The following is a 57,671-nucleotide window of genomic DNA, read 5'->3' as shown; positions in this document are numbered from 1 at the left end:
ACCATCGAAAAAAAGCTTTTTGCCTAGCGCAATCCCTTGTTCTGTCAATGGATTGTTATTCAAATCATATTCCATGGAAGGAAAGTTACTTGGAATACTGAAGTCTACAGGAGTAGGTTCATATCCCAAGTCCTCTTCACTTTGACAACTTAGTATCAATAAATAGATACATGTAATTGTAAAAAGTCTATACATAACTTAAAAATTGAACAAATCACTGATACAGAATATTCTTTTTATAGGGAAGAGTTTCAATATCAGTGATTATAAGAACTATTAATTGTTATGAACGTGGTGTACACTGAAGCTTTCAGAAAAATTTTGAGCTATAATAGGTGTCTCTACTTCGTTTGTGTGCACTTGATTGTAACCATCGGCGAAAGAAACTGTGGTAGACCCTTCAAAAATTTTCATAATATCAGCAATCACGTGAATTTCGGCAATACTATTTTCACGTACTCGTGATGTATTTGGTAAGTCTAATGTAATTTCTCTATAATTATCTAATGAGGTTCCCACACTACCCATGTGAATATTTAGAGCTTGGTCTGCTGCATTAGAATCGGTATAAGTTCCGTCTAATCTAATAAACTTATATCCAGTTGCCCAGCTCCACATCATTCCAGCGTCATCTGCTTGTTGTAAAAAATTACCTTGACCTGCCGCACCTAGCGTATAACGATCTTGGTCAACACCTATTCCAAATTTAATTTGAGTGTAATTTCCTGCATCAATATCATTAAGTGTAATGTTGAATTCACCTGCATTGTTAGCTTGAGATTCATCTACAATAAAAATATTATCTATTGCTGGAATAGTAGTCTCGTTTCCTTTTTCATCTAACAACACTATGTTGCTAATGATGTATTTAAGAGTTTGAACTTGAAAAGTATCTCCATTTGACAATGAGTAGGTGTTATTAAATAGGAAGTCATTGCTTCCCACAGCATTGTCAAATTTAATCGTGATATCACCTTGCTGGCCTTCTAGTTGATCACCGGTAGAATCATCATCAGTAGAGCATGAGGTTAGAATTAACGTAAGAGCGATTGTTGAAAATATATGATTTAGTTTCATTTTATTTAATAGTATAATGGTGCATTGGATTATTTTGAATAATTCAAAATATCCAACCTAGTTGTGATCCATCATCTCGATTAATAATGGGATCACGGATAATTATGATTTTATATGAATTGATATAAGCCAATGCTAATAGAATAATAATAGCATAAGCTTTTTTACGGAGAGCCGTTAAACGATTGGTGGTTTAAACAGGTCGTGTTTATAACTAGATAGTAAGAGCTGTTCTTTACTTACAATCAATTCTTGCTTGTAATGAAATGCTTTAGAAAAATTAAAATCAATATTGTTCTGTTGATAATACACGGGATAAAAAGCCACTAATGCACCTACTTGTAATTGTTCCTTTTCATAGTTAGCCTCTGCCAGCATCATTTGCTGTGCTAAATAACATTTTCCATCACACTGTAGTTGGGGACGATCTTTATTAACACAATATTCGTCTATGATCTTATCTAAATTAGTTGCGTAATACGTCCATTGACCTAAGTAGAAAACAGGCCTTACCGCAAGAGCAAATAACAAAGAAAAAACGATAAGATTTTTCAAGATCGATGTTTGCTGCAAATTTAAATGGGAAGTATAAAATAGGCGATAAATTTCAAGATAATTTTGAATTAAAGTTGATTAACTAATAAAACATCCTGAAGGTATAAAATCTCATAAAAATGCCTTTTCAAGTGTTATTACTATTCATTGCATTGTATTATTCATAGAATAATCTACAATTATCTTAAATATTCTCAATAGTTAAGAAAGACTTAAAAATTTAAGAGTGATAGATTAGGAAAACACAAGTTTAATGACTTTTTTTACGATGAATTGAAGATATTAATGCCTTTATGAGAGCAAAAATAACAGGAGTAGGAAGTTACATTCCGGAAGTAGTAACTAAAAATGAGGACTTTTTAAATCATGAATTCTTAAATAATGACGGTAGCTCATTTGGTAGTGACAATGAAGTAATTATTGAAAAATTTGTAGCCATTACTGGTATTGAAGAACGACGCTACCTTACACCTGAACAACTTACAAGTGATATAGGCGCTATTGCTGCTAGAAATGCTATTGTAGACGCTAATTGTAACCAAGAAGAGATTGATTTTATTATCGTAGCTCATAATTACGGAGATGTTAAACCAGATGGCGGTTCCAGCGATATGGTTCCTAGTCTGGCTAGCCGAATAAAAAACAAGTTAGGAATAAAAAATCCTCAATGTGTCGCTTATGATGTACTCTTTGGGTGTCCTGGTTGGGTTTTAGGTTTAAGCCAAGCAGATAGTTTTATAAAATCTGGACTAGCTAAACGTGTACTTGTTATCGGTGCCGAAGCACTTTCAAGGGTAGTTGATCCACACGATAGAGATTCTATGATTTACTCTGATGGTGCTGGTGCCGCTATTGTAGAACCTAGCATGGATGAACACGGTATATTAGGTCAGGCTACCGCTACTTATACGGAAGAAGAAACCTATTTCATTTTTAATGAAACTTCTTACAATAAAGAAATAGAAGACAAAACACAATACATAAAAATGTATGGAAGACGCATCTATAATTTTGCTCTTTCAAAAGTGCCAGATGGAATGAAAGCCGCAATGGATCAAGCTGGAGTTGATATTAAAGATTTAAAGAAAATTTTCATTCACCAAGCTAATGAAAAAATGGATGAAGCTATTGTGCAGCGTTTTTATAAACTTTATGATATGGAAGTTCCTAAAGATATCATGCCTATGATTATTCACAAGCTTGGAAATAGCTCAGTCGCTACAGTACCTACTGTCATGGATCTTGTTGTCCATGATAAAATGCCAGAACACAAAGTTGAAAAAGGTGACGTGGTCATGTTTGCCAGTGTAGGTGCAGGAATGAATATAAACGCTATTGTATATCGCTATTAAATCTTGACTAAGTTTACTCTTAATAAGTCAAGATTGTAAAATTCTAGTAAAAGATTAAACGCTATGATAAAAAAAGCCTGCCTGTTATTGCAGGCTTTTTTTATTTTTCTGATAACCTATCAATTTTGAATTATGCTTACTCTAAGTTGACTGTTTACCTCTTTAAATACAACTTGTTTAATTCCAGCATCTGATTGTGATGTGTATTGATTACCGTCAATTTCAAATTTTAATTTACGTAAAATACCATCTCTTACTCTATGTGTTTTAATATTTAAAACATGACCTTTTTCAGATAGTATCTCTCCTAATTTGATAAGGGAATCTTTATTCTCAGGATCATTGACTTGATAAATATTTTCAACATTCTCATCAATCACTTCTTCAATTTCATAATAACGTGATCCAGCCTTTAGTGAATCTCTCTTGGCTAATAAGATTTGTCTTCTTGCCTCTAGTTCTGATCTTTTCGCTTCTCTCAACAATTCCACTTGTTTTCTTTTCTCCACAGCTTTTTCACGCATAATTTCTCTGCGTTTTTCTAGTTCTTCTCGTTTAGCTTCGGATTTTTCACGTAATAATTCTCGTCGCTCCTCGTATTGAGCTCGCTTTTCCTCCATTAATTGCTCTCTTTCACGCATATACTCCTCACGCTTTTCTATAGCCTTACGTCTTACTTTATATCTAGTAGAATCATTATCAATTATAATTTCCTCTTCTACAAGAGTTCTAAGATCTTCTGGTTTACTAACCACAACAATTACTCCATTTGCACCTTTATCTCCATATCTACTTGTTGCATTACCATCTTTAAGAACTGTAACGGTTTGTATGGCATTAGGATGTAATCGTAATACTTTAGCTTCTTCCACCTCTTTACCATTTAAAATAAAAAGAGGTTTAGCATCACTATTCCATCTGTATGAACTACCATACGTCATAGGTTGGGATGCATCAACTCTTAATGTATCCATATCAATATCGAGCTCTTCAATAATTATGGGTTGTGCATATTGAAAGCTGTTTCCCATATTTACTAGACTGTCTAAATCTTTAAATTGGATATTCATTGTTGCCATTAAAGAATCTAATTTTATCGAATTTTCTCCCATTTCAATCTGAGAAAAAATTGAATCAAGATTCACCGTTTTTACATTAGACAAAGCGTTCAATAACAGAGAATCTTTAAAAGTTCCATTGAAGATATAAGGCTTCATTACACTATCAGTACTGAATGCGTAAAACTTATTTCCAGGACCAGATTGTATTATTCTTTGTGAAACTTGTGCATCACATTTACCTATTGACCAATCACTTGTTGTGTCATCAAAAACGCCGTCTATACAGATATCGGCTAGACCATTGGTGCTTTCATATTGCTGTTCAATGACAGAACCCTTGTTGTTATCAATTGAAAGTGCCAGTTTTATAATTTTCCCATTCTTCTTTTTGAACTTTTTAATTTTAAGATCTACATTGTACTTCTTTTTAAGATTTTCTGCTTGTTTTTCAAGAGATTCTCGAGTACTGGAACTTACAATCCTTAAATTAACTCGTTCCTTTAAGCTGAATATGGGATCTATTGCTTCTATAACAGGCTGTGCTGTTTGTAAATTAGAGTTACCTGGTGCAGTTGAAGGTTCATAATCTTTTGATGCCTTTTCAGTAGGAATCATTTTTTCAACTGGACTATTTAAATACTCAACTTTAGTAACCGTATTGAAACTGTAAAGGAAAAGAATGATTACCGGTAATATAAGAGCATACTTATAGGCACTCCATTTCCTTGAAGCTTCTTTTTGTAACATTATGATTCGTTGTTTAATAAAAGGGGTTACAAAATTATTTGCAAGCGCTGGTTGTTGTTGTAATACTACTGCATTAACTAATGTTCTAGCATAGCTCATATTACCTTCTTGTACAGCAGCCGCTTTGGCATCTGCGATGAATTCTAAATTTTGAGCCACTTGTTTTTTCAAAAACCACGATAATGGATTGACCCAAAATAAAGCGCAATATATATGTGTTATAATCACATCTATACTATGCCATTCCTTGGCGTGTACTTTTTCGTGTCTTAGAATATGTGCAAACTGTTCAGACTTCTCGTCACCAATATGAAATCCTATTTTATTAAAAAAGCTAAATGCAGTAAGCTTTCGCGAAAGCGATACTAACACTACTCCATCTTCCTTTCTACTCGTACCGCCGTTTAAGAGTCGTTGAACGCTCATAATCTCTATACTTAATTTACCCAAAAAGAATAATACGACAGCTAGATAAGCATAAATAAAAAGTTCCATCCAGTTATAAGTAGTAACTTCGGGAGTAACCTTATTCATCATTGCTGCATCAGAAAAATAGATCACATTATTTGTAGTGGTGACAGGTAATTGTTCCATGTATACAACCTCTGTAAACTCAACAAAAGGTAGAACGATGCTAGCAACTATTCCAACAAGTAAAAAAACTCTGTTGGCTTGAAAAAAAGTTAACTTTCTCAATATGAAGTGATATCCCAAAACGAATACAGCTAGAACTGCTGTACTTTTCCAAAGGTATTCTACAAGTGTTTCCATGCTATTTGTCTTTAGATTCAATCATATTTAATATTTCTCTTAACTCCTTGGCCGATATTTTCTTCTCATCGGCAAAGAAAGAAACCACATTCTTATATGAATTATTGAAATAATCGGTAATCGCTGTAGTCACGTATTTATTGCGATAGTCTTCCTTTTGAACTATTGGGAAATACCTGTGTGTTTTACCAAAGGCCTCGTGAGATACAAATCCCTTATCCTCTAGTTTACGCACAATGGTAGATACGGTATTATAATGATTGGTTCCAGACAGGTGTGGTACAACTTCTTTTACAAAAGCCTTCTCTAGCTTCCATAAAACCTGCATAATTTCTTCTTCTTTAGCTGTTAGTTTTTCCATTTATGATGTTTTAAGGGCGTTACCTCGAGTGATCACTCGAGGTCAGGCTATCGTTGTTACATGGTAACACCACTCTATCCTTAACGCATTACAAACGTATAACTATTTTTTTAGTTTTCAAACTATTTTTATAGTTATAAAACTAAATTGCTAGTTTAAATAATTTAAACAATGAACTAAACACTTGAATTTCAATAAATTTACATATCAATAAAAGTGGCTATTTCTTCTATAGTTTTTCTTGTTGCATTATAATCAAACCCCTTTTTATCATAATTTCCAATGTAGAAAAAACCTAAAAATCGTTCGTTCTCATGTGTTGTTATACCTTCAAAATTCTTCATGTCAACAAAGGATTTAGGACTACTCCAGTAGGCACCATAACCCAATTCATGAGTCATTAACCACATATTTTGTACACTCATGGAAGTTGCTGCTACTTCTTCCCATTCTGGAACTGATTCTTTTTCATCCCTGTGCATAAAAATTAAAATAACCGCTGCAGCTTTACTAGGATTTTCTCTTAACTTTTTAAGCTTGATTTTCTTGTGGCCTGGGGTTTCTTCATAGGCATCTCCAAGGTACGTACCTAGCCTATCTAGCGCTTTACCGGTAAGAACCTTATATCTCCATGGTTCAGTTTTACGATGGTTAGGAGCCCATCTTGCTGCATCTATAATAGAAAGGAGATCCTGTTTCTCTATAGTACCTTCAATATATTGCGCAGGGAAAATACTGCGTCTCGTTTTTATAATTTCGTTCATAATATTACATATAAAATGCCAACAGTAAATGTAAAGTACTGTTGGCATTAAGTTGTATAATCTATATTAAATTACTGTCCTTGTCCTAGAGAAAAAGCTCGTTCTCCATCAAATGAGTACAGATTTTCTGTTTTAATTACATCTACCTTTTTGTCAATCGCTTCATTAAGCAATGCAACAATTTCTTGATTTGTCATGGCTCTACCACCATCGGGCATAAATCTACATCGCCAGTGTTGTGTACAAAATGTTTCATCAAATCCATTAGGCCATACTTTCACTCCACGATTTGTAATCATTTGTAATTTGACATCTTCCTTTTCAATACTACGCAAGAGCTCTCCTACGAAATTAGGGTTTTTATTTTCACAATCTACAAACAGATCAACACCTAGTAACTCTTTCTTTTGAGCTGCACGCTCCTTTACATGAGGCAGCTTAAACGGCTCTTTTGCATTATACCTCACTTTAGTTAATTGTTGTGGTTCCTTTCCCATATTAGCAATTACTGCGTGAGCAAACTCTTCTGTATTGACTTTTCTACTACTTATATCCTCTTTAAATATATCTGCAGTATGAATACCTTGTTCTAAGGTAAGTAACCAAGCGTTATGAATAGATTGTGCTGCTTCATTTTCTCCTATATGATTAAGCATCATGATTGCTCCACGCAACAAACCAGAAGGATTTGCAATTTTTTGCCCTGCAATATCTGGAGCACTACCGTGAATGGCCTCAAACATAGCTACGCTTTCACCTATGTTGGCACTACCTGCCATTCCTACAGAACCAGTAATTTGTGCCGCAATATCACTTATGATATCACCGTATAAATTAGGCATCACTATTACGTCAAAATGCTCTGGTGAATCAGCAACCTTAGCTGCACCTATATCAACGATCCAATGTTCTTTTTCTATATCTGGGTACTCCTGTGCTACTTCATTATATATTTTATGGAACAAACCATCAGTTTGTTTCATAATATTGTCTTTTGAAAAACAAGTTACCTTTTTACGGTTGTTGTATCTCGCATACTCAAATGCGTACCTTATGATTTTTTCACAACCTGGGCGACTTATTAATTTAAGACATTGAACAACATCTGGAGTTTGTTGGTGTTCAATCCCTGCGTATAAATCTTCTTCATTTTCTCTTACAATAACTACATCCATATCAGGATGTTTTGTTGTAACATATGGATGTAGGCTGGCACACGGTCTTACATTTGCATAAAGTCCCAAAGTTTTTCTCATAGTTACGTTCAAACTTTTGTAACCACCACCTTGAGGTGTAGTGATAGGTGCTTTGAGTAAAACCCTGTTACGTCGTATACTTTCCCAAGCTTCAGGAGTAATTCCAGATGTGTTACCTGATAAGTATACTTCTTTACCTAATTGTACTTCTTCAAATTTAACTGCGGCACCGGATGCCTTTATGATAGCCAATGTAGCATTCATAATTTCTGGACCTATTCCATCACCTTTTGCTATTGAAATTGTTTTCATGAATTTTTGTTTGTACAAAGGTTGCAAATAGTTCTCATATATTTTTATTTATGTTTTTAATGACTAATATAATTTTTATTTATGTGTTTATCTACTTACAATATCCATCTTTGCAAAAAATAGAATATGTCATTGAGTGAGAATAAATCGTATTACCCATTGTCCCAATTTGCTTTGGGAATGTGGAGATTAGGCGACTGGAATTTACCTAATCAGGAACTGCTTACCTATATTAAGCAAGCAGTGGACCTAGGTGTTACTACCATGGACCATGCTGATATTTATGGTAATTATGAATGTGAAGAAATATTTTCCCGAGCCATATCTCTAGACCCATCAATACGGCACAAAATGCAGCTTGTGACTAAGTGTGGTATAAAACTTAGGTCCGATAAATTTCCTAATCGTCAAGTGAAGTATTACGACTATTCAAAAAAGTATATTATTAATCAAGTAGAGACTTCCTTAAAAAATTTGAAGACCGATTATATCGATGCTCTATTATTACACAGGCCATCTCCCTTTTTTGATCATGCTGAAGTTGCAGAAACATTTAGCCAATTAAAAAAAGATGGTAAAGTAAAGTACTTTGGGGTTTCTAATTTTACACTTAATCAGTTTAAAAGCTTACAAGAATATTGTGAAGAACCCTTAATTACAAATCAAATTGAAATATCTCCTTATGCCCTCGAGCATTTTGAAAATGAGAATATTGATTATTTGACCAGTGCTGGAATACGTCCTATGGCTTGGTCTCCATTAGCTGGTGGATCTTTACTACATCCTGAAACTGATAAAGGAAAACGAGTTCTTAATGCAATCCAAGAAGTAAGTACAGAGCTAGGAAACATACCCTTTGATCAAGTTATTTTTGCATGGATTCTAGCACATCCTTCTCAAATTATCCCAGTTATAGGAACTGGTAAATACGAACGTTTACAAAGTGCGGTAGAAAGTAAAAAAGTTAAATTATCCCTAGAGCAGTGGTTTAAAATTTACGTTGCTTCTTTGGGAGACGATGTACCGTAAAAAAAAATAAACCTACCTGATGAGCACCATCAGGTAGGTTCTTACTATTGCTGTTCTATTATTCTTACTTTGGATCGAGCGTTCTCTCAATTCTGGCAATTAAATCTTCATAGTGAAAACTTACCACCTTATTTGAAGTACGCGCATTATTCCTTCTTGCTATCTTTTTAATTTCATTAAGTTGACCTCTTACAATTGAAGGTACATCGCTTTGGGTAACATTAAAGCTGGCACGAGGTTTTTCATTTGTCATAAGCTCAATTAAACGATCTACATAGGCTTTTTGCAAGTTACGTTCATATACATCTGGTTGTATATTTTTAAATATCCCATTGTTCAAATCTTGCATCAACTCCACTACAGAGTAGGCACTATCATCCATTGCTTTTGCATCAATCATTCTACCCAAGCGATCGTAAGACAGTAGGCTTGACAGATATCTAGATTGTAATGATCTCACTCTATCTGTATATCCTGATTCATTTATATTTTTAAGAATCTCAGGTCGAACTAACCACTCTGGTGTTTCAAACACATTTTCAATCAACCACTGTACTGACTGTTCTTGTGTTTTTGAATCTACAGGTTCATAAACAGTACCATCTTGAGAAGGAGTTTTTAGATTTTCATAAACGCCACCAACATTTGTAACAACGTGACCTACATATCTAGAAAACACACCTAAAAGTTCTCTATACAATTCATCTAAATCGTCGTAATTATTAGTGTCATTGGAAGTCCACTGTGGTAAGTTTTTGGCAACAATTTTTAAGTTTTCAACTCCATAACTACTTGCCTTTACAGGATTATTACCAATAGCTTCAGTTTGAGATTGAGGATCAAAACGACTGCTTTGTCTTCCGAATTTATATTTAGGATCATTTGCTTTTTCTAAAATCCATTGATTCAGTACCTCTTTTTCATCTTCTGGAGTATTGGAGTTAGGGATTACTCTATAACCCCAATTGACAGCATAATGATCGTAAGGACCCATTTGGCGTACAAATCTTATGTTTTTGTCTCCAGGTTGAGCAATGTAATTATAACGGGCATAATCCATAAGACTTGCCGCAATTCCATTTGCTTGTGTAAAGTCTCCGTCTCTATAACTTTCGACATCATAAGCATAACTCGCCGCCATATTGTGTGGAAATCCTAACGCATGACCTACCTCATGGGCAATTACTTGTCTCATCATCTCACCTATTTCTTCAGCTGGTGTATCTAATGTTCTTGCGCTAGGATTTGCCGCACCTGTTTCCAGTAAATAACGGTTTCTATAAGATCTTAAATGGTTATGATACCAGATAATATCACTTTCAATAATTTCACCACTACGAGGATCGCTCACACTAGGACCTACAGCATTACGAGTAGTACTTGCCACGTATCTAACCACAGAATATCTTATATCTTCTGGACTAAACTCAGGATCTTCTTCTATGCTAGGAGCCTCCTTTGCTATGATAGCATTTTTAAACCCTGCAGTTTCAAATGGTTTCTGCCAGTCTTCAATACCTTGTTTTATGTATTTCTTCAAAGATTCTGGGGTACCAGGATCAAGGTAGTAAACAATTGGTTTTACAGGCTCTACCAATTCACCTCTTGCATATGCTTCAGGATCTTTAGGCTCTAGCCTCCATCTTCTTATATATGTTTTTTCATCGGCTTTTAATTTAGGAGAGCTATAATCAATTTGATTAACCGTGAAGAAACCAACTCTAGGATCATACAATCTAGGTGTCATAGGTTTTTCAGGTAACAATATCATAGATTGATTCATCTGTAAACTTATGGATCCTACAGATGAATTTGAAGGTGCGTCGCTAGCCGTATAAGTCATATCCTGCACAACCTCAACATTCAAAGGATAAGCAGACACACGATTAATGAAACTGCGTGATTTATCCAGACTTCTTACCTTATACTGTTTGCGTAGTCTGGAATTCAAACCACTTATTGCAGGTATATCGTTGCTTAAAAATTTGGTAACATCAATTACTACACCCGTAGAATCGGCATTAATAGCTTCTATATCAAAAGCGTACATAATAGGTTCATAATTATTAACCTTAACACTATTGGATATAGCCGCTGTAGAGTCTAATGTAACGGCATCATAAGATTTGACTTTAAGTAATATTTTATCCTTAAATCGCTCCCATGAAACTAATTGTTGGTTAGTTTTACTACCAGCATTTAAATATCCACCACCCAAATTTGCAGGTATTTGTGCAATACGGGTAACCCATAACATATCTTTACCTAATAGGGAATCTGGTAACTCATAAAGATATTCATCTTCATTTTGATGAACTTTAAAAAGACCGTCGTCTGTTTTAGTTTTACCCGTTATAAGTTTGCTATAAGGTTTAAACTTTGAGCTGGTTTTATTTGATGCTTCGGATTTTGTTGCTTTGGAACTCACCTTTTTTGGTGCAGAACAAGCAACAATTCCTAAAACCAAAAAAATAGAAAGAATTTTAGTACTGATTTTCATGTAAGTAATTATTAATGCCAAGCAAAATAAAACCTGGCATTAATAATCCTTCTTAAAACCTACTTAAAGTATTCATATAGCTGTAGGTGCTCTTTTATTTCGGTTAGTATATAAAAAGTGGGCGATTTCGAAGAACTAAACTTTTGGTTAAACACAAAGTTGGATAAGCTGAAAGTCTTGATTTCATTACTATCTCGCCTATTTTTTAAATATATTGTTACCAGCTTTTTTTATTATTTCTTCAAATTCGGGAATTAGAGCAGAACCATTTCTTCCTTTAATTTCAGACAAACCAAAGTTTGATAATTCGATTGCATTAGTCCAATTTTCTTTATGAACATTCATCTTTGCTAACATTAATGCTGTCCTCAGTGAAGTTATATTAAAATATTCTTTTGTATTTCCACTTGTAATATCATCTGAAGTAAATTTCAAAATAGTATTTTCCCAATTAGTATATTTATCAAAGAAAGTATTCCCTTTATTGTTTATAAGTTCTTTAATTTCTGTAAATAGTCTTATTTGATCCGTTTCGTTTTTTGGAAAACTCCACCAATAATCACTTTCATTATTTGGAGTTAATCTTGTTCTGATTTCCATATCCCACGCTCTTAACTTATTCATTACCTTGTTTGCGATAGGAATGAAATCAAAATGTACACCTAAATCAATACAAAACTCTCCACCATATCTATTTGGTTGAAACTTTATTGCTTTAACAATATTTTCAGTTTGTTTATTATAGTCAAAACCGCTTCCTTTCCATTTGTTTTCTCTTAAAAATGGAGCAATTTCTTTTGTTACAATTTTTTTAAATTCTGTTGATTTCATTTTTTGTAATTGCAGGTAACATTGGAACATTTTTGAGGATTTCCAAGTAAAAATCCCAAAATTTTTGAACGCTAGAAATCTCAACGTGTTCATCTGGACTGTGAGCGCCTCTAATATTTGGACCAAAAGATATCATGTCCAAACCTGGATAACGTTCACCTAAAATTCCACATTCTAATCCTGCATGACAAGCGACTACTCTAGGAGGTTCATTGAATAGTTCCTTATACTTATTTTCCGCAATTTTTAAAATTGCGCTATCGCGATTTGGTTCCCAACCAGGATAGTCACCAGATAATTCAACACTGATTCCAGCTAACTGCATTACAGCACTTATTGAAGATGCTAGATCTGTTTTGGAACTTTCAACAGATGATCTAGTTAAACAAGCTATCTCCAATTGTCCATCATGTAATTTTACTCGAGCCAAGTTGTTTGAAGTTTCTACAAGACCTTCAATATCTGGACTCATTCTGTAAACACCATTATGAATTCCTAGTAAAACGTGTATTACCTCACGACTGTTAGAAGCATCAAGATGACCTAAACTAGAATTCGTCAATTCCCACGAAATATTTAAATTTTCTTCTAAGGATTTATACTCATTTATTATGGCTTGCTTGCATTTCTCAAAGGTAGATTGCATGTGCTGCAGTTCGCTTTCGCGAAAGCGTAATTCTACAACAGCCTCACGTGGAATAGCATTTCTCAAACTACCACCTTGAATAGAAACAATATGAATATCTGATTTCTTTTGTAGCGCATCCAATAGTCTGGTAGCCATTTTATTTGCGTTACCTAAACCTTTAATGATATCCATACCGCTGTGGCCACCGTTAAGACCTTTCACAGTAATCGTGACCGTAGAATAAGTATCTTCTGGATTAATAGTATCGTACTGTTTTTTACCAGTGATATCTACTCCACCAGCACATCCTATATCAATTTCATCATCTTCTTCAGTATCTAGGTTTAGAAGTATAGTTGATTTAAGAATATTTTTATCCAATTCTTTGGCACCGGTCATACCTGTTTCCTCATCAATTGTAAACAAAGCTTCAATCGCTGGATGCTCAATATCAGTTGAGGATAAAACAGCCATGATTGCAGCCACGCCTATTCCATTGTCGGCACCTAGAGTTGTTCCATTTGCCTTAATAATATCACCATCGACAATCATTTCAATACCTTGGGTATCAAAATCAAATTGAGTGTCGTTGTTTTTTTGGTGTACCATATCTAGATGAGATTGTAAAATCACACTTTTACGGTTCTCCATTCCTGCAGTTGCAGGCTTTTTTATAATTACATTACCTACAGCGTCCTCTATAACTTGTAGATTTAATTCATTACCGAATTTCACCATAAAGGCTCTTACACGTTCCTCTTTTTTAGAAGGTCTAGGAACTGCGTTCAAATCGGCAAAGTGATTCCAAAGTGACTTAGGTTCTTGATTTCTTACTTCGTTACTCATATCTTTTTAATAGTGACTAGACAGGCTAGTCTTTTAAATTACCTATAATTTTGTCGCTCGCAACATTTCTCTTTTACCTGGTGGACCAGGAAGACGTTCTACGTTAAAACCAACTTCTTGCATATTGCGTCTAGCCTGACCTTGAGCACAATAAGTAGTGAGTACACCACCATTTTTTAGACTATCAAACGCTTTTTGAAAAATGGGTATGGTCCAAAGTTCTGGTTGTGTTCTAGGTCCAAAAGCATCAAAATATATAAGATCAAACTGGTTATCGAATTTGACCTCTTCAAATTTCATTTGCTTTTTAATTATACTAAATGTAGAGGTTAACTGCTTATCAATCTCCCAATCCATCTCATGCAATGCTTCATAAAAAATTTGATCTTTAAGTAAGCTTCCATAATCCATAGCTAGGACCTCATCGGCATTTACTGGGTATGCTTCCATTGCGGTATAACGAATTCTAGTAGTACTCGCATGTTGCTTGGTTAAAATAGCATTAAGACCGGTACCAAAACCATATTCTAGAATATTAACGCTGCCTTTATCAGATTGTAATGACTCTTGTAAAGGCTGTAAACCCATCTTTATAAAAACATGAAGCGCCTCTTGCAAGGCGCCATGTTTAGAATGATATTGCTCGTTAAGATCTGGCATGTGAATGGTTTTGGAACCATCGCCAGTGATCATGATTTCTCTTTTCATTATTCGCTTGCGCTTTCTTCTGCAGGCATTTCAACATCTGGGTTTTCAAACTCTTCCACAAGAGCACCATCAGCTATAAAAGTATAGCTTGTTTCAGGTTCATTGATCTTTTCTATTTCCTCTTGAGATTTTCCAGCATCTTCTGCATAGTGACGAAGAGTTTCTACGTCAGTGATTGATTTATATACTTTACCTTGAAATACCACTTCTTTTCCTTTACCGTTTTTAGGTAGAAAAAATCCATAGTCCTTAAACATCACACGTGTTGTATCGCTACCAACTGCCATTTTGACCCAACATCCTTTTTTTGGACATACATCAAGAATCTCACTTTTCACCTTTACTTGGATTGTGTCTGAGTCAGTTAAGGTTTGATATTTCTCGAATAATTCTGCTGTTGAAATAGCATTTTCTGCAGTTATTTTTGATCCATAGCTCATATAAGCCATTTCTTCAACTTGTTCATCATTTACTGCAGGCATGTCAGTTTCTTTTTGAGTTTCTTTACACCCGATTATTGAGAAAATGATAAAAAATAAAGGTAAATAGGTTTTCATTTGTTTATATTTTCCACAAAATTAGTAATTCGTTGGGATTTATTCAATGATACTATCCGTTATCTTTGCAAAAAATTAATAAAAATAACCCATGACCGATACCAACGAAATCGTTATAGATAGAGTTTCGGAATCTAGATTAGCATCAACGAATTTTGATGATCTAGTTTTCGGAAAAACTTTTACAGACCACATGCTTGAATGCAACTGGCGCGATGGAAAATGGGAAACAACACATATCAAACCATACGGACCAATTCAAGTAGAACCTAGTTGTAAAGTATTTCATTATGGACAGGCCATTTTTGAAGGTATGAAAGCCTACAAAGATGAAGCTGGTGATGTTTTCCTTTTTAGACCAGAAGACAACTGGAAACGTTTTAATGAAAGTGCCAAAAGACTTGCAATGCCTGAAGTACCTTATGAGGTATTTGTAGAAGGATTAAAAACATTAGTAAATTTAGATAAAGGATGGGTAAAATATGGAGAAGGACTTTCTTTGTATTTAAGACCATTTATGATAGCTAGTGAAAACGGAGTAGCGGCAGCTCCTTCTACCGAGTATAAATTTATGATCGTTATGTCTCCTGCTTTTGCGTATTACCGTGGTGAAGTAAGAGTTATTATAGCCAATCAATTTTCACGTGCAGCAGATGGTGGTGTAGGATATGCAAAAGCTGCAGGTAATTATGCTGCCAGTTTTTACCCAAATAACCTGGCGATGGAAGAAGGTTATCAACAAATAATTTGGACTGATGCTGCCTCACATGAATACATTGAAGAAGCAGGAACAATGAACATCTTTGTGCGCATTGGCGATAAACTTTTGACTGCTCCTAATAACGATAGAATATTGAATGGAGTAACAAGAAGAAGTGTTATTCAAATGGCCAAAGATCACGGTATAGAAGTAGAAGAAAGAAGAATACGAGTTTCAGAAATTAAAGAAGCTGCGCAAAACGGTGAATTAAAGGAAATTTTTGGAAGTGGTACGGCTGCAGTAATTGTACCTATTAAAGGTTTCAAACACGAAGATTTTAAATATGAATTACCTGTAATTGAAAACGATTATGCGACTAATATTAAAGCCGCATTGATGGATATTCAGTATAATCGTACGGAAGATAAACACGGGTGGAGAGTTAAAATTTAAAAGTACTTTTTACCTTATACACATGTAATGCCTTCAATAATTTGAAGGCATTTTTTATTAGCGTATTTTTAAAGTATGAAAAAGCTACTTTTTTTGATACTTTTTTTTGCTTGCTTCATTAATGCACAAAATCAGGCTAATTGGTGGTTTTTTGGTTCCAATGCTGGTTTAGATTTCAATAGTGGTTCTCCTGTTGCAAATGACCTAGGGCAATTGGATACTACGGAAGGTTGCGCAACCATAAGTGACGCTTGTGGAAATTTATTATTCTATACAGACGGAATAACAATCTGGAATCGCAATCATCAAGTCATGCTCAATGGTTCTGGACTACTAGGTGACCCCAGCAGTACACAATCTGGAATAATTATTCCAATGCCCGAGAATGAAAACCTCTATTACATCTTTACTGTTGGTGATTTTAATCCTGTTACAGGTTTAAATTATAGTGTTGTAGACATGCTATTAGATAATGGATTAGGAGCTGTTATTCCATCTCAAAAAAACATCAATTTGTTACCTGATTCTTCTGAAAAAGTTACCGCAAGTGTCCACAGTAATGGTCGAGATGCGTGGATAATTTCCTATGCCGAATCAAATTTTAATACCGGTATTTTTGATTCATTTTATGCTTTTAAGTTAACTCCGCAAGGATTAGATAACAATGTGATTGTAAGTAACAGTCCTTCCACAAGAGTTGAAGATAGACGTGGATATTTAAAAATTGCTCCTGATGGCAGTAAAATAGCCTTAATGAATCAATTTTTACCTAATGGAACACCTGCCAACAATCTGGGAACAGGTGCCTTTATTTTTGATTTTGACACTACTAACGGTAATGTTACTAATCCCACCGAACTTAGTTTTCCTTCTAATCTATTGGCTTATGGTGGTGAGTTTAGCTTAGACTCTAGGTTATTCTATTTGGATTTGAATACAGCTCAAAATGGTGTATTTGGTGAACGCACGCTACTTCAATACGATACAACTTCACCTAATTACCAATCAAATCCTATTACTATATATCAAACAGATCCTTTGGACTCAACCGATGATGTTTCTAGAGGTGCTTTGCAAATTGGTCCAGATGGTAAAATTTACTATTCAAATGATTTAAAAAACTATTTAAGCGTAATTGATCAACCTAACAACATAGGAGCAAGTGCTGCATTTATTCTTAATGGAGTCAGCCTTGCTCCTGGTACCAATGTAAATGAAGGATTACCACCCTTTTATAATGCTTTTTTTACACCGCGTTTTTCTTTTGTAGAAGGCTGTAGTGGCAATCCTACCCAATTCACAGCAGATGCTTTGGCAACTTGTCCAAACACTACATTGTTGTGGGATTTTGGTGATACAACTAGCAGTACTAACACTAGTACTGTAATAAATCCGACCCATACATTTGTAAGCCCAGGAGATTACCAAGTAAGTTTAACAATAACAACGCCACTTGAAACTTTTACAATAATTGATACCATTACTGTAGTGAACCAACCCAATGCAGGTGCAATTAATGATATAATTGTGTGCGATGACCTCTCAAATGATGGTTTAGCTACAATAGACTTCTCCTTGGTGTCGCAACAAGTGCTTCAAAATAATACCTCCAATAATCTTGAAATCTCATTACACTACAATCTAACTGAAGCTCAGCAAGATTTTAACTCTATTGCGCCTAACACTCAATTAACCTCAGGCATCTATTATGTAAGATTAGACAACTTAAACTCTAACGGCTGTTATGATATAACAAGTTTTGAATTTATCGTAGTTAATTCGCCAATTGCAAATCCTATTCAAATACAATACACGTGTGATATAGGAAATGATGGAATCGAGACAATAGATTTCACTCAAGCCGCTAGTGAGATACTAGGATCCCAAAATCCCATAGATTTTAACGTCAGTTTTTACTCATCAAATAATGATGCTCAAAACAGAATTAATGAGCTTCCTTATTTTCATATACTTAATGCAACAAATACACCTTTCTATGCCCGCATAGAAAATAGCGATTTCACTTCTTGCTTTGAAATTATATCCTTTGACTTCGAGCTTATTGAAGAACCACAAATACCATTTATAAATGATTACGAGGTTTGTGATGATAACTCTAGAGATGGAATTGAAATTTTTGATTTAACCACTATTCGTGATCAAATTCTAAGTAGTACTGCTTCTAACTGGGATGTAAGTTTTCATCCTGATCAAGCTAGCGCTTTGAGTAATAGTAACGCGTTACCAGATAACTATCAAAACACACAGGCAAATGAACAAATTTATATACGATTAGCAAACAACGGTCCAATTATCTGTATAGACACACAACCATTTACTATTGTCGTAAACGAAAAACCCGTTATTACAGTAACAGATCCAGTTGTAACCTGTCCAGACGATGAAGTAACCTTAACAGCCAGCAACAATTTTGATTCCTATTTATGGAGTAATGGTGAAACCACTCGCAGTATAACCACTACTCTACCAGGAATCTATTCGGTAACAGGAATTGATAATAATGGATGTACCGATAGTATTTCAACCAGTATAGCTCATTACGATCTCACTCAACTAGAATCCGTAGAAATTGAGCAATTCACAATACGTTCTAATAGCATCCAGATCGATGTAACAGGAGATGGACCGTGGCAATACAGTATAGATAATTTTATATTTCAGGACAGTCCAGTTTTTACGAATTTGTTACCTGGATTTTATACGATTACAGTACGCTCTCAAACTAACTGTAATACATTAACAGTTCCTGCAACCATTGTAGCTGCTCCACCTTACTTCACTCCAAATGAAGATGGTTTTCACGACTACTGGCAAGTAACCGCGATTGAAACGGAGCCAGATGCAAGTATTTACATCTTTGATCGGTTCGGTAAACTGCTCAAACAATTGGATCCACTAGGTGTAGGATGGGACGGCACTTATAATAACAATCCTATGCCTAGTACAGATTATTGGTACTTAGTTGAACTGGCAGACGGACGCTCCTTTAAAGGTCATTTTTCACTCATCAGATAATTACATTTTTGTTAGGATTATTTTAATTACGCTTTCGCGAAAGCGTACTCATAAAAATCTTAGTTTTACATTATGGACTTCAAAATAGTATCAGACTTTTCGCCAACTGGAGATCAACCACAAGCCATTAAAAAATTGGCCGACGGAATTAATTCAGGAGAACGATATCAAACCTTACTAGGTGTTACAGGAAGTGGAAAAACATTTACTGCTGCAAACGTGGTTGAAAAAACTCAACGCCCTACCCTAGTTTTGTGTCATAATAAAACACTCGCTGCTCAATTATACTCAGAATTCAAAGCTTTTTTTCCTGAAAATGCTGTAGAATACTTTGTTTCCTATTATGATTATTACCAGCCTGAGGCTTTTATACCTACGAGTGGTACTTATATTGAGAAGGACTTATCTATCAACGAGGAAATTGAAAAAATGCGATTGAGCACTACCTCATCTTTACTATCTGGAAGGCGAGATATAATTGTTGTAGCATCGGTATCTTGTTTGTACGGTATAGGTAATCCCGTAGAATTCCAAAAAAATGTAATCAGATTAAAACAAGATCAAGAAATTCCTAGAACCAAGCTATTACAAATGCTGGTACAAAGTTTATACTCTCGTACTACTGCCGATTTTAATCGTGGGAATTTCAGGGTAAAAGGTGATACGCTAGATGTCTTCCCTAGTTATGCAGACACTGCGTTTAGAATTCATTTTTTTGGAGATGAAATTGAAGAAATCGAGAGATTTGATCCGGTAAATGGAAATGTTTTAGAGAAATTCAATCAGATAACTATTTATCCAGCTAATATGTTTGTGACATCACCTGATGTACTACAAAATGCTATTCATCAAATTCAAGAAGATCTAGTTAAACAAGTTGACTATTTTAAAGAAATAGGTAAGCCTCTTGAAGCTAAACGTTTACAGGAACGCACAGAATTTGACCTTGAAATGATCAGAGAATTAGGTTATTGCTCGGGTATCGAAAATTACAGTCGTTATTTAGATGGTCGATTACCAGGAACTAGACCCTTTTGTTTACTAGATTATTTCCCAGACGATTATTTGATGATTATTGACGAAAGCCATGTAAGTGTACCGCAAGTAGGCGCTATGTATGGTGGTGATAGGTCTAGAAAAGAAAACCTAGTTGATTATGGTTTTAGACTACCAGCGGCAATGGACAACAGACCTTTGAAATTTGAAGAGTTTGAAGCTCTTCAAAATCAAGTATTATATGTAAGTGCGACACCTGCTGATTATGAACTTGAAAAAACCGAAGGAATTTATGTAGAGCAAATCATAAGACCTACGGGATTATTAGATCCAATAATCGAAGTGCGTCCTAGTCAAAATCAAATAGATGATCTTGTCGAGGAAATTCGACTGAGAGAAGAACGTGATGAACGTGTACTGGTTACTACTCTTACAAAACGAATGGCAGAAGAATTGACAAAGTATCTCACTCGTATACGTGTGCGATGTCGCTATATTCACAGTGATGTCGACACGCTAGAACGTGTAGAGATAATGAGCGATTTAAGAAGAGGTCTATTTGATGTGTTGATTGGTGTAAACCTATTAAGAGAAGGATTAGATTTACCAGAAGTATCATTAGTTGCTATACTTGATGCTGATAAAGAAGGGTTTTTAAGAAACAATCGATCTTTAACACAAACTATTGGTCGTGCTGCTCGTAATGTAAATGGTCTAGCCATCCTATATGCGGACAAAATCACGGATAGCATGCAAAAAACTATTGATGAAACGGAATATAGACGTAGCAAGCAAATTGCCTATAACGAAGAAAATGGCCTAACTCCAACTGCAATCAAAAAATCATTGGACAATACTATTGCTCGTAAAAATGCTGCTAGCTATGCCATTGAAGAAGTGCTCACTCAACAAGCAGCTGAAGAGGAAGCTGAATACTTATCAAAAGAGCAATTAGACAAAAAAGTAAGAGATACACGCAAGGCGATGGAGAAAGCTGCCAAAGAATTGGACTTCATGGAAGCAGCTAGATTACGAGACCAACTTAAGATGTATCAAGAAAAAGCAAGTTCTTAACTTACTGATAGCTATATATTAACGATTATTTAAACCTTACATCTATTTTTTAAGATGTAAAGCGTTTTTTGTCCATAAGCAGTCAATCTAAAAAATATAGTAGAAATAAACTGATTAATTTAAGGCTCTTAACAAATCAGATATGAAACAGTTTTTACTCATATTTTTAATAGCTATCAGCTACTCGGTAACAGCTCAAGTGGGAATAGGAACAGCAACACCAGTAACTGACTTACAAGTTGAAGCAAGTACATCATTAGGTCCAGGAGAATTTAATGGAATTATGGTTCCTAGAGTAAGTAATATACCATCACCAGCTGCTCCTGCTGGTACCATAATTTACTTAGACACTGTGGACGGTTCAAACCCAATAGGATTTTATTTTAGTAATGGTAGTGCCTACCAAAACGTAACTGATTTATCCAGCGGTACTGCTGCATTTTTTGACAGTGGAACAACTACTAATGCTACCGCTACAACTTCAGAAATATTTAGATCAGGAAGAACGCGCTTCGGTAACGATGGAGTACCTGCAAGTGTTGTGAGTATTGAAAACCAAGGAGCTCTAGCTTCTGAAGATCGCATCACATTATCCATAACTAATAGACATTCTAGTAGTGCCCTGTCTTCCAATACGTATTCCATAAACGTAAACAACACAAGTTCTGCAAGAGGAAATAAAGTAGGAATTAATAATGAAATATCCAGCAGTGGAGATGGTACACATATAGGGCTAAATAATCTTACAGAGATAAATTCATCAAGCACTGCTACTAGTTATGGTATTAATAACAATATCGATACGGGATCCACATCTGCAGGCACTATTTATGGAATAAGAACAGTCAGTGGTAATTCAACAAGTACAGGAGTGAGATACGGGATATATTCTCAGGCAATTAATGATGGATCCAGTAATGCCTATTCCGGGTATTTTTCAGGTGATAGATTTGCCATAAGGAATGAAGCTGATACCGATGGATATGAATTACCTACGGTGGATGGTAGCGCAGGTCAAGTCCTTACCACAGATGGAAGCGGAAACGCTAGTTGGCAAAACGAAGCAGATGCTAGTGCTACCAATGAAGGAGTTTTAACTGTTGATAATAGCGGTATAAATACAGCAACCATAACAAGTAACACAACAGGATCTGAAACAGCCACAATAACAGGTGGCAATGGAATAACTGTAAGCGAGGTAAGTAATTCAATAACAATTTCTCCAACTATCAGACCTTTCTCAACGATTCAATTATATACGCAACATGATGGAACTGGTTATGTAATTAACAATACTTCTGGTCAAAATATTAATTTGACAAACGCTGCGCTAGAGCCTACATTATATAACAGTCTAGGAAATATAGAAATTAAAATGGTGGTTAGGTATCGAAACAACAATGCTTCAACTGCAAACTTTCAATTAAGATCGACTACTACAACAACTGATAATTTTCCTATAACTTCTAGTTCTGCGTGGACATATTCTAATATTTTTGATGATGGATTTGGAAATACAGAAACAATCGCAACAAGCCCTTGGGAACCTTTTAATGCAGGTTTGTCCGCACAAGATATTAAATTACATTCTTGGGTAGGAAGTAATAATATTGCTTTAAGGAACGTATATATTCTAATAAGATCCCAATAATTATTTTTACGTTTCGCTTTCGCGAAAGCTTAACACCTATTAATCGCAAACTTCATAACTTTGAAAAAAAGGTTATGAAGTTTTTTTATTTATATGTACTAGTCGCAACACTTATCTCTTGTCAAACTGACAAAGAAACATCAACTACCGATGAAGTCAGTACTCCAACAAAATCAAAAAGACAATCTCGTTCTTTAGATGAAAATTTTAAATCTTACTGGTTTGATGGTACCGCAGAAATTTCTAGTTATGAGTTGAATCAAGCACGTTATGGAGAAATGAGACAAGGTACAGCAGTATTAATCTATGTAACTGAACCGTTTGATTCTAAGGACCAAATTAAAGCTGATCGTATTAAAGATGATAATTATTCAGTCCTTAAACTTAATGCAACAAGGGATTTTAATACCGGTATTTATCCTTATAAAATGATGAGCAGTACATTTTTACCTTTAGATTTTGAAGGTAATTCTATCAAAGTTGCAGCTTCAATTCAAGAATGGTGCGGTCATACTTATATGCAATTCAATGAGAACAATACGTCATATGATGTTCAATTGCATTCTTATTTTCAAAGTGAAGGCAATAAAAGTTTCCAAATAGAGAGCGCACTACTTGAAAATCAAATTCCTAGTCAATTGAGATTAGGACCATTGAAAATGCCAGTAGACACCCTTAATATCGTGCCTAGTGCAGAATTTTTAAGGCTTAAGCATATAGATGCCGAACCAATGGAGGCGATAGCCAAACTTAGAGAATTACCAGATGGATATTTATACAGTGTAAATTATCCTGAAATCAATAGAACTATTGCTTATAAAACTGAAAAAGAGTTCCCGTTCAGGATATTAAACTGGATGGAACGCTACATGGATAATCAAATTCCTATGGTAAGTACGGCCAGCCTTAAAAAAACGATAAAAACAGATTATTGGAATAAAAACTCTAATAAATTCGCACACTTAAGGGACAGTTTGCAACTATGATCGAACTATTAAAAAAAGAGGAATTTATAATCACTGTAATCATCGTTATCTTAGGGATTGTCACCCATAGATTGATTATATGGAGTGCTTCAAAAATATCAGAACGCGTATCAAGATCAGAATTGCGCAAGCAATACGTAAGCAGGTATTTTGGTTATATACTTTGGACCTTGTGTTTGATAAGTATAATACTTGTTTGGGGTATTAATAACGATGGTTTTTGGGTAGCACTAGGTAGTGCATTTGCCGTTGTAGGTGTTGCTTTATTTGCAAACTGGAGTATTTTGAGCAATGTTACTGCTAGCTTCATACTTTACTTTACTTTTCCCTATAAGATAGGTGACAGAGTGCGTATTCATGATAAAGATCTACCTGTAACCGCTACCATTAAGGATATTAAAGGATTTTATACATTACTAGAAACTAGTGAAGGTGAGGAAATAACTTACCCCAATAACTTATTATTACAAAAAGGCGTTTCTATATTACATCAAAGAAAAGAGTCTATCTTTGATATAACAAATGAAACCGATCCCACAGCTACTTAATTATGGACTTACAAGATCAACTTAAAAATCTATTTCCTGATCACGATTATAAGGAGGAAGAAAAAGCACCAGAAAGCAATGTTTGGCTACAAGATGATCCATTACTTTGCAAGTTTGAGAAGAGAAAAGGAAAAGTAAACACCATTATTTCAGGCTACAATGGTGCGACTAGTGACTTCAAAATATTAGCCAAAGAAATTAAAACAACTCTAGGAGTAGGCGGTAGTTTTAAAAATGATGAAATCATAATTCAAGGTGATTACAGAGATAGAATTATGGATATTCTTAAAGACAAAGGCTTTAAGGTTAAACGAGTAGGCGGATAGGTTTACATTTTTACATGTCTTTGTAAAAAGGCTGTTGTTTTATTTTGCCATTGCGTTATTTGCCTCCTTCTTTTATCATTGGCATCCTTGATAGCTTTATTATAAGCACTAGTTGCTTGAGCTATTTTTTTACGATCGCCCGTGCTTTCTATTAATTTGAAATTTTTAATTTCTTGAAATTCCTGACCACACAATGTTTGTATATAACTCATATATTCTTGTGCAGCTGTAACTAAAGATGAATCATTATTCAGTAATTCGGGCACTTCAATTAAATCAAGATTTGCCTGGCACAATTGATTTTCTATGGAGTTAAGTTGGTTGCCACTTTTATTATGTAAATCGGTCCAATATTGCTGTTCAAGATTAATTAATTTTTTAATCTGGATGTTGTAATGATGATAGTAATCATAGGCAGCCATTGTAGTATTCATCGCAATTGCCACATCAGACCTATTGAGTTCTAGTTGTAAATTGTGTTCACTAGCAAAGTTTTGAACGGCATTGTCATAATCAACACGCAGTTGTACAATAGCTCTACGTATATTTAATTGTAATTCATAAGGATCTACCTCAACCTTTTTAAGTTCCTTATTTCGTAATAAAACGTATAAATCTTTTTTTACGATTGCCAGATTACCTTCAAAGTAGGCTTTGGCTTGATTTTTAAAATCCTCATGTGCGGTAGGACGTTTTTGAACCTTTTTTAATGCTCGCAGTAAATAGTTTTCTAATCTTTTCCTATTGGATTTTAGTTCAAATAGACTACCACCATTCGTATAAGCGTTCATGTATTCCCAGGTTTGAACAACAACATCTTCATTAAGGTCATCGATAAACTTTAAATATTGACGTGGGTTATCGCTAGCAGTCGTTGTAGCAATGGTAAAAACAAATAATAATGAAATAAAAATCCTCATAAAAAAAACCGCTTTATAAAAGCGGCTTAAATATAAATGATTCTAATTATTCATCACCTACAATGTACTCGATAGCTTTAGCGAGCTTAAAATCTTTTTCTGTTAAACCACCAGCATCGTGTGTATTCAACGTGATTTCTAGCGTGTTATAAACGTTGTACCATTCTGGGTGATGCTCCATTTTTTCTGCTTCCATAGCAATTCGCGTCATCACAGAAAAACAATCCATAAAATTGTCAAATTCAAAAGTAGTATGGATAGCATCGTCATAATAATCCCATCCTTCAACTTCTTTTAAATGTTCTTCAATTTGTGCCTCGGTTAATTTGTTCATAGCTGTATATTTTGTTTAAATTTAATCACGCTTTCGCGAAAGCGTACACAAAACTATCATAATAATTCATCCCTAACCTTATGAGAATATTATTTCTTACTCTTTTATTGACTATTTCCTTTTATGCTAAAGGACAGAATGACTCAATACCTAAAGATGCAGTACATTTAAGAGAGGTTCCTAAACATAATCTAGTGATCGATCTCGGACTTTCATCACCTACAGGAGACTATAAAGATGTTGCTGTATCTGGATTAAATATAGGTGCAGGATATGATTTCTACATGGACAAGCACTGGGCTCTTACTGCCAGCACTAGATATGTTTATAATGAGTTCTCACCTATCGGAAGCACTCAACAAACAACCATTAACAATGAAGAAAACTGGAGCGCCTTTACTCTAGCAATAGGACCTCAATATAGCTTTACTAACAATCGATTTCAATTAGACGCATTCACAAGAATAGGATTTCAATTTATTGATGAGCAAGAAAGTAGTGCAACGTCAAGTCTCATAGAAACGAATTACGCTACCGATAGCGAAAACTTTAATACGACCGCTGCCGTGCTACAGGTAGGTTTGCGTTTTAATTATTACTTTAGAAGAAGCGTTCAAGTTTTCTTTTCTCCACAATATATGAGTACACTAGGAGAACCTATAGCCTATTTTAGTGGAAATGGAACTGTTGATCGTAAATTAACCAATTTCTCAAACATTTTATTCAATGTAGGTCTTAAGATCGCAATAGGACCAGAATACAGCAACGGAGAAATGAGAGATGATTCCTTTTAAATAGATATTATGACCATTAAAGCTGAAAATATACAGGACTATATTACCCAAATTCCAGAAGAACGTAAAGAGCCCTTTACTAAATTATATGATACTTTAAAATGCAATTTACCGGCTGGACTTACAGAGGGAATGCTTTATAACATGCCTGGATTTTATATCTCATTAGAAGATTACCCACATGGGTATAGAGCAAATAAAAAGGTGACTCCTCTACCCTTTATCAATCTAGCAAGTCAAAAAAATTACATCGCGCTATATCATATGGGAATGTATGCACACCAACCTACCTATCAATGGTTTGTAGATGAATATCCCAAGCATTCTAAGTATAAATTAGATATGGGAAAAAGCTGTGTGCGTTTTAAAAAACCAGACGCCATACCCTTTGAACTAATAGCCGAACTAGCATCCAAAATGAGTGTTGATAAATGGATTCAAGTGTATGAAGAGAATCTAGCAAAAAAATAATCGGTGAAAAATTTGTATGTCACTTTTATAACTTTTTCTCTCTTAGCATCTGTAGGCTGTAATCAAAAAGAACGTTCTAATTCTATAGAAATTAAAGAATCAAAGGAAGCAATAAAACAAGTAAATGTAAACAGCACAACCGAAAGTGAACCTAATGATTCTATTGAAAATAAACCCGTTATAAGATATGCCTCAGCCCAATCTGGTCTTAATTACAGAGAAGAGCCTGATGGTAAAGTTCTAGGAAAGTTTTTCCTAAACGAAACTATTGAAGTGGTTGAGTACACCAATAAATATTACGAGATAGTTGATGATGATCAAATCTATGAAGGTACTTGGCTAGGCATTAAAAAACAAAAAGACACGGTATATGTTGTTGATGCTTTTGTATCTGATTCACCTGTTTATTCAGATAGAAAAGTATACTACGTCACTTCAATTGATCCTTATGGAGAAGATGAAAATTACAAAGGCAATGTAAATATAAGTGAAGCCCCTAATTATAATTCGAACTTTTATTCTGCTTTGGATGAAGAAAAAACGTATTCAAAAGAGTACTTTGAATGGGACAAGGCGTATAGAGATAACTTTTTAAAGGCAGGTGGCATTACTAAATATGATCAATTACACGTAACCAAAATTACTATTGGTCAAGTCGCAAGTTATCCTATTAAAAACTTAAAACTTATCGCAAATGTGAACGTTTATGCCAGCGGTAGCGGTGAATACAACGTTTATGATTTTGAAACTTGTCTAGAATTACCAGAAAATACAAATACTGATTTTGATTTTGCTACCATAGCTATTGATAATCCATTTGAAACTGCAACAGATTTTAAATACTTAAAATGGTTTCCACAAGAAGAAACAGAAAGTCTAAGACATCTATATACAAAACGATTTCCTTATCTTAAATCAGAGTTTTCAAATGAACCTAAGACTAAATTGTTTTACACTATTTATAACAACTATACAATATACTCTCTGGATCATGTAAACAAGTATAACTTACTAACCCGTTATGTGATTGTAATAAAAGAAAACGGTGAAATTACCAACTCATTTATTGAGCAAGAAGGAGAAAGTACTGGTCTCATTCCTTTAAATACAGATTATCTTGAAAGCTCCTCACAATTTGCAATGAAACTATTTAAAAATGAACCACCACTTATTTACGGCCTGAGTAGTGAATCTTTTGGTTGTCCAAAGTTGTACTACCTTGAAAGCAACTATCCTAATATTATTTTAAGTTGTGACAATAGACATTAAGAAGCTTCAATTGTCTCCATTGCCCATTTTTTAAGTAATTCAAATTGCTCTTCTCTAGACATTTCACTAGTATCTAACAATCTAGCATCTTTTGCTTGGATTAAAGGACTGTCCTCACGAGTAGAATCAATATGATCTCGCTGTAAAACATTTTTATGTATTTCTTCATAGGTTACTTGATCGCCACGTTGCACTAGCTCGTCATACCTGCGTTTTGCTCTTACCTCTGGAGCGGCAGTCATAAATACCTTTAGCTCGGCATTGGGAAAAACAACAGTACCTATATCTCTACCATCCATGACTATACCTCGCTCCTGGCCCATGGCTTGTTGTTGTTCTACAAGTTTAGCTCTTACCTCACTTATTTCGGCAACTGGACTTACAATATTACTTACCTCGAGTGTACGTATTTCTTTTTCAATGTTTGTTCCATTTAGATAAACATCTGCTTTATGAGTGTCTGGATTTAATTTAAATGATATGGCAAGACCAGGTAATGCAGCTATTAAGGCTTGTTTATCTAAACTACCATTTTCAACCAGATTTGAAGATAATGCATGAAAGGCAATAGCACGATACATAGCACCTGTATCAACATAAACGTAATCTAAATGTTCTGCAAGTTGTTTAGCAGCCGTGCTTTTACCAGTGCTTGAATGCCCGTCTATGGCAATTATAATTCTTCCCATTATTGTAAATCTATATTAACTCCTATAAAACTGGTGTGCGCTGCCAGACTATAGCGAGCATGCGAATAACTGAATCGCATTTTATTCATTTTTAAACTAAACCCAGCGCTTAATCCACTAAATGCTCGTGTATCCTGAATACGCAATTCTTCAGAGCGTCTAAAACTGTAACCCAACCTTATTTCAAAAGTTTGCTCAGGAAATAATTCTACTCCTAAAACGGTATGCCTGAGCATATTATTAAAAAATCCAGGTTCATCTTCTATCACATTCCCATCGAGATCTGTTTGAGCATTTGCGGTATTTGAAAAGGCCAAATTCCATTTTTGCAAGTTTTCCAAAGTAACATGAAGTCTTACCGGTAACTGTTTCATGGTATTTGAAAATCCTACAGCAATCTCTAGCGGTAAATCTTCTTGTAATTCATTATATGGAGTAAACTGTATACCTAAATTTCTAACTACCAGCGCGGCTCTTATCGCTTTATCTTCATTGTAATAAAGCAACCCTAGATCAAGCGCACCACCTAGTGAGGTGTAAATGTCAAGTTTTGAAGAAATGAATTTAACATTTGCGCCTACATAAAAATCGGACCAAGGTATGTTGTAACTGTATCCAGCAGAAATTGCTGTTTCATTACCACTAAAATCTCCCGTTGAAATCCCTTGTTCATTGTAACCGGCAAATGTTCCATAATTCACATAGGTTACACCTACATGAAAGGTTTGCACATGCCTGTCCCAAGTATAAGCATAACTGGCTGTTCCATAATTAATATCACCTAACCAATTAGCATAATTTACTTGTAATTGATTATCCATTTTGGGATTTATAGTCGCTGGATTGTAAAATGCTGTAGTGGGATCATAATCTACACTGGTAAGCACTCTACCGCCCAAAGCAGCCTGCTTAGTTCCTGATACGAGATTAAGAAATTGATACGTTGAGGTTCCTCCTATTTGCGCTTTCGCGAAAGCGGAAAAAAGAAAAATCAAACAGAAAAAATACCTCATTAAGTGTTTCAAATTATGTAGCAATAACGCATGCAAGTTTAAAAAATTTTAAGAGAACTATGATTTGATGCGTACCAGGCCATCTTCATCAATGTAATCTAGACTTACAAGCTCTAATTGATTGACTAGATTAGGGTTCCAAAAGGTTTTTACTTTTACGTAATTTTCAGTAAAACCATGTATGAAACCTTCCTTGTTTTCAGCTTCCCAAAGAACCGTTTTTTCTTTACCTAATTGACTTTCATAGAAGGCTCTGCGTTTTTTAACCGATAAACCTCGTAGCATTTTACTACGTTTTTTACGCACATTCATTGGTACAGGACTATCCATGGTTGCGGCAAGTGTATTATCTCTTTCTGAGTATGTGAAAACATGCAGGTAAGAAATGTCCAGTTCTGATAAAAATTGATATGTATCTAGAAAGTGTTCATCTGTTTCACCAGGAAATCCCACGATAACATCTACACCTATACAGCAATCAGGCATCACCTCTTTAATTTTAGTAACCCGATCAACATATAATTCTCTATTATAACGGCGACGCATTTTACCTAGCAATTCATTGTTACCTGATTGTAAGGGAATGTGAAAATGCGGCACAAAGGCGTTTGCACGGCTAACGAACTCAATAGTTTCATTTTTAAGTAGATTAGGTTCGATACTAGAGATACGTAATCTTTCTATACCGTTCACCGTGTCTAGAGCATGTACAAGGTCTAGAAAAGTATGCTCATGTCTTTTATTACCAAATTCACCTTTTCCGTAGTCGCCTATATTTACACCGGTGAGGACAATTTCCTTGATACCTTTATTGCTAATCTCTCTAGCGTTATTCATTACATTTTCAAGAGTATCACTTCTAGAAATACCGCGTGCCAGTGGTATGGTGCAATAGGTACATTTATAATCACAACCGTCCTGTACTTTGAGAAAAGCTCGTGTGCGATCACCTATAGAATAGGATCCTACATAAAAATCGGCATCGTCTATTTCACAGGAATGAATTTGCGCTGGTTCTTCTTTAGACAGTTGATTAAGATAATCTGTTACCTTAAACTTTTCAGTAGCTCCAAGAACTAGGTCTACACCATCAACGGCTGCCAGTTCTGCAGGTTTTAATTGTGCATAACAACCTACCGCAATTACAAAAGCATCTTCATTGTGCTGTTGTGCTTTTCTTACAATGGACTTAAATCGTTTATCGGCATTTTCTGTAACACTACATGTATTGATTACATAAATATCTGCTTTTTCATTGAAATCCACTCTATCAAAGCCTTCGTCTTTAAAACTGCGTGCAATGGTACTGGTTTCACTAAAATTAAGCTTACACCCTAATGTGTAAAATGCGACTGATTTTGCAGCTGTTGCTACCTCCATATTCCTTTTCCTAAATAGGCTGCAAAGATAATTGAAAGGAATGAGTTGAAAAGCAGAATCCTATAACAGCTTATTCTTAGTATTTTTGCAAGAAAATAAGAATAGTGCGCATAGATATAATCACCGTTTTACCAGAATTAATAACTAGTCCATTTGAAGCCAGTATTTTAAAACGTGCTGTGGAAAAAGGTCTTGTTGAGGTACATCTACACGATTTGAGAAAGTACGGTCTTAATAAATACAATCAAATTGATGATTATCAATATGGTGGTGGCGCTGGCATGGTGATGATGATCGAGCCTATAGATCACATAATTTCGGATCTCAAAAAAGAACGTGATTATGATGAAATCATTTACATGACGCCAGATGGAGAGACTTTGAATCAAGGAATAGCAAATACTATTTCACTTCAAGAAAACATTATCATTTTATGTGGTCATTATAAAGGTGTCGATCAACGTGTAAGAGATATGTTTGTTACCAAAGAAATTTCCATAGGTGATTACGTACTCTCTGGTGGTGAACTAGGAGCTGCTGTATTATGTGATGCAGTAATACGTTTAATTCCTGGTGTCCTATCAAATGAAACAAGTGCACTTACCGATAGTTTTCAAGACGACTTACTTGCGCCACCGGTATACACGCGTCCTGCTAATTATAAAGGTCAACAAGTACCTGGAATATTACTAAGCGGAAATTTTCAAGCCATAGATAAATGGCGAGAAGAACAAGCGTTTAAACGCACGGAAGAACGTCGCCCTGATTTATTAAAAAACGATTAACTTAAATTAACGTCACAGTTTGGCAAAATAATTGTATCTTTATTTTGAAATTGTATAAAATGAAGAAACTATTACTCTCTTTTACCCTAGTACTTGGTTTGTGCTTTACAGTGAAGGCTTCTGTAATAGTACCTACCTCTCCTGTATCGACTTATTCTTACAATCAGATAGGAAACGAAAATCTAATTTTACTTTCCAATCCAGTAAAGAACGGAACTTTAAAGTTCTCATTGAATAATACAAACTCCAGCAGCCTACAATTAAGTATCATTAATTCGCTAGGAAAAGAAGTCTATCGAACAAATAGTAAAATCAAATCGGGTGTAATGTCCTTTGATGTTTCAAAATTAAGCGCTGGTATTTATTTCCTTAGAGTTAATACGGAAGGAAATAGTCACGTTAAGAAACTTATCATTCAATAAAGTTTTTTTTATTTTATTTATTGTACACTTTTAAATAAGTGTTTATTTTTGCAGCTCGTTAAATCAACCTCTGACGAGGTTCGTGTATGTTGTTTTAATTAAATATAATAAGTCTATAAAAATGTCAGATTTAGTAAAGTTCGTACAAGACGAATTTATTTCAACAAAAGATTTACCAAAATTCTCAGCTGGTGATACTATCACAGTTTATTATGAGATTAAAGAAGGTGAAAAAAGCCGTACTCAGTTTTTCCGTGGTGTTGTACTACAATTAAGAGGTACTGGAGCAACTAAAACTTTTACAATTAGAAAAATGAGTGGTGGTATAGGTGTAGAAAGAATTTTCCCTATCAACCTTCCAGCTATTCAGAAAATCGAAATCAATAAAAGAGGTAAAGTACGTAGAAAACGTATCTTCTACTTTAGAGAACTTACTGGAAAGAAAGCTCGTATCAAAGAAGCTCAAAGAAAGTAATTTTCATTATATCAAAAAAAAAGCTGTCCAAACGGACAGCTTTTTTTTTGATATAAAATGATCCAAATCTCAATTATTGGATTTAATTATTCTTTTAAAACTTTAAAAGTCATATAAACATCTTCTTCTGGCCAGTCTCTAGAATCTGTAGGAATTTGAGAGATACGTTCCAATACTTCCATACCTTCCACTACTCTACCAAAAATGGTGTGCTCTCCATCTAAATGTTCTGCCTTTTTCAACGTAATAAAGAAGTCAAAAGCATTGTGCCAGTTGTCTGGATTATTATCCCATGATTTTGCCATACTTAAAGTACCGCGTTCATGTTTTACGTTGTCTAAAAAATGAGGTGGTAATTGGTAATTTCCCGAACTATTGCGCATCATTGATGGGTATGAATCATCGCTATTACCACCTTGTACAATAAAATCATCTACTACTCGATGAAAAACTGTTTGATTAAAGTATCCATTCTTGATCAAGTAAATGAAACTTGATCTATAAAGTTCAGTTTCTTTAAATAATTCAAAGGTTACATCACCATATTTTGTCGAGAGAAGAACACGAGTTTCAGGATTCTTTTTTCCATATCGCTTAAAAAATAATGACACACTATCCTGAGGTATGTAATGTAAAAGCGTATCTCCTTTGGCGCTTACTGCACGTGTATAAATTTTCTCTAAACGTCGTTCTTCTTTTTCTTCCTTAGTTATCCATTTTCCTGCATTTGATTCCTTACTAGGAGTATCAACCTCATTAAGAGTTACAGGTGTATCTTTACATGAGTAAAAAAAGACAATTAGACAAATACAGTATAATGATTTCATACGAGCAATTTTTGCAATGGGTACCAAAATTAAAAAATCTTGAAGCTCCAGGGGCAGAAAGTCAGCTTAAAATGGCTGCATTGGAAAGATTAGAAGAATTACAGTCAGTAGGCTTAGAAAAAAATACACCTAAAAAGGCTGCTGTAATGATGTATGTATATCCTAAAAACAACGAGGCTCATTTTGTTCTCATTGAAAGGCAAAAAAGCAAAGGTAAACATAGTGGACAAATTGCCTTTCCTGGAGGAAAAACAGAACCGGATGATAACGGTTTTGAAGATACTGCTTTGAGAGAAACCTTTGAAGAGGTTGGCGTACCTTATGAATTTCAAGAAATAATCATCGAAGGCACACCCTTGTATATTCCACCTAGCAATTATCTTGTGTATAATTATTTGGCGTACTATCCCCATAAACAGCTTGATTTTAATGGTAAAAAAGAACTTGATACAAATAATTTTTTATCCTTCACACCTCAAATTGAAGAAGTTAAATCAATAATTGAGGTCCCTTTGAGTGAATTTCTAGAAACTTCTGATTCGGATAGAGTGGTATTATCAACTAGTTATATGACAGAAGTTAGTGTGCCCTGCTATCGCTTACAAGGAAATATCGTTTGGGGAGCAACTGCCATGATGCTTTCAGAATATAAAGTATTGATGAGGCAGATTGTAAACAAATAAAAAAAGCTCCAATTAATTGGAGCTTTTCATTTCTGTATAAACAAGATTAATTTTGCTTCTTCGCATCTATTTTAGCTTGTTCCATACCTTCTTCAATCATGTTAAAGAATTGATCAAGTTTAGGTAATACAACTATTCTAGTTCTTCTGTTTTTGGCACGTCCTTCAGCCGTATCATTTGAAGCAACAGGCATGTAATAACTACGACCAGCAGCTGTCATACGTTTAGGATCCACACTAAACTCTTCTTGTAATACTCTAGTTACAGCAAGAGCTCTTGCGGTACTTAACTCCCAATTGTCTTTAAAATTGGCGCTTGCAATAGGCTTATTATCTGTATGACCTTCAATCATTATGTCAATTTCAGGTTTATCATTTACAACAGTTGCCACTTTGCCTAATACTCTTTTTGCCTCTTGCTGTACTTGTGCCTGACCACTCTTAAATAAGAGTTTATCACTGATCGAAATATAAACTACGCCTTTCTCTACATTAACCTCGATATCTTGGTCGTTTAAGTTACCTAATGAACTCTTTAAACTAGTTACTAAGGCAATAGTTACACTGTCTTTCTTACTGATAGCATCATTTAGAGATTTAATTTGTAAATCTTTTTCACGAATGCTTTCTAAGCTACGCTCTAGGTTACGACTACCCTGTGTAGAAAGAGTAACTAATTCACCGTTATTATCCATAAGAGCTGCATTAGTATTCTTTAAGGTAGAAATTTGATCGTTTTTAGAGTCGATACTAGCTTTTGCTGCTTTTAAATCCGATTCACATGCGTTGAGCTTCACGGTTGCTGTATCTAGTAATTCTTTAGTCTCTTGTTGTTTAGCTAGTGCGGCTTCCAATTCTTTTTTAGAAGCACAACTAGCAAGCACAATCCCACTTAATAATAATACTGCTATTTTCTTCATCTTTATTATAAATTTTGATCAAAAATATAAAAGTCAAAACACAATCATGCGCTATTAACACTAGATTATCAAAAATCTTCTATAAATCTTGATAACGCGTTTTCTTCCAGAAGTAATACTTTAAAACTACAGAGAATGAAGTTAAAGAAACATTTTCAACAACCGATTGTTTCTTAATCGCTTTACGTTTATTTACAAACTTTCCGAGAGATAAATAGAAATCTTTATGAGCCTTTAAAACAGCAACAAAAAAAGTAAATCCGTAATCGCTCCATAATTTAAAAGCTGCTAGACCATCTAGTACCATTCTTATAAATAAATGTAGCAGCCATAATGAATGATGATTGTTTTTTACTTGAACAAACAAACTATTTCTAAAGTTCAAATAGGTTTTTTTAGGATTGGTATAGCTTAGTGTCGCACCACCTTTATGATAGACCTGACTTGATGGAATAGCCTTAATTTCTTTATCTAGAAGTTTTATTCTCCAGCACAAATCAATCTCTTCTTGATGGGCAAAGAAATCTTCATCTAACCTACCAGCGGCAGTAAACACCCTTTTATTCACAAATAAACAAGCTCCACTAGCCCAGTCAACATCTACTACCGTATCATATTGTCCGTAATCTTGCTCTATAGTATCAAAAACACGTCCGCGACAATATGGGTAACCGAAACGATCCAAGAATCCACCTGCTGCGCCTGCATATTCAAAAAGTTCCTTTTGTTTATCATCTAAAATCTTCGGTTGACAGGCCGCAAGTTTTGGATATTTTTCTATGGCATTTGTGATAGGTTCCAACCAGTTCTCGGTGACTCTAACATCACTATTTAGTAAACAAATCCACTCTTCTTTTATCTTGTCAATACCACGGTTGTAACCACCTGAATAACCAAAGTTTTGATCCAGAATAATAATCTCGACTTTATTTACATAATGACTCTTGATCCATTGAACAGAATCATCAGTTGATGCATTATCAATTATGTAAATGGGATGTTCATTGCTGTACTTTACTACCTCGGGTAAATATTCCTTTAGTAAAGACAAACCATTCCAATTAAGTATAGCTATGGCAATTTTCATAAAGAATATTCTGGAATATCCGGGATAAATGTATAACCTCTTGTTTCATAATCCATGGTACAAAAATAATGATCTAATCCATTTGTAACCATCAAATACTCCGATTGTAATTCTTTATTATATCTCGCGATTTGGTCAAAGGTTTCTTGGGTGATTTTAACATCAGGTGCTTTACACTCTACGACTAGGTGAACGCTTCCATCCTTATTATAGGAAACGATATCATACCGCTTGACTGTACCCGATACACTTATTTGTTTTTCTACTGTAAGAAGATTTAAGGGTATACGCTTTCGCGAAAGCAAAAACTCCACCACATGTTGCCTTACCCATTCCTCTGGAGTGAGTACAATAAATTTTTTTCTAACCTGGTCAAAAATCAAGCGCCCTTTTTCAGTACTTTTGACTCTAAATTTTCCGGCTGGTAAATGCAGTGGAATCATAAAGCAATAATACAAAAACCCTACGTGCCATTACATGAGTGATGCCTTAAAAATCCTATCTGATCTTAAACAGAAAAAATATCAACCTGTCTATTTTTTGTGTGGCGAGGAGTCCTATTTTATAGATCTAGTTTCTAATTATATAGAAAATAATGTACTGGATGAATCAGAGAAAGGTTTTAACCAAGTTATTCTTTACGGAAAGGAAACAAATATGGCCGCGGTCCTGGAAAATGCAAAACGATTCCCGATGATGGCAGATTATCAAGTGGTCATAGTGAAGGAAGCACAGCATTTATCAAAACAACTTGATCAGTTAACGAGCTATCTAGAGCAACCGCAGCAAACTACAATTTTATGTTTTGCCTATAAATATAAGACTCCAGATGGTCGCTCAAAAGCAGGTAAATTGCTTAAAAAGCATAGTGTTTATTTAGAAAGCAAACCGCTATATGAAAATAAAGTACCTGCTTTTATAAACGATATACTAAAATCTAAAGGTTATCGTATAGATCCTAAAGCCACACAAATGCTTGTGGAATATTTAGGAACGGATTTAAGTAAAATTAATAATGAATTAGGCAAATTAGAAATTGTTCATCCCAAGGATCAACCTATAACACCACAGGTCATTGAGGACAACATTGGAATCTCTAAGGATTACAACAATTTTGAATTACGAAAGGCTATAGGAAATCGCGATATCGTAAAGGTACATCGCATTATTAATTACTTCGGTGAAAACCCAAAGGATCATCCTATCGTACTCACCATAGGTCAATTGTATTCATTTTATACTCAATTATTAAAAGTACACGCGTTATCCGATAAAAATCCTGCAAATGTTGCTCGAGCAGCTGGTGTTAATCCGTATTTTGCAAATGAAATAATAACTGCTGCTCGTAATTTTCCTATGAAATATTGCAGTAGAGCCATAAAACTAATTCGTAAAGCAGATATGCAATCTAAAGGTGTAGGCAGTCACCAACTATCACAAAATGATATTCTTAAGGAGCTTATTGTAAATATTATGTCACGATGAGTAAGAAGAGTAAAATTAAATCTTGGATAAGTGCAGCTAGGTTGCGCACCCTACCTTTAAGCATAAGTGGTATTTTAATGGGATGCTCCTGCGCCCTATTCTCAATAAATTTAAATAAGGAAAGGGTTACCATATTTACTGATATGGATTTCAGTATTTCTAATCAATTTTGGTTCATTACCCTACTTGGAATAATCACGACTTTAGGCTTTCAAGTATTATCTAATTTTGCCAATGATTATGGAGATGGTGTTAAAGGTACTGATAATGAGGATCGAATAGGTCCTGAAAGGGCTATACAAAGCGGAGCAATCACTGCAAAGCAAATGAAAATAGCGATTATTCTTACGGCTACCATATCTCTAATAAGCGCTATAGCATTAATAGCTATGAGTCTAAGTTTTGATGAGGTTTTAATTGCATCGGTATTTCTGTTTCTAGCCATCATTGCAATTTGGGCAGCTATAAAGTATACTGTAGGTGACAATGCCTACGGTTACAAGGGACTTGGCGATGTATTTGTTTTTATCTTTTTTGGACCTGTAAGCGTTATGGGAATGTATTATTTGATTACCAAGGAAGTATATATGATAAACATTATTCCGTCAACACTTATAGGTTTATTGAGTGTTGCCGTTCTCAATCTAAATAATATGAGGGATGTGATAAGCGATAGCAAGGTTGGTAAGAACACACTAGTAGTAAAAATTGGTTTTGAGAGAGCCAAGAAATTACATCTCTTCATTGTAGTTATTGCTTTATTAATGCTTGTCTGTCATCTTTTGTTACAGTTTACACAACTTAGTTATTTTGATGAAATTACTTCCTACCTACTACTTATTCCTCTTTTTGGGGTTATTCCTTTGATTAGCCACATCATAAGAGTACACAATACCGAGGAACCTATTTCATTAGATCCAGAATTAAAAAAAGTAGCACTCTCTACCTTCTTGATTTCCGTTTTAAGCTTTACAAGCCAGGTTTTAGTTTTTTGATTTATTTAACATATTGATAATTTATTGAGATTAAGATCATTAATTTCATAAAAATCATACATTGTTAATAAAGATCTTTAATTTTAACCTAAACTATTTTATTACATTTAGTTTTTTATTATTTTTAATGACACTAAATAACAGCTTATAGAAAAATATTACTTTAACCTAAAAACCCTATTTAATATGGCTAGAGCAATGTTTGAGTACACTAAAACAGTGCTAGTGAAAGTTTCTTTCAGTCCAGCACTTTTCTGTAAGGAATTAGAAAAGGCCGTAGAACGCTTATTACCTTTTGAACTTACTGAACTCAAAATCTGGTTAGATGAGCTTTTTGCTTCAAATCCAGAGCTTAAAACTTGCATTCCGCTATTACCAAAATAGCTTTCTATTAATTTTTAAAACGAAAAAAGCGACCTCTTGTAGGTCGCTTTTTATATTGATACTATATTATAAAGCTTATGCTTTTGGACTTATGATTTGAACGTTTTGAAAAGCTATAGCTCCCTTAATAACTCCTGCTATTACCTTTTGCAAGGCCTCTATAATTTGCAGTTTAAGTTCACTGCGATGATATATTAAACTTACTTCTCTTGCAGGTGAAGGTTCTTCAAAATGAATCAAATTGTTTTGTTTACGTTCGTTTAAATCCAACGTGTTTAAATAAGGTAATAAAGTCATCCCTAAACCTTCATCGGCTAATTTTGTAAGCGTTTCAAAACTACCACTCTCGAGCATAAATCTATCGTCATCTGTATCTCTACTTCCCTTACATAGATTAAGGACACTGTCTTTAAAACAATGACCATCTTCTAGCAACAATAGCTCATCTACATTAATATCGTCAACTTTAATCTTACCTGAAGTGGTAGCTGCTTTTCTTGGATCGTAAACAACGAAAGGTTCATAGTATAAAACTCGCTCCTTAATTAACTCATGGTTTAAAGGTGTAGCGGCTATAGCTGCATCAATTGTTCCATCTTGTAAACTATCGATAATACTATCGGTGGTAAGTTCTTCAATAATTAATTTGACCTTTGGATATTTATTAATGAAATTAGTCAAGAACATAGGTAATAAAGTAGGCATTACAGTAGGAATAACGCCTAATTTGAATTCACCACCTATAAAGCCTTTTTCCTGATCTACAATATCTTGAATACGATCACTTTCATTCACAATATTGCGAGCTTGATTCACAATTTTCTTCCCTGTTTCAGTAAGTTCAATTGGCTTTTTGGACCTATCAAAAATTTGGACATCTAGCTCCTCTTCAAGTTTTTGAATTTGCATACTCAAAGTAGGCTGGGTCACAAATACTTTCTCTGCAGCTTTGGTGAAATTTTGATATTGAGCAACAGCTAGAACGTATTTTAACTGGGTAATTGTCATGATAGATATTTTCTACAAAAATAATGCTTATTATATATATTATCGATGCTAAATTAATCCCAATTAAAAAGCAGTCAACAAATTGTCAACTACTTTTATACTGTTAAAACGATAGCGGTTTTCAATAATTATAAACCAAATTACGATCAGTATGATCAGGTTGGGTTCTTTGTAATTATAACGGCCTAAACTAGACTAAAATAAAAAAACATGTTTCAAGATTTATCCAAAGCGATTGGAATTATTTTCACTTTATTGTTAATGATTGTGTTAGTGATATTTGGTACTGCGTTTTATGTTTCGACGCAATCCCAAACCACTGCTCCTATTCAAGAAGTAGCAGTTGTGAGTAAACCTGCTGTAGAACTTACCGATGTCCAAAAACAAGGAAAAGAACTATTCAATACAAACTGTGCTAGCTGTCATAAACGTTACAAAAAGGCCACCGGACCTGCTCTTCATGGTGTCACAGAAAGAAGAGATAAAGAATGGTTATATAAATGGATCAAAAATAGCAGTGCGTTAATAGCAAGTGGTGATCCAACAGCGGTAAAACTTTACAATGAATGGAATCAAAGTAATATGAATGCATTCCCTCAATTATCAAACGAGCAAATTGATGCTATACTAGCTTACGTGGAAATTCCTAAATAAACACATTAACATTTTCACAACTCCATACATTTATATTCTAAGGTATTTTTACTTTTAAATATTAATAATGAAAATACTTGCAATTGCGGCTAGTAATAGTTTGCAATCTATAAATAAGAAACTGCTTACTCATGTTGCTACTCTATTAGCTCCTTTAGATGTAGAGTTAATAGACATCAATAAATACGAGGTTCCTATTTACGGTATTGACAAAGAGATTGAAAAAGGTATACCCAGTGAAATTCTGGAATTATCCCAAAAAATAAAAAATAGCGACTTTTTAATTTTTTCTCTTGCAGAACATAACGGAAGTTATACAGCGGCTTTTAAAAATATCTTTGATTGGTTATCTAGAGTGCCAGATACAAAAGGATTTCATAATCGCAAGACCTTATTACTAGCTACTTCACCAGGATCACGTGGTGCATCTACGGTATTGGAAATAGCTAGAGATAGATTCCCTAGAAATGACGCTAGTGTAATAGGAGCTTTATCCGTACCTTCATTCAATGAAAACTTTGATCTTGAAAAGGGTATAATCAATCCAGATATTAAACAAGCATTAAACGATTTACTTCATAAAATAAAATAATTATGGCTACAATAACATTAGGAGGCAATGAAATATCTACATCAGGATCGTTACCTGAAGTAGGATCACAAGCACCAGATTTTCAATTGTTAGATTCAGATCTTAACACTAAAACTTTAAACGATTTTAAGGGAAAACGCCTTGTGCTTAATATCTTTCCTAGTATAGATACCGACACTTGTGCAACAAGCGTAAAAAACTTTAATAAAAGAGCGACTGAACTTGATAACACAGCAGTGCTTTGTATTTCACGAGATACACCGTTTGCTCAAAAAAGATTTGCTAGCGACGAGGATATAGAAAACGTTACCAATTTAAGCGATGTTATAACAGGTGAATTTGGTAAAAATTATGGATTAGAAATGACAAGTGGTCCATTATCAGGTTTTCACTCAAGAGCCGTTGTAGTTCTAGACGAAGAAGGAAAAGTAATCTATAATCAGCAAGTTGGTGAAATTGCTGATGAACCTGACTATCTTTCGGCACTTAAATCACTTTTATAATTGAATTTAAAACAATTTATCATTGGTAGAATAAAGGGCGTGGGCTATGCTTTTAAAGGAGCCTTTGCCCTTATTTTATCAGAGCCTAGTATACAAGTACAGGCGATCATCGGTGTTATAATGACAATTGCTGGTTTTGTATTTAATATCACAAGGCTAGAATGGATGATACAATGCATGTGTATAGGAGGCATAATGAGTTTAGAAGGTTTAAACACTGCCATTGAAGGCATTGCCGACTTTATTCATCCAGAATTCCACGAAAAAATAGGTCGCATCAAGGACATAGCAGCAGGAGCTGTTTTTATAACCGCAATAACAGCAAGTATTGTAGGTCTAATCATCTACATACCTTATATCGTAGAACTATTTAGTTAATAAATCCTGTTGATATCTGTACGTTTCAAATGTTTAAGGAATGTACAATATTGTTATTTTTGTTCGTTCATTATAATTCATGGCGCGCAAAAAGAAAACATCTACTCCACCATCGTTGATTTCTAAAATCAAAAACTTTTCTCTTACACGTAGACAAGAGGTTATTCTTGGATCTGGACTTATGGCTCTAGGTGCCATATTCTTTTTCTCCTTCTTGTCCTTTCTATTTACTTGGAGAGAAGATCAAAGTGAACTAGTAGATCTAGGAAATCGTGCAGTTGTGACAAAAAACTGGCTCAACCAACTAGGTGCTTGGTTAGGCGATATATTTGTTTATAAAGGTTTTGGAATAGCCGCATTTTCAATCGCTGTACTCACTATACTCACAGGTGTCTATTTATTTGCAGCAGGCAAGAACTTTTTATCGCTTTCGCGAAAGCGTATCCTGCAACTATGGTTTTGGGGATTATTACTTATGATATGGTTGAGTGTTGTGTTAGGATATTTCCATAATTACAGTGCTTTATTAGGAGGAACTGTAGGTTTTGAAATTAATGACCTACTTCAAGATTATGTAGGTCTAATAGGAAGTATACTTATTCTTACCTTTTTTGCGATTGTATACTTAACTCTAAGATTAAAACTTACTCCAGAGAAGATTGCTGCTCGTTTTGCTAAAGCAAAACAAACTGTGGAAAATTCGATAGAAGATGTTTCCTCCCATATTGAATCTACAGATGAAGAAAAAGACTGGGAAGAAGCTGTTACACATACTGCCACTACGACAAGTGAACCAACTACAGAAAACGAAATAAAAAAGCAGCCTACCACCATGAAAAGTGGTGATATGGAAATAAATATTGCTCAAGAAGAAGAGGAGGAACTATCACCAGAACTTGAACCTACTTTAAAAACTACAGAAAAGGAAGTCGATCTAGAAGTAGGTGAAGTAATTGATGAAGAGCAACTTATAGATAATAAAGCTTCAAAGCTTGTAGAAGATTTTGGAGAGTTTGACCCTACGCTTGAATTGGGTAACTACCAGTTCCCTCCTATTGATTTATTAAAGGATTACTCACAAGGTAAAACCATCACTATTAATGAAGAAGAACTTGCAGCCAATAAAGATCGTATTGTAGAAACCCTTAAGAACTACAAAATAGGTATCGCAAAAATCACTGCAAACATAGGCCCTACAGTTACTCTTTATGAAATTGTACCTGAAGCTGGGATTCGTATTTCTAAAATTAAAAATCTTGAAGACGATATTGCATTATCGTTAAGTGCATTAGGTATTCGAATTATAGCACCTATTCCAGGTCGAGGAACTATAGGAATCGAAGTACCTAACCAAAAGCCGTCAATCGTATCGATGCGATCGGTGATCTCGTCTCCTAAATTTCAAAAAGCCGAAATGCAATTACCTATTGCACTTGGTAAAAATATTTCAAACGAGACCTTTGTTGTTGACCTGGCAAAAATGCCTCACTTATTAATGGCTGGAGCCACCGGTCAAGGTAAATCGGTAGGACTAAACTGTATACTTACTTCATTGCTTTATTCAAAGCATCCTGCCGAAGTAAAATTTGTTCTTGTTGACCCAAAGAAAGTAGAGCTTACTCTTTTTAATAAAATAGAACGCCATTATCTAGCAAAACTACCGGATAGTGAGGATGCTATCATAACTGATAACTCTAAGGTAATCAACACACTTAATAGTTTGTGTATTGAAATGGACCAACGATACGATATTCTTAAGGATGCTATGTGTCGTAACATTAAGGAGTATAATGCCAAGTTTAAATCGCGTAAACTTAATCCTGCAAATGGGCATAAATTTTTACCCTACATAGTTTTGGTTGTAGATGAATTTGCCGATTTGATAATGACTGCTGGAAAAGAGGTAGAAACACCTATTGCTCGTCTTGCACAACTTGCACGTGCGGTTGGTATTCACTTGATTATTGCTACTCAACGACCATCGGTTAATGTAATTACTGGTATGATTAAGGCAAACTTCCCTGCCAGAATTTCATTTAGAGTAATGCAAAAGGTTGATTCCCGTACCATCCTAGATAGCGGTGGAGCCGATCAATTAATAGGCCGTGGAGATATGTTGTACACCGCTGGAAATGAATTAATCAGGATTCAGTGTGCCTTTGTAGACACTCCAGAAGTTGAGAAAATTACCGACTTTATAGGCTCGCAAAAAGCATATCCTGATGCTCACTTACTTCCGGAGTATGTAGGAGAAGATGGTGGCACGAGTCTTGATATAAGCATAGAAGAAAGAGATAGTAAATTCCGTGATGCAGCCGAGGTAATTATTACGGCACAGCAAGGAAGCGCCTCTTTACTACAACGTAAGTTAAAGTTAGGTTACAATCGAGCTGGTCGTATTATTGATCAATTAGAAGCTGCAGGAATTGTAGGCCCTTTTGAAGGTAGTAAAGCAAGACAAGTCCTAGTACCGGATTTAAACTCTCTAGAACAATTGTTAAATGAAGAAAAGAACTCCTAAAATGAAACACATTATTACAGCAGTGTTTATGATTTTTGCTTTCGCGAAAGCGGTAACAGCACAAGATGCTAAAGCAGAAAAATTACTTGATGAAGTAACAGCAAAATTCCAATCCTATGAAAACATCAGCTTTTTGTACAAAGGGAATTTACGTAACGCAAAAAGTAAAACTAATATGGACATTCAAGGAAGTGCGAGAATGTCTGGCGAAAAATATAACGTAGGTTATTTAGGAACCACTATAATTTTTGACGGTACTAAACAGTATGTCATTAATAGCGAGGATGAGCAGGTTACAGTATCAACCCTAGATGATGACAATGCACAATCTATAACACCATCAAACATGTTATCCTTTTACAATAAAGGCTATAATAAAAAGATGGATATTGTCAAAAATGTAGGCGGTCGTAAAATACAATTTGTAAAACTTACTCCAATTAAATCAGATAGCAATTACAAAAGTGTTTTAATAGGTATAGACTCCAATACAAAGCATATTAATGAAGTTATTGTTACTGAAAAGAACGGGACAGTTATAACCTTTACCATTAAATCTTTGAAGGTAAATGAGCCCTTGCCTGAGAATTCTTTTGTATTTAATAAAGAAGAATACAGCGGCTACGATATAGAAGAGTTGGACTAATTTGAAAATTCTAGACCGCTACATATTAACTAAATTTACAAAGACGTTTTTAAGCGTCTTTATTGTATTTACGTTTATTCTAGTTTTACAAGCTATTTGGTTATATATAAAGGCCCTAGCTGGTAAAGATCTAGATGCAGAAACTATTTTTCTCTTTCTGTATTACAATATACCACTTACGATTCCTTTATCATTACCCTTGAGTGTGCTGTTAGCTGCTTTACTCGTATTTGGTGAGATGGCAGAAAACTATGAATTTGCAGCCATGAAATCCAATGGTATTTCATTGCAACGTGCTATGAGGTCTCTTACTATAATTATACTTAGTATAGGTGTCACATCATTTTTCTTTGCAAATACAGTGATACCATGGGGTAATTTAAAACAAAAAAACCTCATTAATAATATTAAAAGAATGAAGCCAGCTATGGCTATCGTTGAAGGTTCTTTTGAGCAATTAGGAGACTATAATATTAAAGTGACCAAGAAATCTGGTGATAATGGTAGATTTCTAGAAGATGTGATAATACATAAAAAAACACCTAATCGTACCGGAAATTTTACGGTAATAAAAAGTAAAAAAGGTGAACTTAAAAGTAGTTTAAAAAGTGACGTAATCCAGCTGGTACTTTATGATGGTAATTATTACGAAGAAATGATTCCCAAAACTGCTGAACAACGTATAAGCCTTCCTTTTATCAAGGGTGAGTTTAAGGAATACGAATTGAATGTTGACGTTTCTGAACTTAACGAGGTAGATCTAGATACGGAAACTGTCACCGACAATCAAAAGATGCTACGAATAAACGAGTTGAAAGAACGTATAGACACTTTTGTAAACACTTTTGAGCAAAATATGAAAGTGTATCATCAAACACAACACACTAAATGGACTCCTGAAAATATAGACAATAGAGTTAAAGAAATTGATTCGATTGTTTACAAAGAAAACTTCTTTGATACGATGAGCATCTTTGATCAACGCAGGGCTATTGAAAATGCGATTAATAGATCTAAATCTGATCGATCTGCCATTCAAAGTAGGATATCCTTTGAAAAAACTGAAAATGAACGGTTGTGGAAACACGAAATAGAAATACACAAAAAATACGTACTAGGTATAGCCTGTATTATTCTTTTCTTTATTGGTGCTCCGTTAGGAGCAATAATTAGAAAAGGTGGATTAGGACTACCTCTTGTAGTTGCTGTTGTGTTTTTCCTTACCTATCACTTTATTAACATTGGTGCTGAACAGTCTGCCACACGAGGTGCTATTCCTGTATGGTTAGGTGCATGGCTGGGTACCATGATCATATTTCCTATTGGGGTTATTCTTACCTATCGAGCGACTTCAGATCAAGGTTTCTTTGATGTAGGTGGTGCTATGGATAGCCTATTTAGAATATTCAAAAAAAAGCCAAATAAGGCATAGGCATCTTGCTTATCCTTATCTTTGTTACTCCTTAAAAATTAAAGATATGATTGCTCCTGCAGAAATTAAGCTGGATCGCATTGAAGACGCAATAGAAGACATTAAAAAAGGTAAAGTAATCATTGTTGTAGACGATGAAAATCGTGAAAATGAAGGTGATTTTTTGGCTAGTGCAGCATCTGTAACACCAGAAATGATCAACTTTATGGCCACTCATGGTCGTGGTTTGATTTGTGCTCCTATTACAGACTCAAGATGTAAAGAATTAGATTTACAAGCCATGGTAACTAATAACTCCGACCCTATGGAAACTGCATTTACAGTTTCAATAGATTTAAGAGGTCATGGAGTAACAACTGGAATAAGCGCTAGTGATAGAGCCAAAACTATTCAAGCCTTAATTAATCCAGATACTAGACCTCACGATTTTAGTAAACCAGGTCACATATTTCCTTTAAGAGCAAAAGACGGTGGCGTTTTGAGAAGAACTGGTCATACTGAAGCTGCCATTGATTTTGCAAGACTAGCAGGTCATGAACCAGCAGGAGTGATTGTAGAAATCATGAATGAAGATGGAACCATGGCTAGACTTCCACAACTTTATGAAGTGGCAAAAAAGTTTGATCTAAAATTGGTTTCTATTGAGGATCTTGTTGCCTACCGCATGAAAAACGACAGCTTGATTATCAAGAAAGAAGATTTCATGCTTACCACAAGATTTGGAGAATATCGTTTAAGAGCCTATCAACAAACTACAAATGGGCAAATTCATTTGGCCTTAACATTAGGAAGTTGGGATGACGATGAAACAGTCTTAACAAGAATGAATAGTACCAAAGTTAATAACGACTTATTCTCTACCCTAACCTCTGAAGCTGACAGAAAACTAGATGCGATGTTTCATAAACTCAATGAGCGCGGTTCAGGAGCCATTGTATTTATCAATCAACAGTTTGAACCAGAAAATATGCTAGCTAGACTTGAAACGCTCAAGGAAATTCAGGAGTCTGGACAAGTAAAAGCGCCGCGTAAACAACTGGACAATCGTGACTATGGAATAGGCGCGCAAATCTTACATGATTTAAACATTAGTAAATTAGATTTAATGACCAATTCTGAGCAAAGTAAACGTATTGGAATGGTTGGTTATGGCCTAGAAGTAGTGAATACTACCGATTACTAATCAAAAGAACTACTCAGCTTTTATGCAATTCAAAAAAACAACAGAAGAGTCTTCGCTTTATCAAAATTTAGAGACGATGTCAACGGCAATTTTACTTGAAAACATCAATGCCGAAGATCACAAGGTTGCAGTAGCTGTTAAAAAAGTACTGCCAGCTGTTGAAAAACTAGTTAATCGTATTGTTGATCAAATGAATTCTGGTGGTCGTTTATTTTACATTGGGGCTGGTACAAGTGGAAGGTTAGGCATATTGGATGCCAGTGAATGTCCACCTACATTTGGTGTTTCTTATGACAAAGTTATTGGATTAATCGCAGGTGGTGATGCGGCAATTAGAAAAGCTGTTGAAAATGCAGAGGATAACGATCAACAAGCTATAAAAGACTTAAAGAAATACAATATAAATGCCCAAGATGTAGTCATAGGAATTGCTGCAAGTGGAACAACGCCCTACGTAATAGGAGGTTTACAAGCTTGTAAACAATTAGGTATACATACCGGAGCGATAACCTGCAACCTTAACAGTCCACTTGATCAAATAGCCGATGATTCCATAGTTCCTATCGTAGGACCAGAATTCGTTACAGGAAGTAGCCGTATGAAAGCTGGTACTGCTCAAAAAATGGTACTGAATATGATTAGTACCAGTGTTATGATCAAGTTAGGTCATGTAAAAGGCAATAAAATGGTAGATATGCAGCTTAGCAATGATAAATTAGTAGATCGTGGTACAAGAATGATCATGGAAAAAACAGGTCTAGGTTATGAGAAGGCTCATAACTTATTGCTAGAACATGGAAGCGTAAGAGCTGCACTGGATAATTATGGCATGTGTTAATTATGGAACAGCCATCTACAGATAAAGAAATACTAGGAAAAGGACTTAAAAGACTAGCATTAAGTGTCCTATTTATATTTGCTGGTCCTATTTTAATTTATTTAGGAGCAGGAAGTGACCATCCCATCATTTTTCTCATGCCAGGAATAGCCTTTAGTATATTGGCCATATTTTTAATTTTTAGTGGTATTATGACCGTATTAGATGCTATGTTTAAAACCAAAAAGTCAAGATGAAATTTATCTATCTACTATTAATCATTTCCATAATATCGTGCAAACAAAACAATGCTACAGATGCTACTGGTGAAACTCAAACAACATCTAAGGAGTCTATAGTACAACCTGTCGAACAAGCAACGATAACTGGTAACGTAATTAATTATGAAGGTGATAAAGGTCCTATTAATATTTTGGGATTCTATGTTCAACCAGAAAACACAGGAAGTGTGGATGACCGTGGAAAGTTCACCTTTCAATTACCACCTAGTTTTAATAAAATTTCCTCAAATAAATTTGAAGAATACAACAAAAGCGACTCTGCCGAATATGAATTAGAGCTTTCTAACGCTGCAGAATTATTTCTTCCTCATGATAGCTTAAAAACTCAAGGTTTAGATTCACAAATAAGCCTTGCCGGTAAATTCTATACTTTTGAAGTGGCGCAAGATGATGTTGATGATCAAGTTCTAATTGCTCCTGCAAGCAGCGCTGCCTTCATTAAAAATGAGATTCAAGCAATACCTCAAACCCAAACAGGATGGCTTTCATATTATATTTACACTAATAATCCCGTTTTAATTAAAGGTGAGTACCAACAAGACAATCTAGTTGAAGATTATTCGACTATTATTTTTACAACTAATTATAAGTACGACATCAACCTACTTAAAGGTTGGAATTTAATTACTTATAGCGTACAAGAGGTTGTTAAAGTAGACAATACCGCAAGGCCTAGTCTCGTTACCTATACATCAACTTCAGTAAACAATTCTCCTGTTGACTGGATTCAAATAAAATAAATAAAGATTGAAATATCTCATTGTCTTTTTATGTTTCGCTTTCGCGAAAGCGCTCACAGCACAAGAACAGCCAGTAGATTCCCTTATCCGGGTAACTGCAGGATATCAAACTATCGATGAAGCAGTCCTACCCGATGCAGTTATCTATTCTAAGGATAATGCTCGTAGGGTTGTAGTGAATCATCGAGGTATTGAAATGACTTGCGATAGAGCTGTTTTATATCAAAAAGACAACTTTTTACGCGCAGTAGGAAACGTTATCATGAAACAAGGTGATAGTATCACAATGACATGTAATTATGCCGAATATAATGGTAATACCCAATTAGCATTCGCGAGTGAAAAGGTAAATATGATTACACCCGATACTCGTTTAACTACCGACACTCTATTTTTCAATCGTATAAAACAGCAAGCTTATTATAGGTCTGGTGGTACCGTTAGAGATAGTGCTAGCACATTAACAAGCCGAGTAGGAAGATTTTACATACAAGAGCAGAAGTACCGATTTATAGACGATGTTGTAGTAACTAATCCTGAATATACCATAAACTCGAATCATCTAGATTTTTACGAAGAAAATGGACATGCCTTTATGTATGGACCTAGTACCATAACAGGTAAGACCAGTAAGGTATATTGTGAACGAGGTTTCTATGATACTCGAGGTGATACAGGTTATTTTGTAAAAAACTCACGAATAGACTACAACACGAGAACTATTACAGGCGATAGTCTTTATTTCAGTAGGCCCAGAAATTTTGCAAGCGCAACTAACAATATAGTTGTGACCGATACGATCAATAATAGTATCATCAAAGGACATTACGCCGAAGTTTACAGAGATAAGGATTCTGTTATGATAACTAAACGTCCACTAGCTATTACGATAGAACAGCAAGATAGCGTTTACATGACTGCAAACCTACTAATTGTTACAGGTCCCAAAGACAATAGATTTGTAAGAGGTTATAACGATGTAAGACTTTTTAAAACAGACTTAAGCGGTAAATGTGACTCTATAACCACAAGACAAAGCACTGGATTAACCAAAATGATTAGGAAACCAATACTGTGGAGTGGTAAAAGTCAAATGACGGGTGATTCGATTTTCTTACAAAGTAATGTCAAAACCGAAAAGTTAGATAGTTTAAGAGTTTTCTATAACGCGTTTATCATTGATCAAGACTCCAGTGGTGGCTTTAACCAAATTAAAGGAAAGGAATTGACTGGCTTTTTCAAGAACAATGAATTAGATAAAGTTTTTCTCAATAAAAATGTAGAAAACCTCATTTATAGCCGTAACGACAAACAGGAATTAATAGGAATTAATAAAGGTACAAGTGGAACCATGGAAATAGAGTTTGAAGACAAGGCTATATCCATCATTTCTCCTGCTGATAATTCTGAAGACATACTTTATCCACCAAAAGAATTACCAGAGAATGCTAGAACTCTGCGAGGATTTAACTGGAGAGGTGATGAACGATTAATTACAAAAACTGATTTATTCAAAGGCAAAAAATCACCTGTACTCACAAAAATTAAAGGAATTCCTTTACCTGAACTGGATGAAGGTTTTTTTGATGAAGAGGATGGAAAACTTAATGAGAATTCGGTCTTGCAAAATGGCGAACTAGAAAATCGTATAGAAAATCAGTCCAAAGAATTACAGCAACCATCAGGTGAAGAAAATAATGGGAATTAAATCAGATTTCTTTAAATATCAAGCACAAACCACTCCATTTGCTCCAGGATTAGAAATAAGCCATGCAAATGGGAACTATTTCTTTGATACTCATGGCAATAAATATTTAGATATGGTCGCTGGTGTAAGTGCTTTACCGTTAGGACATTCACATCCTGCTGTTGTAAAAGCTATCAAGGATCAACTAGATAAGTATATGCATGTTATGGTATATGGAGAATATGCCATGTCACCTGCTACCCTATTATGTAAAAAAATTGCATCCTTACTGCCCAGTCCATTAGACACTACTTATCTGGTAAATAGCGGAACAGAGGCTACAGAAGCTTCCATAAAATTAGCTAGAAGAGTTACCGGTCGATCACAAATTATTGCTATGAAAAATGCGTATCATGGTAATACAACCGGTTCTCTGGCATTAATGGATTATGAAGAGCGTAAAGCACCTTTCAGACCACTATTACCAGACGTTCACCACATTACCTTTAATTGTGTTCAAGAGTTAAGATTAATTACTAAAAATACAGCTGCGGTAATTATTGAAACTATTCAAGGTGGTGCTGGTTTTAAAGTGCCTTCTAGTCACTGGTTGCAAGAACTTCGAATGCGATGCAATCAAACAGGGACATTATTAATCGTTGACGAAATTCAACCAGGGATTTGGCGCACAGGAAGTTTCTGCTATTTCCAACAACATGATATCATACCAGATATGGTTATCACTGGAAAAGGTCTAGCAGGTGGACTACCGATAGGAGCTCTCACTGCCAGACAGTCACACATGACACAGTTTAAAGAGTTTCCTATGCTGGGTCACATAACTACCTTTGGTGGAAATCCCGTTATAGCCGCTGCTGCCCTGGCAACCTTGCAAGCTATTGAGGACGAAGGGTATCCAGAACGAGTTAAGGAAATAGAATTACGCTTTCGCGAAAGCTTACAACACAATATCATAAAGGAAATACGCGGAAAAGGTGCTATGATTGCCGCTATTTTACCTGACGATCAATATGCGGCACGAATTGTGGATAGATGTAGAGAGAAAGGTGTCATCTTTTTCCTATTGTTGTTTGAAAAAAGAGCAATACGTGTAAGTCCACCTTATACAGTTACTGATCAAGAAATTGATCATGCCTGTGCGGTTTTAAAAGAAACTATTGATGAATTTTATAGCAGCTAAATAAGCCTGTTTATAATTTGTTGACAACACTTTGAAGCACAACCGCTGACTAACCAATAATATTTACAACTTTAAGTACGCGAATTTTTAAAATTCTGCCTATGCATTTTGAGTATAATAATGAACACGAGCACAGCATTGAGAAATTTGAACTTATGCTACGCAGTAATGAAGTAGGATTTTTCGATAGTGACGAATTTGAGCAAATCATAGAACACTATCTTAATGTAGGGCAAATGGTTACAGCTCGTAAGGCCATTAGTCTAGCATTATCACAACACCCTAGTTCAGTTACTATACGTTTGTTCAAGGCAGAAATGCTCATTTTTGATAATCATTTTAAAGAGGCTCATGCGCTTTTAGATGAGCTATATGAAATGGAGCCCAATAATGCCGAACTTTTTATTCAAAAGGCAAATATTTATTCAAAGACTGAGAATCACGACAAGGCAATAAAATTATTAAATGAAGCTTTGGACCTTACCGAGGATCAAGCTGATGTGTATAATTTGATAGGCATGGAATTTCTATTTATGGAGGATTATTCTAATGCTAAGGTGAACTTTATGAAGTGTATAGAGCTAGACGATCAAGACTATGCTGCGTTATACAACATCATTTACTGTTTTGATTTTTTAAAAGAAAATCAGCTGGCGATAGACTATTTAAACAAGTATTTGGACTCCAATCCTTATAGTGAGGTAGCTTGGCATCAAGTAGGAAAGCAATATTTTGACCTTAAAGAGTATGAGAAGTCACTTTCTGCATTTGATTTTGCTATAATATCTGATGATACCTTTGTCGGTGCTTATTTAGAAAAAGGTAAAGTCCTTGAAAAACTCGGGCGATACAACGAAGCCATTTTTAATTATGAGCTTACCCTAGGGTTAGACGATCCAACTTCTTTTGCCTACCTGAGATTAGGAAAGTGTCATCTTAAATTAGGGAATGAAGAAGAGGCGATTAAATATTTAAAACGTACCGTAAAAGAAGATCCACTCTTAGACAAAGGTTGGATAGCCATTGTGGATTTTTATACAGAGAGATTAAATTATCAACGAGCGCTCAGCTATTTAGACAAAGCAATAGAAATAGATGGTGATAACGCTTTATACTGGATTCGATTTGCAGTGTTAAATAACAAACTCAATTTTTTTGAAGAGGCTGAATACGGTTATAGAAAAGCTATCGAATTAGGAAATTATGAATTTGACACATGGATAGAGCGTGCAGATATTCTAATTCAACTTGGAGAATGGCGAGCTGCCATTATTACCTTGGAACATGGTCTGGAGTTTTATCCTAATAATCCAGACTTAGAATGTAGATTGAGCGGAGTTTACTATCTCACCGGGAAACCTTTCAAGGGAAAGTATTATTTGCAAAATTGTTTAAAGTCTGAACCTGAACAAATCATTGCTTTTGAATTACTTTTCCCCAAGGTGTATAAGTCCGATGAAATACAACAGTTAATAACAGGATTATAATTATATGTTCTTTTTTTCAAAAAAGCATTTCCTTGTTGATTTGATTGACGGATTAACCGACATTCACAATCATATTTTACCCAATATTGATGATGGCTCTAAGGATTTAGACATGACATTAAAAATGGTAGAAGGAATGAAGTCGTGTGGATTTAAACACGCTATAGCTACTCCACACACTATGGAGGATTACTACGGCAATGATGATTTAAAAATTACCAACCATTTTCTTACTATCAAACAAGAATTAGAAGGTACACACGCTCGTGACTTTATTGTTCATGCCGCATCTGAATATATGATGGATAGTAGTTTTGAATCCCTTCTCGATCAAGATAAATATTTATGTATCAAAAATAATTATATCCTAACCGAGTTAAGTTACTTTCAACCACCACAAAATTTAAACGATCTTGTATTTAAAATGTGTTCTATGGACTTAATTCCGATACTCGCTCATCCAGAACGTTATCGGTATTTTGGAAGTTCAAAAATGGAGAGTTTGATAGAAAGAGGTTTTGAGTTACAACTTAATTTATTATCGTTAAGTGATCATTATGGTAAGGATGCTTTCGCGAAAGCGGAAAAATACTTACTTCAAGGATACTACAGCTACATAGGAACCGATGCTCACAAGCCAGAACATTTGGAAAAATTGAAAAACATTCAAATTAAGAGCAAGTGGGTACCTGCAACAAAAAAGCTGATGGAGAACCATCAGCTTAGTTTTAATTCCTAGTAAAATGGTTTGGTCTATTATCTTTTAAACTTCTCCTTCAAAGAGGTCCAAAAACTTTGTTTTTCTGCTCCGTAAGAGTAACCATACTTATTACCATAACCAAAGTTGGCCATCTTAACATCGTTAATCACTAATGCAGCATTCTTAATCTTCTCAGATTTCAGAGTATCTGAAATATACTCTAATAATGAAAACTCTGTATAATCGGCACGAGTTACATAAACGGTAACATCTGCGTATTTGTTAATCAACAAGGTGTCGGTTACTAAAATAGTTGGTGCCGAATCGATGATGATCAAATCATAATCAAGTTCAGCTTCATTAAATAAGTCTTGCGTTCTTTTTTGCATCCAAAGTTCCGCTGGATTCGGCGGTATAGCTCCAGACAGTACTATATCTAGATTTGAATTATCCGGATCGGTAATAACAAGATCTTTGATTTTGATTGAATCATTAGTCAGAAATTCTGTTACTCCACGCTTGCGTTTAAATTGTTTGTTGTAAAACCTGTGTAATTGTGGATTTCTAATATCACCTCCTATTAATAATACTTTTTTTCCTGAATAAGCATTAGTAAGTGCTAAGTTAAAGGCTACAAAAGTTTTCCCTTCTCCTTTTACCGTTGATGTGACTAGAACCTTTTGAGCACGTTGCTCTTCAGGTAAAGCATTTAGCTTATAAGCTAAATTCGTCCTAAGAATTCGGAATGCCTCAGCAAGTACGGATCTATCGTTCGTCTGTATACGATCCTTATCATCTTTAGCAAGTTTTGGGATTTCACCTAATATTGCTGTCTCTGGTAATGATCTTTCAAGATCTTTACGGCTTTCAATTTTATTTTTAAAAAGAGTATTAAGATATACTATAGTAACCGGGATTAGAAATCCAATAACTAACGCCACCAAATAAATTATTTTTGGTTTTGGTGAAACAGGATCTACTTTGGCCCACGCTCTATCCACTATTTTAGCTTTAGGAGTAGCCGAAGCCACAGAAATAGCTGTGGTTTCCCTTCTTTCCTTTAGTAACAAATAGATTGCTTCTATCACCATACGATTACGTTCAATACTTCTACTGTATCGTGCATTGTCTGGAACAGTGGCAATTTGTCCAGCTACCTTAGTCTTTTGCGATTTTAAGTTATTGGACTTAATCTCTAAGTTCTTAATATAAGATTCTATTGAACTTTCAATGGAGCTTTTTACCGCATCAATCTGACTTGCCAAATTAATCACTACCGGATTTTCTTTGGTAGCTGATTCTAAACGTTTATTATATTCTAATACCAAAGTATTGTATTTTTCTGATAAATCAGCTATGGTGAAATTTTCCAATCCAATCCCAGTTGGTAGGGTAGTATTGGTATCAGTTCTCATATACCTTTTCACAGATTTTGCCATTTCAATTTGAGACTGAACTGCAGTTATCTGTGCCTGTAATTCAGTAGATTGTTGCAAGTCAAGCCCTGCCTCAACAGTTAAATCTGTTATTCCACGTGAAGACTTAAAAGATTGCTGTGTGGTTTCAACACTATCCAAATCTCTTTGAACTTCTCTTAAACGTTCATCTATAAATTCTATAGTGTTTAAGGCTACAATATTTTTATCCTGAATCGCATCATTATTATAAATGCTTATTAGAGTATTGAGAAAATCAACTGCTTTAGTTTTATTAGCGTTTGTAAAAGTAAGTTTCAAAGCACTACTTCGTTTATCTATTTTTTCAAGTTTTAATTTTGACTGATAAGATAAAATAGTTCTCTTGATTGGAGATAACTTAAATTG

At 34.8% G+C, this 57,671-nt stretch carries 57 protein-coding genes (2 of these 57 only partly in view); 34 read left to right on the top strand and 23 right to left on the bottom strand.

The genetic code is table 11. From position 1 onward, the window contains the following. The 3 genes from HCN53_RS02335 to HCN53_RS02325 all read right to left on the bottom strand — a co-directional run. On the bottom strand, positions 1–195 hold the beginning of the coding sequence (locus HCN53_RS02335) for a cytochrome-c peroxidase (protein ID WP_167341892.1). The gene continues 846 nt to the left of window position 1, outside the view; 195 of the gene's 1,041 nt are visible here — the first part of the coding sequence; the start codon lies at positions 193–195; its stop codon lies off the left edge, out of view. Between the two features lie 81 nt (positions 196–276). Then, entirely contained in the window at positions 277–1,077 is an 801-nt protein-coding gene (locus HCN53_RS02330) for an MbnP family protein (RefSeq protein WP_167341891.1), read from the bottom strand. 177 nt (positions 1,078–1,254) lie between these two features. Further along, the gene (locus HCN53_RS02325) at positions 1,255–1,632 is read right to left on the bottom strand and encodes a hypothetical protein (RefSeq protein ID WP_060522609.1); all 378 of its coding nucleotides are present in this window, start codon (positions 1,630–1,632) and stop codon (positions 1,255–1,257) included. A gap of 293 nt (positions 1,633–1,925) precedes the next feature. Here HCN53_RS02325 and HCN53_RS02320 point away from each other — a divergent pair, with 293 nt between their 5' ends. After that, positions 1,926–2,984 carry a 3-oxoacyl-ACP synthase III family protein gene (locus HCN53_RS02320; RefSeq protein WP_167341890.1) on the top strand — a complete coding sequence of 353 codons (1,059 nt, stop codon included), beginning with the start codon at positions 1,926–1,928 and terminating at the stop codon, positions 2,982–2,984. Positions 2,985–3,103: 119 nt separating this feature from the next. Here the strand turns inward: HCN53_RS02320 and HCN53_RS02315 are convergent, their stop codons facing one another. From HCN53_RS02315 to HCN53_RS02300, 4 genes are all read right to left on the bottom strand, one after another. Then, positions 3,104–5,563, bottom strand: a complete 2,460-nt coding sequence (locus tag HCN53_RS02315) for a M56 family metallopeptidase (RefSeq protein ID WP_167341889.1) — start codon at positions 5,561–5,563, stop codon at positions 3,104–3,106. Between the two features lies 1 nt (position 5,564). Beyond that, the gene (locus HCN53_RS02310; protein WP_042278647.1) at positions 5,565–5,924 is read right to left on the bottom strand and encodes a BlaI/MecI/CopY family transcriptional regulator; all 360 of its coding nucleotides are present in this window, start codon (positions 5,922–5,924) and stop codon (positions 5,565–5,567) included. Positions 5,925–6,124: 200 nt separating this feature from the next. Further along, positions 6,125–6,688 carry a nitroreductase gene (locus tag HCN53_RS02305; RefSeq protein WP_308736866.1) on the bottom strand — a complete coding sequence of 188 codons (564 nt, stop codon included), beginning with the start codon at positions 6,686–6,688 and terminating at the stop codon, positions 6,125–6,127. 71 nt (positions 6,689–6,759) lie between these two features. Beyond that, positions 6,760–8,196, bottom strand: a complete 1,437-nt coding sequence (locus tag HCN53_RS02300; RefSeq protein ID WP_167341888.1) for an NADP-dependent isocitrate dehydrogenase — start codon at positions 8,194–8,196, stop codon at positions 6,760–6,762. Between the two features lie 126 nt (positions 8,197–8,322). Here HCN53_RS02300 and HCN53_RS02295 point away from each other — a divergent pair, with 126 nt between their 5' ends. Further along, complete coding sequence (locus HCN53_RS02295) at positions 8,323–9,225, top strand: aldo/keto reductase family oxidoreductase (protein ID WP_167341887.1); 903 nt, start codon at positions 8,323–8,325, stop codon at positions 9,223–9,225. Positions 9,226–9,289: 64 nt separating this feature from the next. Here HCN53_RS02295 and HCN53_RS02290 read toward each other — a convergent pair whose 3' ends face one another. From HCN53_RS02290 to HCN53_RS02270, 5 genes are all read right to left on the bottom strand, one after another. After that, entirely contained in the window at positions 9,290–11,725 is a 2,436-nt protein-coding gene (locus HCN53_RS02290) for a zinc-dependent metalloprotease (RefSeq protein WP_167341886.1), read from the bottom strand. A gap of 198 nt (positions 11,726–11,923) precedes the next feature. Beyond that, on the bottom strand, positions 11,924–12,556 hold the full coding sequence (locus tag HCN53_RS02285) for a DUF4304 domain-containing protein (protein WP_167341885.1): 633 nt from the start codon (positions 12,554–12,556) through the stop codon (positions 11,924–11,926). Then, positions 12,537–14,030: an aminoacyl-histidine dipeptidase gene (locus HCN53_RS02280; protein WP_167341884.1), complete on the bottom strand. Its 1,494-nt coding sequence runs from the start codon at positions 14,028–14,030 to the stop codon at positions 12,537–12,539. The genes HCN53_RS02285 and HCN53_RS02280 overlap by 20 nt, the downstream gene beginning before the upstream one ends. Before the next feature lie 42 nt (positions 14,031–14,072). Beyond that, positions 14,073–14,738, bottom strand: a complete 666-nt coding sequence (gene mnmD / locus HCN53_RS02275; protein WP_167341883.1) for a tRNA (5-methylaminomethyl-2-thiouridine)(34)-methyltransferase MnmD — start codon at positions 14,736–14,738, stop codon at positions 14,073–14,075. Beyond that, positions 14,738–15,295, bottom strand: a complete 558-nt coding sequence (locus tag HCN53_RS02270; RefSeq protein WP_167341882.1) for a DUF4920 domain-containing protein — start codon at positions 15,293–15,295, stop codon at positions 14,738–14,740. Before HCN53_RS02270 ends, mnmD begins: the two co-directional genes overlap by 1 nt. Positions 15,296–15,386: 91 nt before the next feature. Between HCN53_RS02270 and HCN53_RS02265 the strand changes: the two genes are divergently transcribed. The 7 genes from HCN53_RS02265 (at position 15,387) to HCN53_RS02235 (ending at position 25,065) form a co-directional block, all read left to right on the top strand. Continuing rightward, positions 15,387–16,448: a branched-chain amino acid aminotransferase gene (locus tag HCN53_RS02265; protein WP_167341881.1), complete on the top strand. Its 1,062-nt coding sequence runs from the start codon at positions 15,387–15,389 to the stop codon at positions 16,446–16,448. Between the two features lie 75 nt (positions 16,449–16,523). Then, on the top strand, positions 16,524–19,484 hold the full coding sequence (locus HCN53_RS02260; protein WP_167341880.1) for a T9SS type B sorting domain-containing protein: 2,961 nt from the start codon (positions 16,524–16,526) through the stop codon (positions 19,482–19,484). Between the two features lie 72 nt (positions 19,485–19,556). Continuing rightward, positions 19,557–21,554: an excinuclease ABC subunit UvrB gene (gene uvrB / locus HCN53_RS02255; protein WP_085774585.1), complete on the top strand. Its 1,998-nt coding sequence runs from the start codon at positions 19,557–19,559 to the stop codon at positions 21,552–21,554. Positions 21,555–21,696: 142 nt separating this feature from the next. Next, on the top strand, positions 21,697–23,205 hold the full coding sequence (locus HCN53_RS02250; RefSeq protein ID WP_167341879.1) for a hypothetical protein: 1,509 nt from the start codon (positions 21,697–21,699) through the stop codon (positions 23,203–23,205). Between the two features lie 74 nt (positions 23,206–23,279). Then, a complete protein-coding gene (locus tag HCN53_RS02245; protein ID WP_167341878.1) occupies positions 23,280–24,191 on the top strand; it encodes a septum formation inhibitor Maf in 912 nt (303 codons plus the stop codon). After that, positions 24,188–24,739, top strand: a complete 552-nt coding sequence (locus HCN53_RS02240) for a mechanosensitive ion channel family protein (RefSeq protein WP_060522631.1) — start codon at positions 24,188–24,190, stop codon at positions 24,737–24,739. The genes HCN53_RS02245 and HCN53_RS02240 overlap by 4 nt, the downstream gene beginning before the upstream one ends. Positions 24,740–24,741: 2 nt before the next feature. Further along, positions 24,742–25,065 carry a translation initiation factor gene (locus tag HCN53_RS02235; RefSeq protein WP_042278637.1) on the top strand — a complete coding sequence of 108 codons (324 nt, stop codon included), beginning with the start codon at positions 24,742–24,744 and terminating at the stop codon, positions 25,063–25,065. A 2-nt stretch (positions 25,066–25,067) separates the two neighbouring features. Here the strand turns inward: HCN53_RS02235 and HCN53_RS02230 are convergent, their stop codons facing one another. Together HCN53_RS02230 and HCN53_RS02225 are read right to left on the bottom strand one after the other, a co-directional pair. Then, the gene (locus HCN53_RS02230; RefSeq protein ID WP_167341877.1) at positions 25,068–25,985 is read right to left on the bottom strand and encodes a hypothetical protein; all 918 of its coding nucleotides are present in this window, start codon (positions 25,983–25,985) and stop codon (positions 25,068–25,070) included. 46 nt (positions 25,986–26,031) lie between these two features. Beyond that, a complete protein-coding gene (locus HCN53_RS02225) occupies positions 26,032–26,319 on the bottom strand; it encodes a 4a-hydroxytetrahydrobiopterin dehydratase (protein ID WP_060522635.1) in 288 nt (95 codons plus the stop codon). Between the two features lie 80 nt (positions 26,320–26,399). Between HCN53_RS02225 and HCN53_RS02220 the strand changes: the two genes are divergently transcribed. From HCN53_RS02220 to HCN53_RS02210, 3 genes are read left to right on the top strand one after another with little or no spacing between them, the layout of a single operon-like run. Continuing rightward, entirely contained in the window at positions 26,400–27,113 is a 714-nt protein-coding gene (locus HCN53_RS02220; protein WP_167341876.1) for an outer membrane beta-barrel protein, read from the top strand. A 9-nt stretch (positions 27,114–27,122) separates the two neighbouring features. Then, entirely contained in the window at positions 27,123–27,584 is a 462-nt protein-coding gene (locus HCN53_RS02215) for a DUF1801 domain-containing protein (protein ID WP_167341875.1), read from the top strand. A 3-nt stretch (positions 27,585–27,587) separates the two neighbouring features. Then, a complete protein-coding gene (locus HCN53_RS02210; RefSeq protein WP_167341874.1) occupies positions 27,588–28,853 on the top strand; it encodes a hypothetical protein in 1,266 nt (421 codons plus the stop codon). Here the strand turns inward: HCN53_RS02210 and cmk are convergent. From cmk to mtaB, 3 genes are read right to left on the bottom strand one after another with little or no spacing between them, the layout of a single operon-like run. Next, entirely contained in the window at positions 28,850–29,542 is a 693-nt protein-coding gene (gene cmk / locus HCN53_RS02205; protein ID WP_167341873.1) for a (d)CMP kinase, read from the bottom strand. The two genes, HCN53_RS02210 and cmk, sit on opposite strands and share 4 nt — an antisense overlap. Then, positions 29,542–30,555 carry a type IX secretion system protein PorQ gene (porQ, locus tag HCN53_RS02200; RefSeq protein ID WP_042278630.1) on the bottom strand — a complete coding sequence of 338 codons (1,014 nt, stop codon included), beginning with the start codon at positions 30,553–30,555 and terminating at the stop codon, positions 29,542–29,544. The genes cmk and porQ overlap by 1 nt, the downstream gene beginning before the upstream one ends. A 57-nt stretch (positions 30,556–30,612) precedes the next feature. Next, the gene (mtaB, locus tag HCN53_RS02195) at positions 30,613–31,935 is read right to left on the bottom strand and encodes a tRNA (N(6)-L-threonylcarbamoyladenosine(37)-C(2))-methylthiotransferase MtaB (protein ID WP_167341872.1); all 1,323 of its coding nucleotides are present in this window, start codon (positions 31,933–31,935) and stop codon (positions 30,613–30,615) included. Positions 31,936–32,039: 104 nt separating this feature from the next. Between mtaB and trmD the strand changes: the two genes are divergently transcribed. From trmD to rplS, 3 genes are all read left to right on the top strand, one after another. After that, positions 32,040–32,720: a tRNA (guanosine(37)-N1)-methyltransferase TrmD gene (gene trmD, locus HCN53_RS02190; protein WP_167341871.1), complete on the top strand. Its 681-nt coding sequence runs from the start codon at positions 32,040–32,042 to the stop codon at positions 32,718–32,720. Positions 32,721–32,779: 59 nt separating this feature from the next. Continuing rightward, positions 32,780–33,142 (top strand): T9SS type A sorting domain-containing protein, encoded by a 363-nt coding sequence (locus tag HCN53_RS02185; RefSeq protein ID WP_105018846.1) that lies wholly within the window; start codon positions 32,780–32,782, stop codon positions 33,140–33,142. 121 nt (positions 33,143–33,263) lie between these two features. After that, the gene (rplS, locus tag HCN53_RS02180) at positions 33,264–33,617 is read left to right on the top strand and encodes a 50S ribosomal protein L19 (protein ID WP_042278627.1); all 354 of its coding nucleotides are present in this window, start codon (positions 33,264–33,266) and stop codon (positions 33,615–33,617) included. Between the two features lie 86 nt (positions 33,618–33,703). Here the strand turns inward: rplS and HCN53_RS02175 are convergent, their stop codons facing one another. Beyond that, on the bottom strand, positions 33,704–34,444 hold the full coding sequence (locus HCN53_RS02175) for a peptidylprolyl isomerase (protein ID WP_167341870.1): 741 nt from the start codon (positions 34,442–34,444) through the stop codon (positions 33,704–33,706). Between HCN53_RS02175 and HCN53_RS02170 the strand changes: the two genes are divergently transcribed. After that, positions 34,435–35,127, top strand: coding sequence for an NUDIX hydrolase (locus HCN53_RS02170; RefSeq protein ID WP_167341869.1), 693 nt, complete (start codon positions 34,435–34,437; stop codon positions 35,125–35,127). The genes HCN53_RS02175 and HCN53_RS02170 overlap by 10 nt on opposite strands. Positions 35,128–35,173: 46 nt before the next feature. Here the strand turns inward: HCN53_RS02170 and HCN53_RS02165 are convergent, their stop codons facing one another. From HCN53_RS02165 to HCN53_RS02155, 3 genes are all read right to left on the bottom strand, one after another. Continuing rightward, a complete protein-coding gene (locus tag HCN53_RS02165; RefSeq protein ID WP_105018843.1) occupies positions 35,174–36,046 on the bottom strand; it encodes a flagellar motor protein MotB in 873 nt (290 codons plus the stop codon). Positions 36,047–36,125: 79 nt separating this feature from the next. Further along, on the bottom strand, positions 36,126–37,133 hold the full coding sequence (locus tag HCN53_RS02160; RefSeq protein WP_167341868.1) for a glycosyltransferase family 2 protein: 1,008 nt from the start codon (positions 37,131–37,133) through the stop codon (positions 36,126–36,128). Next, positions 37,130–37,576: a type I restriction enzyme HsdR N-terminal domain-containing protein gene (locus HCN53_RS02155; RefSeq protein WP_167341867.1), complete on the bottom strand. Its 447-nt coding sequence runs from the start codon at positions 37,574–37,576 to the stop codon at positions 37,130–37,132. Before HCN53_RS02155 ends, HCN53_RS02160 begins: the two co-directional genes overlap by 4 nt. A 34-nt stretch (positions 37,577–37,610) precedes the next feature. Here HCN53_RS02155 and holA point away from each other — a divergent pair, with 34 nt between their 5' ends. The 3 genes from holA (at position 37,611) to HCN53_RS02140 (ending at position 39,997) form a co-directional block, all read left to right on the top strand. Further along, on the top strand, positions 37,611–38,618 hold the full coding sequence (gene holA, locus HCN53_RS02150) for a DNA polymerase III subunit delta (RefSeq protein WP_167341866.1): 1,008 nt from the start codon (positions 37,611–37,613) through the stop codon (positions 38,616–38,618). Next, positions 38,615–39,613, top strand: a complete 999-nt coding sequence (gene menA, locus HCN53_RS02145) for a 1,4-dihydroxy-2-naphthoate octaprenyltransferase (protein WP_167341865.1) — start codon at positions 38,615–38,617, stop codon at positions 39,611–39,613. The genes holA and menA overlap by 4 nt, the downstream gene beginning before the upstream one ends. A gap of 186 nt (positions 39,614–39,799) precedes the next feature. Then, complete coding sequence (locus HCN53_RS02140) at positions 39,800–39,997, top strand: hypothetical protein (RefSeq protein ID WP_042278618.1); 198 nt, start codon at positions 39,800–39,802, stop codon at positions 39,995–39,997. Between the two features lie 75 nt (positions 39,998–40,072). Here HCN53_RS02140 and HCN53_RS02135 read toward each other — a convergent pair whose 3' ends face one another. Continuing rightward, positions 40,073–41,005, bottom strand: coding sequence for a LysR substrate-binding domain-containing protein (locus HCN53_RS02135; RefSeq protein ID WP_105018838.1), 933 nt, complete (start codon positions 41,003–41,005; stop codon positions 40,073–40,075). A 210-nt stretch (positions 41,006–41,215) separates the two neighbouring features. On the opposite strand from HCN53_RS02135, the gene HCN53_RS13165 reads away from it, so the two are divergent. The 15 genes from HCN53_RS13165 (at position 41,216) to HCN53_RS02060 (ending at position 55,887) form a co-directional block, all read left to right on the top strand. Continuing rightward, positions 41,216–41,659 (top strand): cytochrome c, encoded by a 444-nt coding sequence (locus tag HCN53_RS13165; RefSeq protein WP_394335646.1) that lies wholly within the window; start codon positions 41,216–41,218, stop codon positions 41,657–41,659. Between the two features lie 67 nt (positions 41,660–41,726). Further along, complete coding sequence (locus tag HCN53_RS02125; RefSeq protein ID WP_167341864.1) at positions 41,727–42,251, top strand: NADPH-dependent FMN reductase; 525 nt, start codon at positions 41,727–41,729, stop codon at positions 42,249–42,251. 2 nt (positions 42,252–42,253) lie between these two features. Beyond that, positions 42,254–42,754: a thiol peroxidase gene (gene tpx, locus HCN53_RS02120; protein ID WP_042278615.1), complete on the top strand. Its 501-nt coding sequence runs from the start codon at positions 42,254–42,256 to the stop codon at positions 42,752–42,754. Continuing rightward, positions 42,755–43,132, top strand: a complete 378-nt coding sequence (locus tag HCN53_RS02115; RefSeq protein WP_085774569.1) for a diacylglycerol kinase — start codon at positions 42,755–42,757, stop codon at positions 43,130–43,132. 79 nt (positions 43,133–43,211) lie between these two features. Continuing rightward, entirely contained in the window at positions 43,212–45,653 is a 2,442-nt protein-coding gene (locus tag HCN53_RS02110; protein ID WP_167341863.1) for an FtsK/SpoIIIE family DNA translocase, read from the top strand. Next, positions 45,634–46,299: a LolA family protein gene (locus HCN53_RS02105; protein WP_240919377.1), complete on the top strand. Its 666-nt coding sequence runs from the start codon at positions 45,634–45,636 to the stop codon at positions 46,297–46,299. The genes HCN53_RS02110 and HCN53_RS02105 overlap by 20 nt, the downstream gene beginning before the upstream one ends. A gap of 1 nt (position 46,300) precedes the next feature. Continuing rightward, a complete protein-coding gene (locus tag HCN53_RS02100) occupies positions 46,301–47,731 on the top strand; it encodes an LptF/LptG family permease (RefSeq protein WP_060522660.1) in 1,431 nt (476 codons plus the stop codon). Positions 47,732–47,777: 46 nt separating this feature from the next. After that, complete coding sequence (gene ribB / locus HCN53_RS02095) at positions 47,778–48,914, top strand: 3,4-dihydroxy-2-butanone-4-phosphate synthase (RefSeq protein ID WP_060522662.1); 1,137 nt, start codon at positions 47,778–47,780, stop codon at positions 48,912–48,914. 22 nt (positions 48,915–48,936) lie between these two features. After that, positions 48,937–49,752 (top strand): N-acetylmuramic acid 6-phosphate etherase, encoded by an 816-nt coding sequence (murQ, locus tag HCN53_RS02090; RefSeq protein WP_167341862.1) that lies wholly within the window; start codon positions 48,937–48,939, stop codon positions 49,750–49,752. A gap of 2 nt (positions 49,753–49,754) precedes the next feature. Next, a complete protein-coding gene (locus HCN53_RS02085; RefSeq protein WP_060522665.1) occupies positions 49,755–49,988 on the top strand; it encodes a DUF6095 family protein in 234 nt (77 codons plus the stop codon). Continuing rightward, complete coding sequence (locus HCN53_RS02080; RefSeq protein WP_167341861.1) at positions 49,985–50,773, top strand: hypothetical protein; 789 nt, start codon at positions 49,985–49,987, stop codon at positions 50,771–50,773. Before HCN53_RS02085 ends, HCN53_RS02080 begins: the two co-directional genes overlap by 4 nt. Positions 50,774–50,780: 7 nt before the next feature. After that, positions 50,781–52,481, top strand: coding sequence for an OstA-like protein (locus HCN53_RS02075; RefSeq protein ID WP_167341860.1), 1,701 nt, complete (start codon positions 50,781–50,783; stop codon positions 52,479–52,481). Then, complete coding sequence (locus HCN53_RS02070; RefSeq protein WP_317168787.1) at positions 52,471–53,661, top strand: aspartate aminotransferase family protein; 1,191 nt, start codon at positions 52,471–52,473, stop codon at positions 53,659–53,661. Before HCN53_RS02075 ends, HCN53_RS02070 begins: the two co-directional genes overlap by 11 nt. Before the next feature lie 101 nt (positions 53,662–53,762). Further along, positions 53,763–55,148 carry a tetratricopeptide repeat protein gene (locus tag HCN53_RS02065; protein ID WP_167341859.1) on the top strand — a complete coding sequence of 462 codons (1,386 nt, stop codon included), beginning with the start codon at positions 53,763–53,765 and terminating at the stop codon, positions 55,146–55,148. 4 nt (positions 55,149–55,152) lie between these two features. Continuing rightward, positions 55,153–55,887 (top strand): tyrosine-protein phosphatase, encoded by a 735-nt coding sequence (locus HCN53_RS02060; RefSeq protein WP_167341858.1) that lies wholly within the window; start codon positions 55,153–55,155, stop codon positions 55,885–55,887. A gap of 17 nt (positions 55,888–55,904) precedes the next feature. Here the strand turns inward: HCN53_RS02060 and HCN53_RS02055 are convergent, their stop codons facing one another. Continuing rightward, positions 55,905–57,671: the 3' portion of a GumC family protein gene (locus HCN53_RS02055; RefSeq protein ID WP_167341857.1), read on the bottom strand. It continues 627 nt past the right edge of the window; only the last 1,767 of its 2,394 coding nucleotides appear in the window; its start codon lies beyond the right edge, outside the window; it ends in the stop codon at positions 55,905–55,907.

The sequence above is a fragment of the Nonlabens sp. SY33080 genome, from assembly GCF_011784885.1.
Lineage (GTDB): Bacteria > Bacteroidota > Bacteroidia > Flavobacteriales > Flavobacteriaceae > Nonlabens > Nonlabens tegetincola.
The sequence above is the reverse complement of the archived record's forward strand: the minus strand, read 5'-3'. Positions and strand labels throughout refer to the sequence as shown.

Coding starts and splice junctions, on each gene's coding strand:
- HCN53_RS02260 (WP_167341880.1), top strand. CDS start 16,524: ATGAAAAAGCTACTTTTTTTGATACTTTTTTTTGCTTGCTTCATTAAT.
- menA (WP_167341865.1), top strand. CDS start 38,615: ATGAGTAAGAAGAGTAAAATTAAATCTTGGATAAGTGCAGCTAGGTTG.
- HCN53_RS02330 (WP_167341891.1), bottom strand. CDS start 1,077: ATGAAACTAAATCATATATTTTCAACAATCGCTCTTACGTTAATTCTA.
- HCN53_RS02295 (WP_167341887.1), top strand. CDS start 8,323: ATGTCATTGAGTGAGAATAAATCGTATTACCCATTGTCCCAATTTGCT.
- HCN53_RS02250 (WP_167341879.1), top strand. CDS start 21,697: ATGAAACAGTTTTTACTCATATTTTTAATAGCTATCAGCTACTCGGTA.
- HCN53_RS02155 (WP_167341867.1), bottom strand. CDS start 37,576: ATGATTCCACTGCATTTACCAGCCGGAAAATTTAGAGTCAAAAGTACT.
- murQ (WP_167341862.1), top strand. CDS start 48,937: ATGCAATTCAAAAAAACAACAGAAGAGTCTTCGCTTTATCAAAATTTA.
- HCN53_RS02215 (WP_167341875.1), top strand. CDS start 27,123: ATGACCATTAAAGCTGAAAATATACAGGACTATATTACCCAAATTCCA.
- porQ (WP_042278630.1), bottom strand. CDS start 30,555: ATGAGGTATTTTTTCTGTTTGATTTTTCTTTTTTCCGCTTTCGCGAAA.
- HCN53_RS02265 (WP_167341881.1), top strand. CDS start 15,387: ATGACCGATACCAACGAAATCGTTATAGATAGAGTTTCGGAATCTAGA.
- HCN53_RS02175 (WP_167341870.1), bottom strand. CDS start 34,444: ATGAAATCATTATACTGTATTTGTCTAATTGTCTTTTTTTACTCATGT.
- HCN53_RS02240 (WP_060522631.1), top strand. CDS start 24,188: ATGATCGAACTATTAAAAAAAGAGGAATTTATAATCACTGTAATCATC.
- HCN53_RS02285 (WP_167341885.1), bottom strand. CDS start 12,556: ATGAAATCAACAGAATTTAAAAAAATTGTAACAAAAGAAATTGCTCCA.
- holA (WP_167341866.1), top strand. CDS start 37,611: ATGAGTGATGCCTTAAAAATCCTATCTGATCTTAAACAGAAAAAATAT.
- HCN53_RS02185 (WP_105018846.1), top strand. CDS start 32,780: ATGAAGAAACTATTACTCTCTTTTACCCTAGTACTTGGTTTGTGCTTT.
- HCN53_RS02320 (WP_167341890.1), top strand. CDS start 1,926: ATGAGAGCAAAAATAACAGGAGTAGGAAGTTACATTCCGGAAGTAGTA.
- HCN53_RS02110 (WP_167341863.1), top strand. CDS start 43,212: ATGGCGCGCAAAAAGAAAACATCTACTCCACCATCGTTGATTTCTAAA.
- mnmD (WP_167341883.1), bottom strand. CDS start 14,738: ATGAAAAGAGAAATCATGATCACTGGCGATGGTTCCAAAACCATTCAC.
- tpx (WP_042278615.1), top strand. CDS start 42,254: ATGGCTACAATAACATTAGGAGGCAATGAAATATCTACATCAGGATCG.
- ribB (WP_060522662.1), top strand. CDS start 47,778: ATGATTGCTCCTGCAGAAATTAAGCTGGATCGCATTGAAGACGCAATA.
- HCN53_RS02170 (WP_167341869.1), top strand. CDS start 34,435: ATGATTTCATACGAGCAATTTTTGCAATGGGTACCAAAATTAAAAAAT.
- HCN53_RS02310 (WP_042278647.1), bottom strand. CDS start 5,924: ATGGAAAAACTAACAGCTAAAGAAGAAGAAATTATGCAGGTTTTATGG.
- HCN53_RS02070 (WP_317168787.1), top strand. CDS start 52,471: ATGGGAATTAAATCAGATTTCTTTAAATATCAAGCACAAACCACTCCA.
- HCN53_RS02315 (WP_167341889.1), bottom strand. CDS start 5,563: ATGGAAACACTTGTAGAATACCTTTGGAAAAGTACAGCAGTTCTAGCT.
- HCN53_RS02065 (WP_167341859.1), top strand. CDS start 53,763: ATGCATTTTGAGTATAATAATGAACACGAGCACAGCATTGAGAAATTT.
- HCN53_RS02290 (WP_167341886.1), bottom strand. CDS start 11,725: ATGAAAATCAGTACTAAAATTCTTTCTATTTTTTTGGTTTTAGGAATT.
- HCN53_RS02080 (WP_167341861.1), top strand. CDS start 49,985: ATGAAATTTATCTATCTACTATTAATCATTTCCATAATATCGTGCAAA.
- HCN53_RS02225 (WP_060522635.1), bottom strand. CDS start 26,319: ATGAACAAATTAACCGAGGCACAAATTGAAGAACATTTAAAAGAAGTT.
- HCN53_RS02235 (WP_042278637.1), top strand. CDS start 24,742: ATGGACTTACAAGATCAACTTAAAAATCTATTTCCTGATCACGATTAT.
- HCN53_RS02230 (WP_167341877.1), bottom strand. CDS start 25,985: ATGAGGATTTTTATTTCATTATTATTTGTTTTTACCATTGCTACAACG.
- uvrB (WP_085774585.1), top strand. CDS start 19,557: ATGGACTTCAAAATAGTATCAGACTTTTCGCCAACTGGAGATCAACCA.
- HCN53_RS02270 (WP_167341882.1), bottom strand. CDS start 15,295: ATGAAAACCTATTTACCTTTATTTTTTATCATTTTCTCAATAATCGGG.
- HCN53_RS02280 (WP_167341884.1), bottom strand. CDS start 14,030: ATGAGTAACGAAGTAAGAAATCAAGAACCTAAGTCACTTTGGAATCAC.
- HCN53_RS02085 (WP_060522665.1), top strand. CDS start 49,755: ATGGAACAGCCATCTACAGATAAAGAAATACTAGGAAAAGGACTTAAA.
- rplS (WP_042278627.1), top strand. CDS start 33,264: ATGTCAGATTTAGTAAAGTTCGTACAAGACGAATTTATTTCAACAAAA.
- cmk (WP_167341873.1), bottom strand. CDS start 29,542: ATGGGAAGAATTATAATTGCCATAGACGGGCATTCAAGCACTGGTAAA.
- HCN53_RS02245 (WP_167341878.1), top strand. CDS start 23,280: ATGAAGTTTTTTTATTTATATGTACTAGTCGCAACACTTATCTCTTGT.
- HCN53_RS02060 (WP_167341858.1), top strand. CDS start 55,153: ATGTTCTTTTTTTCAAAAAAGCATTTCCTTGTTGATTTGATTGACGGA.
- HCN53_RS02135 (WP_105018838.1), bottom strand. CDS start 41,005: ATGACAATTACCCAGTTAAAATACGTTCTAGCTGTTGCTCAATATCAA.
- HCN53_RS02305 (WP_308736866.1), bottom strand. CDS start 6,688: ATGAACGAAATTATAAAAACGAGACGCAGTATTTTCCCTGCGCAATAT.
- HCN53_RS02160 (WP_167341868.1), bottom strand. CDS start 37,133: ATGAAAATTGCCATAGCTATACTTAATTGGAATGGTTTGTCTTTACTA.
- HCN53_RS02125 (WP_167341864.1), top strand. CDS start 41,727: ATGAAAATACTTGCAATTGCGGCTAGTAATAGTTTGCAATCTATAAAT.
- HCN53_RS02140 (WP_042278618.1), top strand. CDS start 39,800: ATGGCTAGAGCAATGTTTGAGTACACTAAAACAGTGCTAGTGAAAGTT.
- HCN53_RS02165 (WP_105018843.1), bottom strand. CDS start 36,046: ATGAAGAAAATAGCAGTATTATTATTAAGTGGGATTGTGCTTGCTAGT.
- mtaB (WP_167341872.1), bottom strand. CDS start 31,935: ATGGAGGTAGCAACAGCTGCAAAATCAGTCGCATTTTACACATTAGGG.
- HCN53_RS13165 (WP_394335646.1), top strand. CDS start 41,216: ATGTTTCAAGATTTATCCAAAGCGATTGGAATTATTTTCACTTTATTG.
- HCN53_RS02105 (WP_240919377.1), top strand. CDS start 45,634: ATGAAGAAAAGAACTCCTAAAATGAAACACATTATTACAGCAGTGTTT.
- HCN53_RS02300 (WP_167341888.1), bottom strand. CDS start 8,196: ATGAAAACAATTTCAATAGCAAAAGGTGATGGAATAGGTCCAGAAATT.
- HCN53_RS02220 (WP_167341876.1), top strand. CDS start 26,400: ATGAGAATATTATTTCTTACTCTTTTATTGACTATTTCCTTTTATGCT.